This is a genomic window from Psychrobacter sp. AOP30-A2-5 (genome assembly GCF_052378115.1).
In the GTDB taxonomy this organism is placed as follows: Bacteria; Pseudomonadota; Gammaproteobacteria; order Pseudomonadales; family Moraxellaceae; genus Psychrobacter.
The window spans coordinates 1-57,661 of sequence record NZ_JBQSXK010000018.1 but is presented as its reverse complement, the minus strand read 5'-3'; the positions used below and the strand labels follow the sequence as shown (position 1 = coordinate 57,661).

Below are 57,661 nucleotides of genomic sequence, written 5' to 3'. Positions count from 1 at the left end.
GAACAAGCGGGTTGCTTCAATAATATTCCTAGAAAACAGAATACTAAGTTCACCAATAACCATATGGACTGGCACTTGTACAAGGCTCGGCACTTAGTAGAAAATGCTTTTGCTAAGTTAAAAAACTACAGGGCGGTTGCAACTAGATTTGATAAGCTCAAACAAAGTTATGAGAACACAGTGGCTCTCGCTTGTGCCTATATCTGGCTGAAATTATGAATGTTCAACACGCCCTAGTAAATACATTATTAAATACCAAAAAAAGTCCTCAATTGAGGACTTTTTTTATTTAACAATCTACAGGTATTAATTACATCTTGCGGCTTACAAATGCCACAATAAATAGAATGACAGCGACTGCTAAGAAAATATATGCCAAATTAGCAGACAATCCTGCGACACCGCCAAAACCCAATAAACTTGCTAACAGTGCGATCACGGCAAAAATAATAGCCCAGCGAAACATAACCTTCTCCTTAAAAATTATTATTAGAAAACCAGATATTTAGATTGATGCAATGGACAATTATTAATAAGAAATAATTACTATTATTAATGACTGCCTTGCTCTCTCTAAAACTCCTTTTTCTTTACTTTTTGTTTTTTTAATACTTGTTAGTTTTTTAACCATTAATACTGCTTACGACCATAGATTAGCAATATTTATCTTTAGAAAACGTTCATTTTGGTAATGATATCGGTAGGTTATGTAACCTTTGTAGCAAATCTTAACATCGAACCTTTTTTTCATCCCTTTATGGGAGTTATGTGTACAGATGGTTAGTTATCCCTTAGCCATCAACATTTTCATCATATAATCTGCTATAAACAGTAACTTACAAGTCATTTTTACTGGTCAAAAATACTTTAATATATCTTTTTCAGGCAGATATAAGTCTGACCAATAACTCATTTAGTCATGACTTATTTAGTTAATCTGATTTCTATCTAAAAACTAGACCTCAAACTCTGACTGTTAAATGGCAACAAATTTTAAACGTCACACGACTCATCAAAATAGCTATTAAGGATAATAAATATGGATACCAATACTAATACGGATACCTCAAACAATACACAACAGCGCAGCGATGGAAAGCGTCCTTACGCGGTCGTCTTATATGGCGCAACCAGCTTTGTTGGTCAAATCACAGCACACTATTTAACAGAGTTTTTATCTAATACTAAAGACAAAGAGGGCTCCGACGTCACGTGGGCGATTGCTGGGCGTGATGAAGCAAAACTAAACGAATTGCAGTCTAAACTTGGCAGCACTGTCGATATTATTCTTGCTAATAGTGACGATGCGGACAGCCTTGATGAAATGACCAAACAAACCCAAGTCATCATTTCAACCGTCGGTCCTTATCTTAAATATGGTGAGCCGCTGATCAAATCTTGTACCACTCATGGGACAGATTATGTCGACCTCACCGGTGAAGCTATCTTTATCAAAGATATGATGGACAAGTATCAGGACGCGGCAAAGCAAAGCGGCGCTCGTATTGTCAACTCGTGTGGCTTTGATTCGATTCCATCGGATTTGGGCGTCTACTTTACTCAAACCCAAGCAGAAAAGAAATTTGGTCGCGCTTGTGATGTGATTCATATGCGTGTCAAAGCGGCGAAAGGGGGTCTATCGGGTGGTACCATTGCCTCGATGGCGACTATTTTTGAAGAAGTCGGAAAGGATAAGTCACGTCGTAAGCAGGTAGCAAATCCTTACCTACTCAATGATGACAAAGATGCACCAAACGTGCGCCAAGCTAATGTCAGTAAGCCAGAATACGATAGTGAGCACAAACGCTGGCTTGCGCCTTTTGTGATGGCTAGTATCAATACCCGTATCGTTCATCGCACCAACCAATTGCTTGGCTATGAATATGGTCGTGACTTTAAATATGACGAAGCAATGTGGATGCAAGATGGTGTGAAAGGTCAATTATCAAGCTATGCAATGAGCGCAGGCCTGTTTGGATTTGCCACTGCTATGATGGTCAAACCGAGCCGTGAATTATTAGCTAAGCACGTGCTACCCAAGTCAGGTTCTGGTCCGTCTGCAGAAGAGCAAGCAAACGGCTACTTTGACATTCGCCTCTTTGGGGAAACAGCTAATAAAGACACCATCAATACGAAAGTAACGGGTGATAAAGATCCAGGTTACGGCAGTACCTCGCGTATGCTAGCGCAAGCAGCGTTATGCTTAGCACAAGATATCAGCAAAGAAGAAATTGGTGGTGGTTTTTGGACGCCAGCCTCTGCCATGGGTAATCATCTACTGGCACGTTTAGAAGAGCATGCGGGTCTGAGTTTTGAAGTTGTCGATTCGTAAGATTACCCATTTATAAATCTAAGCAATCTACTTCTTAATATCTAATTACTGACCGTATCTTAGCAACGAGATACGGTTTTTTATTGCCTATTTTTTCTCATTATTCAGAGTGCAATCTTTTGAGCCATTGTTAATAAATAATAATAACGTGATTATTTGGTAAATGATATTGGCATTTCTTGCCTTTTTAATACATTAAGCTACACATTTTTAGAGTAATGTCACAGCCATATTGCAGTGAATGACGTAGGATAAAAGAGGTTAGGCAATTTTTTATCTCATATTTTTTTATCCCATATTGTATAGCAGCTTTGAGAGGGATAATTGGCTCATTAATATTTCATTTGGACCTTAGACACCTCAGAGTAATTTTCTAGTGCAATAAAAATCATATTAATAAAAATTAAGTTTTACTGATTTATCATAAATTTGTAATAAATCAATAGACCCTCATCTAATTAAAAGGACATAACAATGAAAATAAATATATTGACCGCTGCTGTGATGACATCCAGTCTTGCTGTGTTTGCAAGCTCTGCTAACGCCGCTATGACTACCGATAGCCACGGCAATGTTGGCTATGACAGTTATGAGGAGTGTGTGAGCGCTGTCAAAGATGGTTCGGCCAAATTTTATACCCCTTATACTTATCAAAACCCAAAGCGCCAAGCAGGTGAAGCGACTGTCAAAAAAATGCGTTTGTCTGAAGTAATGATTCCTCAAACAGTGGTCAATGCAAACAACTTAACAGCCAGTGATTACTCAGCAGGTGCTTGTGATTTAGGGGTTGGGCAGTCAAATGGTCGCTATGGTGTTTCGGGTGAATTAGTTGGGAAATACGTCCCTATCGCCGCTGATATGCCTGTCAACGTCTATATGGATAAGGCTGGCAATCCAGTACGCTTAAGCATGCAGCAGTGCGATAACCATTTCGGTGCCAAGTTTCCAACACCTATTATGAGCGAAACAAAAGAAGCTACAGCACCAGAATCACAACTCGCGATTATCGAAGATCGCCGTGTAGAGCCTGTCATCGTTGAAACCACACGTGTTATCCGCCCTACTAAATATAGTGTCAAAGAAATCATCATCGTACCGAAAGATCAAATCAAGCGAGTAAACACAGCGTCAGGTACAGCCATTGCTATCGAAGACGAGGCTAACAGTACTGTAATCGTTGGTGAAGAAGCAGATGCGGATGTCATCGACAATACTGAAATCAATCAAACCTTCCCAGTCATTCGTGTTCCTAGTAGCAGCACTCAACAACGCGTCGTTGATCCAAACACTGGCAAGTATATCGTTATTGAATAAGACTTTAATGAAATATAAATGAACAAGATTCGTTGAGACATCATTGGTATAAGAATTAGAGATAGGAAAGTAGAAAATAATGCTATTTTCTTATCTGACAATAACCATACAATAGTTGCACAAAGTCACCTGCTAACATCCGTCTGTTAGAATTTTAATCTATGGACTACTGAACTAACGCTTGTTTAATTGGTATTCTCCCCTTTAGATTTTTATCACTGATTTAGGTCAGCTTATAAAGCTCTTTATCCAAATCCATCATGATAGTCTCTTAATGGTTATCATGATTTTATTTTGTCTATCAATTAAATGTTAGATATATTAAATATATAGATTTGAATTACTAAATGAATGTGTGATATGCAACGGCTGTATACAGCAGTTAGCAACATAAGCGTCAAGTTTGAAATTTTTTAAACTGACATTATAAGATTGTAAATTAAGGAATTGATTAATGAAAAAAAGTACTCTGTCTTTATCGCTACTGATTGGCGCTGCGCTCACTATCCCAAGTTTGGCTATGGCAGCACCTGCTGATACTGCGGCAGTAGATGTGCAAGCAGCGGCTACCGCCACCACACTTGAGATGGAAGGTGACAATACAAATAATGTCTCAACAGACAATCAATCTAGCCCATTTCAGATTAGTGAGACACAGATTATCTCAAGAGCAAGCGTTAACAACAGTGCTGAGCAACAGCCGATGACTACTGAGCTTCAAGCTGAGCAAGAAGCAATGGATGCCGAACAAGAGTTGATTCAAGATTCTGAAGAAGCGATGCAAGAAGAAGACTCGTTAGACACACAAGAAGAATTACAAGAAGCTGAAGAAGCCACAGAAGAATTATAGAATACGAACTAAAATACGATATGAACCCCGCTGTTAACTGAAATCATTGAAAAGAGGTTATTGAGCGAGTTAGGTTTTGAGTAGTTATTAGTGTTCATTAACAATTTCTATCTTTACATACATTCCATAAAAAAGGCAGCCTAATGGCTGCCTTTTTTGTCACTATTAACATTGACTATTTTTTGGTTTTAGTCACACCAGCTTCCTGTAACAGCGCCCCAAGCGTACCCATTTTGCTAGGTGCTTCTGCTTTATCAGCCCTTGGCGCTTTGCTACGATCATTATTAGCATGGTCTTTATCCTGACGATTACCGCGAGATTTCGACGGGCGCTTATCAGGCGCTGGACGGCTACTGTTCGGGCGTTTGCTATTTGTATGATCGCTACGTGGACGACTGACTTTCTCATCATTACCAGTACTTTCAGCCGATTTCGCTGCTGGGCGCGCAGGCTTTTCAGATTCTGGCTTCATACTAAAGCCAATACGACCACGTTTTTCATCGATAGAGATGACACGTACCGAGACGATATCGCCCGGCTTGACGCGGTTCATCGGGTCAGCGACAAAGTCATTGGCCATTTGTGAGATATGTACCAAACCATCTTGATGAACGCCAACATCAACGAAGCAACCAAAGGCTGTCACATTGGTCACCACGCCTTCAAGCTGCATGCCCTCGCTCAAGTCTTTAATACTGTTAACGTCTTCACGGAAGTTAGCAGTCTTAAATTCAGGACGTGGGTCGCGTGCTGGTTTGGCTAGCTCCTCGATGATAGCAGTTACACTAATATTGTCATCATTAGCAGCCAATGCAGTGGTATCTATCGTATTTAATATGTCGTCATTACCGATGACTTCTGGCAATGCTTTACCAGTTTGTGCCAATAAGCTATCGACCAGCGCATAGCTTTCTGGATGCACACCAGTGGCATCAAGGGGATTACTACCACCATGGATACGCAAGAAGCCTGCTGCTTGTTCAAAGGTCTTAGCGCCTAAGCGTGGAACGTTTTTTAATGATTCACGACTGTCAAAAGCACCATGCTCTTTACGATAGGTCACGATTTGCTGCGCGACATTTTTATTCAAACCAGCGATATGTGCCAAGATAGCAGGGCTTGCGGTATTTACATCAACGCCAACCGCATTTACGCTATCTTGCGTGACTTTATCAAGACTATCTGCCAATTGTGTTTGGTTAACATCATGCTGATATTGACCAACGCCAATGGCTTTTGGATCAACCTTGACCAATTCTGATAAAGGGTCTTGCAAGCGACGCGCAATAGAAACCGCACCGCGTACCGAAACGTCTAAGTTACCAAGCTCATCAGTGGCAAGCTCACTGGCTGAATAAACAGACGCACCTGACTCATTGACGATAACTGATTTGGCTTGTAATTCAGAGTTGGCAGCCAAAATTTCTTTAATCATCGCATCTGTTTCGCGGCTCGCCGTACCATTACCGATAGCCACCAAATCAACGTTGTAAGTACTTAATAATTCATCGATGACTTTTTTGGCTTCATCCATTTTATTATCAGGGGCAAATGGATAAACGGTGGCGACGACAGGCTTGTCTTCACTGTCTAACATAACGTGACCTTGAGCATCGACGATAGCCATTTTTACGCCATGACGGATACCAGGATCAACGCCTAAAATTACTTTGCGACCGGCAGGCGCTGACATGAGTAAATGCTGTAAGTTATTAGCAAAGACGTCAATCGCATCTGCTTCAGCAGTCAGACGTTTTTCTGTCAATAAACGGTGTTCAATATGCGGACGCCATTTGTCTTTCCACAAACTCGTCGCAGCTTCTGTCAAAAATTCTTGACGGGCATCAGGCGCTTTCGTATCAACCTCAAAGTGCTTAATGATTTTTTCGATAAAGGGTGCGTCTTCGCCTTCGATTTTAAGACCTAAGACGTTTTCTTGACGACCACGTAGCATCGCTAATAAACGATGATTTGGCAGACGCGCAAGGCTTTCGCTATGCTCGAAGTAATCTTTAAACTTCTCGCCGACTTCACGTTTTTCTTCACTGGCAACGGCAGATACGATACTCGCCGTCTTGGCAAAGCCACTGCGCAAGTTGTCTAGCAAAGCCAAAGCCTGCGTCCATTCATCAACGATGATGGCTTGTACGCCAGCCAATTGCTTGGTGATATCGCTAAAATCAACTTCGATCTCATTACCACTATCATCGGTAATGCTAGATTGTACTTGATAGTCTGCTAATGCCTCAGTTGGCGTGACTTCTTGCGTCAAGACGGCTTGCGCTGCCACATCAAGACCAGCAGCACGTGCTTTGGCAGCTGGTGAACGACGACGCGGGCGGTATGGCAAGTAAATATCTTCAAGCTCAAGTTTCGACGTCGCATTATCGATACGCGTCTGCAGCTCGTCGGTCAAATTGCCCTGCGTGCTGAGCAGCTCGGTAATTTTGAGGCGACGGGTGGCCATGTCACGCTCATAATTAAGAGACTTCTCAAGCGCACGCAATTGCGCATCGTCAAGATTCTGCGTCTTTTCTTTACGGTAACGGGCAATAAATGGAACGGTCGCGCCTTCATCGTAAAGTTTGACAAACGCATTGACTTGAGCAGTCTTAATGCCAAGCGCGCGAGCAAGCTTGTCGTGAATATTCGCGTGTGTGGTTGCATCCAAAACCTGTGCATTTGTCGAGGTTTGAGATGGCGTTAAGGTATCAGTGCTACTCATAGACGTATCAATCGTTGAGAAATGTAGTTTTGCATTATAGCAAAAGCTGCATGAATAAAAATCCTTTTTATCTTTTCGTTATTTATCGCTAGTTTTACGGCGAAAATCGTCTCATATCATAGGTTCTGTCGCTTTGTTAAACAAACGCATACAGCATTTATCCTGATGGGTGATGCAATTAGTGGTGCAATCTTATACACTAAAGTATCCAAGGCGCAAATATTGGTACGCGCTGACGCATTGAACAATAGTATTCAAATTTATGATGGATTGAGACGGACCTTTACTTTTGACCACTCATTGAATAAAGACAGTTTTTTTGCTCAGGTTTTTTGTATAGTCGATTCAAGATAATTTAGCGAGGAAAGCACGTTAAAATACTATAAATAGTAGACTCAACGAGCCTGACACCGTATTTTTTTTATATCATTTTAACTATATAACCTTTAGCCTTGACTGTTAACGATAATTTCTACTAATAATAATTTTTATAAGAGGATGCCTGTATGTCTGAAAATAACAGCCCTGATACCTTAACTCAACGAATTTTAGTCGTTGATGACGATGCACGCTTGCGCTCTTTATTACAGCGCTTTCTAGAAGACGACGGTTTTGTCGTCCGTACGGCTCATGATGGTAGTCAAATGGATAAGCTGTTGCAGCGTGAGCTTTTCTCGTTGGTGGTACTCGATTTGATGCTGCCAGGCGAAGACGGCATCAGTATCTGTAAGCGTCTACGTGAAGACAATGGTGACATTCCTATCATTATGCTGACAGCCAAAGGTGGTGATGCCGATCGTATCGCTGGTCTAGAAGCGGGCGCAGATGATTATCTGCCAAAACCATTTAATCCAAAAGAGCTATTGGCTCGTATCAAAGCGGTATTACGTCGTCAAAATCGCGAGCTGCCTGGCGCACCAAGCCATCAGCTTGAAGTGGTTGAGTTTGGACCGTGGACGCTTGATTTATCGACACGTACGCTTAAACGTGACGGCAATGTTGTTACCTTAACGACAGGTGAATTTTCGGTGCTAAAAGCACTGGTGCAGCATCCACGTGAGCCATTAACCCGTGACAAGCTGATGAACCTTGCGCGTGGTCGTGAATGGGGTGCGATGGAGCGTTCTATCGACGTACAGGTATCACGTTTGCGTCGTTTGATTGAAGACAACCCTTCACAAGCGCGTTACATCCAAACCGTTTGGGGTGTAGGCTACGTATTCGTTCCTGACGAAGCCGAAGTAGAAACCGTTAAAAGTGAGTAACTTTTGACTATGTGTGTCCTCATTTTGAAAATTTCGATTATCGATTGAATTGAGGACACACGCTAATATCATTTCCATTTAATATAGGCCGTGTTTGATTACTCACAAATACGACCTATATGATGAGTGTCTCTGTGAAAAAACCTATTATTTTTCAAAACATACCCTGCACCTTGGTGACAGGGTTTTTGGGTGCTGGCAAGACCACAGTGATTAATCAGCTGCTTGCTATCAAACCTGCCGATGAGCGCTGGGCATTACTAATCAATGAATTTGGTCGTATTGGTATTGATGGTGCGCTGCTGGCAAGTGCGAAAGATAGTAAGCCTGAGCAAGATAATATTGCGATACGAGAAGTCAGTGGTGGCTGTATTTGTTGTACCAGTCAGCTGCCATTACAAATTGCTATCAGTCGGCTGCTTAGTGAGCATCATCCACAGCGGTTGCTCATCGAACCCACAGGGCTTGCTCATCCACGTGAGCTTATCATGCAGCTCAGTGCACCGCATTGGCAAACAGCGCTCAATATGCAAGCAGTAATAACGGTACTGAGTGGCGTGCAATGGCAGCAAGATAAATATCGTCATTATGACGGTTTTCAAGCGCATGTCCGTGATGCCGATGTGTTGGTCATTAATCGCTATGCTCAATTAAGCGATAGCGAAAAGCAAGCACTGCAACAATGGATAGCCAAGCTCAATGCACAGGTAAAAATTATTTGGGCAGCATCTGAGCATATATCTCATGATACAAATGACTCATCCAATATTCTTTTATCAGAATCAAGCGTGTCAGAGCTGAAAACCCAGCTTACCAAGTCCAGTCAGGTTATCTCGAAACAACGCACAGTCAATATTGTTCACCCTCAAAAATCGACTACTAGCTTGCAACCACAGAGTAATACCCTATCTACCGCTTTGTCATCCGATGTTTTTACAAACAAAGATGATGCGCAGACCGATACAGATATTGAGCTACCTTACCGTTATCATGAGAAACAACAAGAGTTACAGTTGGCGGGTTGGCGACTGCCAGCGCACTACATATTAAAAGCGGATGAGTTACAGAGTTGGTTATTAACGCTACCGAATTGGCAACGTATCAAAGGTGTGGTTCATACGTCTGATGGCTGGCTACAAATCAATTTTACCCCTGACAGCTTAACCACCAGTACGGTCAGCGCACAAGTTGATAGTCGGCTAGAGATTATATTACAGTTGGATGCACATACTAATAACGACAACGATACAGCGGTAGAAAGCGACCGCTCAGAAGGAAAAGATAAAGCAGCATTTTTATCTTCTATAGAGACGCTACCTTCTATCGATTGGGATACCTGCGACCGTGAACTAATGGCACTGGTTATATAGTAATAGACAAAAAAAGGGCAGACATTGCTATATAAAACAGCAATGTCTACCCTTTTTCTTTTTTAACGTAATTGACTGTCTTTGCTACCGCGCCGGTTAAACAACTCAGCGGCTTTCGCCTCTTGTTCAAGTTCTGTCTGACAGCTGACGCAATGCTGAATACCAGGCACTGCTAACCGCCGTGCTTCTGGAATAGGCTTGCCGCATTCATCACACATCTCGGCACTGATGCCAGTTGGCAACGCACGTCGTGCCCGCTCTAATGCATCATTTACCGTTGCATCCATTTGCTCATGCTCAGCACCATCTCTTGACCAACCACCTGCCATAATCCCATCCTATTTATTATCATTAGATATTACAAATCGCTTTAATAACAAATAGATGGGGTTATCTATGATTGATTGCAACCTATTAGGGCGTGCTATCAACCTGAAAGTAAGCGAATAAATACCCTAAATAATGACATTTCCTAGCAAAAAATCACATGGCTAATCTTTTGGCTGTAGCTCAACCACCTGTCCGCGTACCCCGATACTGGCATCACTCATCAAACAGACATAGCCTGCCATGATATCTTCAGGCGTTTTTAAGCTCATAGGACTCTCTCCTGGATAAGCATGCGCACGCATATTGGTACGAGTACCACCAGGATTGACACAGTTAAAACGTAAATTAGTCGTATTCTGCGTCTCTTGGGTAAAGATATCACTCATGCCTTCTACGGCTTGCTTGGACAGCGCATAAGCACCCCAGAACGCGCGAGGATGTGTACCGACCGTGCTAGAGGTGAAAACAATAGAGCCATTCTCAGCATCTTTAAGTAGTGGTAGCAGTGCTTGGGTGAGCATAAACGTCGAGGTAAAATTCACCTTCATAACTTGTGCAAAAGTATCGACATCATACATCTCAAGTGGGGTTAGCTGCCCAAGCATACCCGCATTGTGCAAGATACCATCGAGCTGACCGACTTCTTTATTAATCAACCCCTCTAACTGCTGCATCTCAGCATAGGTTGCTCCTTCTAGATTCATCGGTAGCATGGCAGGCTGTTTGCCACCAAGACTTTCAATCTCATCATAAACATATTCAAGCTTGCTGCTGGTACGTCCCAATAACAGGACTGTCGCTCCATAGCGAGCATAAGTCAGCGCGGCAACGCGGCCGATACCGTCACCTGCCCCCGTGACCAAAATAGTCTTACCATCTAAACAATTATCAGATGGTACAAAGTTGCGAATATCGTTATGAGTTAACGGTTGAGTTAGACTTTGAACGGTTTTTTGGTGGTCTTGCTGGTTAGCCGACTGATTAATATTGTCACTCATGGCATTGCTCACTGCTTATCGTTTAATAGTTGGGATGCTAAGTATTTATCGTATTTCTTTAAAAACACAGAGTGTGGCGGACTCGATTTATAATTTGATTTATAATTTTATTTATAAATAGTCAAATTTACCAGAAGAGAGCAACAGCTTGTTTAATTGCTCAGGCGTATCAGTAATATAATCTGCACCCCATTTCTTTAGGTTTTTTTGATCTTCAGGCGGAATATAACCGTAAGCCGCCAAAATTGTTGGCATACCAGCCGCGTTGCCAGCTTCAATATCACGTATATGATCGCCAACATAAAGCACACAGCCAGCAGCGCCGCGAGGGATTTCAAGTTTTTCTAAAGCCATATACATGGGCTCTGGATCGGGTTTTGAGCGAGACACATCATCAGGACAAACCAAAGCAGAACAGCGCCCGTCTAACTGCATCTTGTCTAGTAACTTCTCTGCCAGATAACGCGGCTTGTTGGTCACAATACCCCATGGCACCCCTTTTTCTTCAAGAGCAGTCAACACGTCTTCTAATTCAGCGAACACACAACTATCGACGCATATCTCAGCTTCATAATCATCTAAAAACTGTTGGCGAAACTCCTGCAAAGCTTCTTCGCTAACCTCAATTTGATCGTTATGACGTAGCATCAACTGTACCATCGCTGAGGCACCAGCAGAAACTTGCTCGCGAATTTCTGTTTCAGGCGGTGCTTGCCAATCATTTTCGCGGCTCATTTTACCGATAATACGGACAAAATCAGCAGCCGTATCGATTAATGTCCCATCGAGATCAAATAAAACCGCTTTTACAAATTGGCTCATAGTGAATGCTCTTAATATAGATAAGGTGTTGAGTGAAATAGTATGGCATGAAAACAACCAAATACGGCATTCAGCTTAAGCCAGTGGCTTGTGTACTGCCATCATGTAATTGACATCGACATTTTGAGCTAACCAATAGCGCTTGGTCAGCGGATTATAATGCAAGCCAATGATATCTTGACGTGTGAATCCAGCATCAATTGCCATTTTGTCTAGCTCAGCTGGCGTGATAAATTTGGCATAATCATGAGTGCCGCGATCGAGCAAGCGCAATACATACTCTGCCCCAACGATGGCAAACAGATATGATTTAGGGTTTCGGTTAATCGTCGATAGCACGCAAACACCGCCTGGTGCCAATAACTCAAAACACGCCTGCACAATCGAGCTGGGATCAGGCACATGTTCGAGCATCTCCATACAAGTCACTACATCAAACTGACCTGCATGAGTTTTGGCTAGTTCTTCTATTGGGATATGCTGATAGCGCAGCGTCTCATGTAAAGCGCTTTGCTCTGCATGCAGCGCTGCCGCTTTTAGGTTTTCGGTACCCAAATCAATCCCTGTCACATCCGCACCGCGACGTGCCATAGACTCTGACAATATACCGCCGCCACAGCCGACATCGAGCACTTTTTTTCCAGCCAAGCCGGTTTCAGCCGTTTTATGAATGTCCGTATCAGCACTGTCATTTTGATAACTGCGCTTGACGTTTTCTTCTATCCAATTTAAACGCAGTGGATTTATTTCATGCAAAGTCGCAAATGCACCCGTCTTGCTCCACCATTCGCTTGCCAACTTATTAAACTTGTCGACTTCGCTAGGATCTACATTAATGGCGGTAGCCGTTGTATCATCAAGACTGCTGTTTGCTTGCTCATTCGAAGAAGGCGAGGAAGATAGAGCTGAGCTCATTGCATTTTTCCTTTATTGTCATTATCGTTATAATCATATACAGTGCACAATTATGTACCTAATATTAGCATGAGAGCGGCAGCTTTGTCGTGAGTACATCGTCACCGATTGTGAATACTCTTAGCAAACGTTCATATTTTCTGTACCATTTTTTTAGAGGATAGATGCCTCAAACAGCTTAGAATCTAAATAATAAAACACTAAAAAAATTCCAAAAAACACGGTGAAATAAGCCTTAAATAATGGCTCACAGCTTTACAACCATTAGTTAAGAATCGGATTCACAAGCAACCATGTTTTACGTTATTATAGTCGATACGTCGCTATAGTTCGATTATACTCGACACTGTCTCGTTTGGGCACTTTAAAAACTTGTGCGCTATACCCAAAACCATACGATACTAAAACATCTCAACAAACCCTAAGTTTTCACACCTCAAGGATAAAGTATGAAACGTGTCATCACACTGACTGGTCTGGCCATGGCCATTGGATTTGCCACTATGGGCGCACAAGCTGCCGACTATGTCGCCGGAAAAGACTATCGCGTGCTAGACAATCCAGAAAAAATCAGCGGTGATGCTATCATTGTTCGTGAGTTTTTTTGGTATGGTTGCCCGCATTGTAACGTTCTTAACCCACATATGGAAAAATGGGCTAAAAACAAAGACAAAGACGTTGCCTTTTTCAAAACGCCAGCAGCGCTTAACCCTGTCTGGGAAGCGAACGCTCGTGGTTTCTATGCCGCTCAGCTGCTAGGGTTTGAAGACAAGACTCATGACGCATTATTTGATGCCATTCACAAAGATGGTAAGAAAATCTTTGACCAATCATCATTAAGCAAATGGTATGCATCGAAAGGCGTTAATGAGAAGAAATTCAATAGCCTTTATAATTCATTCGCCGTTGGTACGAAAATTGGTCGTTCACAAGCAGGTGCTAAGCGTTATCAGCTCTCTGGTGTGCCAGCAGTCGTCGTGCAAGGCAAATACGTTGTAACTGGTGAAAGCGCCACTGTACCTAAAGTCGTTGACTATTTAGTTGACAAAGTGCGTGCTGAAAAGAAATAAGCTAAGCACTAATATAAATTAGGTACCGTTATAAATTAGGGACTAGCATTTATCCACAAGTGTCGTTTGTACCTAAATGCTCTTACCCATAAAAAAGCCAATCACGTGATGATTGGCTTTTTTATTTGCAGACTACTTTAGTTTATAAGTGGAGATATTGTATAAATAAATAGTGGTCAAAGTTATTTAGCCGCTATCATCTTATTACTTTTCTTTTTTCAATTGCGACAAAATAGTGACTTCACGAATATAACTGGCTAAGTCTGCTTTAGACTCTGCCATCAGCTCATCATCTTGGGTATGTTTGGCGTACTCAATCCATAACAGTAATTGATACATACTATTTTGTTCAGATGCTTGGTATTGTTTAACGAACTGCTTAAGCGTCCCTTCATCATTAATATTTAAACGCTCAAACCAACTTTCTATTTTTGAGACTTGTTCTTTAGGGAAAAACGCATCAAATAATGCTTTTACCAATTCGTGGCGGTTTTCTTCACTAATCAGCTTACCAACGCGCTTGGTTTGGCGAATACGAGCATTAGCGCTGGTGATATCGGCCAATGCCATGAGTTCTGCCATAAAATAGTCACTGGCTGGCAGATTTTTGAGCTGCTTTTTCGATAAGCTGGCAAGTGGTATCGACAACTTCTGCAAGCGCTCATGGGCTTTTTTGAGTTCAGTGCGCGAGACGCGCATATCCTGTTCTTTCCAGTCAATCATAAAAGCTTTCCAAAATAATAAATAATAAAATTAACAGGGGCATGTCCTCATTTTAGGAATAGTCATAAAAATGAAGATATGCCCCAGTGTTTACCAATAACTACCAACGATTTTTTTCACGATGTTTCGCCAGCACTTTTATACTTTGCGGCATAACATCGGCAAGACGACGTTGTAAATTATCGGTGATGAATACTGAACGATGCTTGCCACCAGTACAGCCAATAGCCACTGTCACTGTATGGCGGTTATTGTGTAAAAATTCGGGCAACCAACGGGTTAAAAACTTATCTATATCATCAGTCATCTCAGCCACTTCTGGATAGTCGGCAAAGAATGCGGCAACTTCCGTGTCTAGACCTGTCGAAGTACGCAGTTCAGGGTTCCAATGTGGATTCGGCAAAATCCTCACATCAAAGACAAAATCTGCATCAATAGGACTGCCATATTTAAAGCCAAAAGACAGCAGATTAATCACAATCTGATTGTCCACGCCGACATGTTCACGCAAGCTGTCTTTCAGTTGATGAATATTCAAATTGCTGGTATCAATTCTGATATCGGCATGACCTGCGATAGGCTCTAACAGCTCCACTTCTTTTTTAATCGCGGCAGGTAGATTAAAAGCAATGTGCTTGGCATTGTCACTATCGATATCCTGTGACATCAGCGGATGTACGCGGCGTGTCGCATTAAAACGTGCTATCAAAGTGCTTTCTTGCGCGGTCACATACACCACTTTGACCGCATGCGCCCCATATGTTTTCTTTAAGGATGCATGCATCTCTGCAAACTTGGATAGATCCGCTCGCGGTGTTCGAATATCAACACCAAGCGCAATACGACGAATCCCACTTTCATTGACCAATTTATGCGCAGCATCCGGCAATAAGGATAACGGTAAGTTATCAATAGAATAATATCCTAAATCTTCTAAAATATTTAATACTGAGGTTTTACCTGAGCCTGAACGCCCTGATACCACCAGAATACTGAGCTTATCGGTTGCTATTTTACACGCTACCTGCTCAGATTGACTGTTATTTTCACCCTGACTCACATCCATGATTCACCCATTCTAGTCCATTGCATCCTGAAAATTACTATGTCACAACGATTGATCCACCGTCACCAATTGATTGTCTAACAAACGTGCACGTCCTAGCCAAGCAGCGACTAAAATCATCAAATTCTTATTTTCTACATTAAAAGTTACAGTATCATTGGTGAGTGACTCTAACGTATCGGTTTTAATGTCTAAATAATCAATAATGAAGCCAGCATCCGTAATACGCTGATGCGTTTCTGCTAGCGACGACTGAACAGCTTGTTGGCTCTGTTCGCCTCTCTCTAACTGCTTTGCTAAATATTGTAGCGCTTGATGGATAACAGGTGCTACCTCACGTTCAGTCGCACTTAAATATTGGTTACGCGATGAAAGCGCCAAACCATCTGCAGCGCGGACAATAGGTGCCCCTATAATTTCAATGGGATAACTTAAATCACGTACCAATTGCTTAATAATCGCTAATTGTTGATAGTCTTTTTGTCCAAAAACAGAAATATCCGGTTGTACGATATTGAACAGTTTAGAGACGACAATACCAACACCGTCAAAATGCCCAGGACGTGATTGACCACATAATTGAGTGGTAATAGCTCCCGCGAGAACGGAAGTCGGCGGCGGTAAGACTGGGTACATCTCTTCAATACTGGGTGCAAACACATAATCAGTATCGACTAATGCTAGCTTAGCGACATCCTCATCAAGCGTGCGAGGATAACTATCAAAGTCCTCTCCCGCGCCAAATTGAGTAGGGTTAACAAAAATACTAACCACCACGATATCAGCATGTTGCTTGGCTATTTTTACTAATTCAAGATGACCAGCATGCAGATTGCCCATCGTTGGCACTAAAGCGATGCGCTGTGGGCCATCTTGATTGTCATTTTTTTGTCCACTATAAGACTGTAAAGCCGTACGCAATGCGGAGATATGATGATGAATGATTGGCATGGTTAACTATTCTTCTACTGATAATCGTAAAAACTAAAATGTTAGCTAAACTGGTGCTGCTCGGTTGGAAAACTGCCTTCACGTACTGACTGCTGGTAAAGGGCAAATGCGCCTTCGATACTGTGCGCGCTATTACGCTCATCGGTCAAAAAGTCATGAATAAAGCGCGGGACACGGCCGTGTGCCATACCTAGCATGTCATGCATGACCAACACTTGACCATCCGTATCTGCACCAGCACCAATCCCAATAACTGGTACTGCGACGGCTTCCGTCACTACTTTTGCAAGCTCAGCAGGTACGCACTCTAACACTAGCAGCGCAGCACCTGCCGCAACGACTGCTTTCGCATCAGCAAGCAATTTATCAGCCGCTTCGTCACCACGACCTTGGATTTTATAACCACCAAACACATTGACTGATTGCGGTGTTAATCCTAAATGCACACAAGTAGGCGTCCCTGCTTGCGCTAAAGTCGCGATTAAATCGCAAAGCTCACTACCGCCTTCAATTTTAATCACATGCGCGCCCGCCTGCATCAGCTGGCGACTATTGGCAACCGCTTCTGGTAGGGTGACATAGCTCATAAATGGTAGGTCAGCCAAAATCAGTGCGTGTTTATTGCTACGGGCAATATTGGCTGTATGATAAGCCATATCATCGACCGTGACAGGCAACGTAGAATCATGACCTTGCACCACCATACCCAAACTGTCACCGATTAAAATGGTATCAATCTCTGCTTTTTCCATCATGCGTGCAAACATCGAGTCATAGCACGTTAAGCAAGTGAACTTGGTGCCGTCTTTTTTAAACTTTTTTAAAGTAGATAACGTCGTCATATGATCCTCGATTAACCTTTAGTACCTTTTAGCACCTTTAGCTGTCTCTAGCTATTATTCTGATTGTGATCAAAACTTTTAGCAATCGTTTGGTATAGGTGATTCACCTTAAAAGAGGTGAACGTTTTCACTCTTTTATAATAGATTGGCTACAGTAGTTTTAAGCCTGTCCAATCTTTGCTAGGCGGATAGTCATCTATCGACTTGCTAGCAATGATAAGCGCTGGAGCTAACTCTCGCAGTGGTAATAAGACAAAATTACGCTCAAACAATCCAGCGTGCGGTACGGTTAATTGTGGCTCAGTGATTTGCGCCTCACCGTATAGCAAAATATCGACATCCAAACTACGCTCACCCCAACGCCGTATTCGTGCACGCTTAGCCTCTTCTTCTAACTGTTGACAGTAAGCAAGCAACTCAAAAGGCGGCAATATCGTCTCAAACTCAGCGACGGCATTAACAAAATCAGGCTGATCTTGCGGCCCCATAGGCGCTGAAGCATAAAACGAAGAAACACGAACCGCACGTATTTGCTTATGCTCTTGCATCGCTGCGATTGCCTGCTGCAAATGTTCTACTGGTGAACCCAAGTCGTTAGACAAATTGCTACCCAAACCTACGTAGCAGGTTACCCAATTCGCGTTGCCCGTATCGTCAGTAATATTAGACATTGTCAGTACTAGGTTGGCGACGGCGACGTTTCGATGGGACAGGGCCTTTATTGTCATTCATACTACTCGTACCAACATTGCCGTTAGCAGCTTGGCTGGTTTTAGCAGACTTTGCTTCTGTCGTTCTAACTGGTTTTTTAGCGCTTGCAGGTGTCGTAACCTTCGCCACTTTTTTGCGCTCAACCGTTTTTTTAGCCGGAACATCTGTTTTATCAGTAGGCTGGGCTGCTGGCTTAGGTGCTTTTTTTGCATACTTTGCTGCAGCTTTAACGTCGTTGTTAGTCGTTACTTGCGTCTCTGTATTACTAGCAAGATTTATACTCTCTACACTCGGCTGACGACGGCGACGCTTATGCGGTATCGGCTCATTATTCATACTGACGAGCGCTGGCGATCTTGCTACCGAACGAGCCACAGATGAAGGCATAACCTCTGACTGTGTTGCTTTTGGCTGCTGAGCTTGATTTGAGCGATCAGGTTTACTGTCAGCCTTACTATAAGAGTTAGCATCAGAACTGGCATCCTGATTTTTTAGCGCTTTCTCAGCCGATACATTCTTCTGAGCAGGTTTTTTCTGAGCCGCCCCTTGACGACTATCAGGTTTATCACCATTTGATAGCTGCTTCTGCAATGGTGGCACAACTTTTTCATGCTCGATTACAAAGAGTGGTGCAGGCTTGGAATGATGGCGTTTATTTGCCGCTTGGTTGCTGCTATTGGCAAGGGATAGCTGTCGTAACTGAGCAAGCTCATGGCTGTCTTGACTTACTTGCTGCGATTCATAGTACTTGTTGTTATTGCTACCAGATTGTTTAACAGAGTCTGATTGACTGGCAGCGCGGCGACGGCGTGCTGGAATATTTGACGGGTCATTTACCATATTCTGATCATTCCTACCCTGCTCAGCAGTATCATTGGCTTTGCTGTGCTTGGTATTTTTTTGATGAGATATTGAGTGATCGATGCTATTTGACTCTGAATTTTGACGATTACGCCCACGACCACGCTGCGCTTGTTGCCCTTTTTTATAGGCACCGCGACGAATATTTTCATCAAAATCATCAATGACTTGCTGCTGCTCTCGTTCAGACAATGTCTGATAGGTCTGCCACCAATCGCCCATACCATTGGTCGACTCTGATAACGGATGCTCAGCATCACCGCATTGCTCACGCAATAACAAAAAGTCAAAACCTGCGCGAAAGCGTGGATGCTCAGAGAGCTGAACGATTTGTTTGCTACGCGGGGCTGCAAGTCTTGGCTGCAATATCCAGATATCACGGATAAACTGCTCTGCAAATTTAGGAATCGCGGTCTTGATACGTTGACGATCAATCACTTTACCAGCGGCGTGCATTTGCGCTTCAGCAAACGGCATATTGCGCTTCTTGGCTTTTGCCAACTGATGCAGATAGTTTTCCCATAATAGCGCAGCATAAAAGAACGCCGGATTGATACTTTTGCCCGCAGCAATACGTTTGTCAGTATTAATAGCGACTTGATTGACCAGTGCACTTGGCTCAGATGGTGGGTAGATGATTAAGCTATCAATCGCCCCTGACTCAAACAATAGCGGCAATAATGGCACCAGATAACCACCGGTAAACATTTTCTGGGTTTCATCATAGAGACGATGCGGTGATATTTGCTCAAGCAATGCCCAGTTGCCATCATGAAACTGATCGGCTAACTCGTCATCAAACTCAAAACCGAGCTTGGCTTTGAAACGTAAAGCACGCAACAAACGGACTGGATCTTCTTCGATACGCACGGGCGCATGGCCGAGCAGTCGAATGATTTTATTATCAATGTCGTCAAGCGCACCGCAAAAATCATGAATCACACCTTTAAGCGGTTGATAATAAAGCGCATTAATAGAGAAATCGCGACGAGAGAAGTCTTGTTTGATATCACCCCAAACATTATCACGCAGGATCATACCGTCTTGATTGGTATTAGCATCATTGGTTGGTGGACCACGGAAGGTAGCAACCTCAATCAACTCACGGCCTGAATACACGTGCGCCAACTGAAAGCGGCGACCGATAATGCGGCAGCGCTTGCCAAAGACGTCTTTGATCTCATGCGGCTTGGCATCAGTGACAGCGTCAAAGTCTTTTGGACGTAAACCCAATAAGGTATCACGCACGCCGCCACCGACGATATAGGCATCAAACCCAGCTCGGTTTAAGGTGGCAATCACTTCAGTAATGGAATTGGGTAATTCAGATTTATTCAGTTCTAACTGCTTGGCGGCACGCTCGGCCATGCATCTACTCCTCGCCGGTATTCTTTAACCACCCCTGATGAACACAGCGTTTATCAGGCGGATGTACCTGCTAGTTTAACAAATTTTGCGCCTAGTAGGTGTGTTATGACTGATACTTACGTGCTATTTTGTCAATATTGGGGTTAATTAAAGCAAAATACTGCCCTTAATCTTGTACGCGTAAACGTCCTCGATTTTTCTCAACCGTTTTTGCACCAATACCTTTGACCTTTGCTAACTCATCCACTGTCTTAAAATCACCAAACATCTCACGATATAAAATAATCGCTTGGGCTTTGCTGCTGCCGATACCGTTTAATGAAACGAGCTCACCTTCACTAGCACGATTGATATTAATGGTGGCTTGGTCACGTACCTGTATTTTGGCACTTTCTTGCGCCAATAGATATTCATAAGCCCTCTGAGGATTATCAAAACAAGGCGCAGCTTGAACACTGTTCAACATAAAAACCGCCAATATTAGACTGAAAACAGCCATATTGACCAAGCTAACAAACGAGGCCTTATGATAAGCGTTCATGACGATCGTTCATGTTGTTTCGCCGCTTCCCATAACGCATCCATCTCTGTTATATCGCTGTCTTCTAAACGCTTGCCAGCCGCAGCTAACTGCGCTTCAATATAACCAAAGCGTGATTTGAATTTATGCACACACGTTAAGGTGGCTGCTTCTGCATCAAGATTGAGTTTACGCGCCACATTGACCAGCGCAAACATACAATCACCCAGCTCTTTTTCAATATCGCTAATATTGGCTTTGCTTATGTCATATTCAGCAGCATCTTTTGATTTATCTATCAATTCAGCCTTTAACTCGGCAATCTCTTCATCTAGCTTATCAAAAGCTCCGCTAACGCCCTCCCAGTCAAACCCTAACTTTGACGCCTGTTTTTGTACATCTTGCGCTTGCATGAGCGCACTGCCCGCTTTGGTATTGTCTAAACGACGTTTTGGTTTGCCTCGTGCCGCGCGCGCTTGCTGCTCTTCCACTTTAATCTCATCCCAACGAGCTTTTACCGCCGTGTCATCTTCAAGGGTTTCAGCCTCAAACACATGCGGATGACGACGAATGAGCTTTTCTTGTAAAGTGGTGATAACATCACTCATGCCAAAGCGACCTTGCTCCTCATACATCTGACAATGAAACACCACTTGCAGTAGCACATCACCAAGCTCGCCTTTGATATCCTCATCGTCATTACTTTGTACCGCTTCGCCTAGCTCATAAGCTTCTTCGATGGCATACGGAATAAGACTGTGATTGGTTTGTTTTTTATCCCACGGACAATCAACACGTAGCCGTGCCATCAAAGCCAATAAATCGTCTAATTCACCGCTGGCGACAGGCGTTCCTTGCACAGGCTCAGGTAATGTGGTTTGTTTTTTTAGAATACTCATAAAAAGGCTCTTATATTTTTTTTAATCATTGCGTCGAATATTTATCGCCTAACAGAGCGACAGGCATGAGTACGACTCATTTAGCAGTTAGTGTATCATTGAACCTTGATTGGCTTATAATCGTGCTATCTGCTTTATTATTTTATCATTGCCCACGTGCAAGGAATTTTATCATTATGTCTACGTCTGCGACCATTCGTTATCAGCCAGAAACTGCATTTAATCCCATTATTATTGATTCATTTAAAGCTTATGATATTCGTGGCGAGCTTGGGGTAAATCTAAACGAAGCCATTGCTTACCGTATTGGTCGTGCCTTTGCACAGATTTTATTTCAGCGTTATGGTGCGGCGGTTGAGGCTCATGGCAATGATATGGTAAATCTAAAACCTGCCATCGTTATTGGTAGCGATATTCGCCATTCAAGCGAGCAGCTAAAACAAGCGACTATCAAAGGTATGCTAGATGCCGGTATCGACGTGATTGACTTGGGCATGAGCGGTACAGAAGAGGTCTATTTTGCCACCAGTTATTATCAGGCATTGGGTGGTATTGAGGTCACAGCCAGCCATAATCCTATTAACTATAACGGCTTAAAATTGGTTAAGGAACATTCAAAACCAATCAGTGCTGATGATGGTTTGGCAGAGATTCAAGCATTGGCAGAATCTGGGCAATTTACCGCTACTAATACTCTAGGAAAACTGCAATTACTAACTGATAAAAGCGCTTATATCAATCATGTCATGACTTTTATTGATACCGATAAGCTCAAATCGCTTAAATTAGTGATTAACTCAGGCAATGGCAGTGCGGGACCCGTAGTTGACTTATTGATTGAAAAGCTTGCACAAGCTGGTTCGCCAATTGAAGTGATTAAACTGCATCATACACCAGATGGTAGCTTCCCCAATGGCATCCCCAACCCTATGATTGAAGCCAATCGAGTGGCGACTCAGCAAGCTGTTTTGGAAAACAAAGCAGACCTTGGTATTGCCTTTGATGGCGATTTTGACCGCTGCTTTTTATTCGATGAACATGGTGAATTTATTGATGGCAGTTACATCGTCGGCATGCTTGCCCAAGCATTTTTGAATAAGTACCCAAATGAGTCAATCGTCTACGATCCACGGGTCATTTACAATACTGAAGCCGTGATTAAAGAACATAACGGTAAGGCTGTCATCAGTAAATCTGGACATTCATTTATTAAGCAAGTCATGCGTGACTCTGGCGCTGTTTATGGCGGCGAGATGTCTGCGCACCACTATTTCCGTGACTTTTTCTATTGCGATAGCGGCATGATCCCTTGGCTGCTCACCATCGAGCTGTTGTCTGTCACCGGTAAGACTTTATCAGAATTGGTTACTGGCTATATTCAAGCATACCCAAGTTCAGGCGAGCTTAATTTTCGTCTCACCACTCATGATGCGCCAACGATTATTAGCGCTATTGAGGAAAAATTTAGCAGCGAAAATCCGACCAAATCAACCCTTGATGGCTTAAGTCTTAACTTCGGCGAGTGGCGCTTTAATCTGCGAGCCTCCAATACCGAACCACTGATCAGATTAAATATTGAAAGTCATGGCAATGAAGAGTTGTTAGCTATTAAAATTCGAGAGATTCAACAGTGGCTAGCAGCGCAAGGTGCTATACCAGCGTAAATTAATACGACTTAATATGGGTGATTTCGATTAAAAACCAAAAAAAGCTCGCTGATAATTATCAACGAGCTTTTTTGATGACAAAAAAACTGAAATAAAGCTATTTAGACCGACCAATGCCCATATAGTCACCTACCAGATTATCGATCTGCAATCGTGTCAGTGCATTTTGCGCATCAAATACTGGCATCGCGTGTTGATTAAGCTTGGCAATATCTAGTTGATCTTGTGGCGACCAACTAATGATAAAAATCGCCTGTGCGGCACTTAGCTGCTGATAAGGATTATTAATCAATTGCAGTAATGATTGCTGCTGATAAAGCATGGCAAGTTCATCTTGTGCTTTATCGCTATATACCAAAGTACGAATATTATAAGACCATAATAACGCTAGTAATGGATGTATGGCTGAGCCTGAGGTACGTCCTGAGCCTGATTTATAACTACCGCCCCAAATCATCACCGTTTTATTGTCAATAAAACCATCAAAATATTGCCAGAATTTGCGGAATATCAGCTCTTTCTGGTCTTCGTTGATGTGTATGACTGACTGCAGCAGCGGCATATCTAAACTGTGCGTTTGGCTGGACTGCTGTAACTTCGCCAGTTCAGTGGGTAGTGTGTTGCCACCAAAGCCCCAGCCTGCTTGCAGATAACTGCTGCCGACCCGCGCGTCTAACCCCATGATACGACTGACTTGCTTGATATCTACCTGTTGACTGTCCGCCAAGCGTGACATCTCATTCATAAAACTCACTCGCGTCGCCAGCATCGCCATGATACTGCTACGGGCAAACTCTATCGTTGCGATATCAGCGTGATGAGCGGCACGCGCATGCTGCATTAACGGCTTCAATACTTCTAGATGCTGGCTACTGTTGGCTGTTTTTTCACCAAGCAACCACAGTGAGGGATTTAACATTGAGCTATAAGCATCACCATCTTGCAAGAATACAAACGGCACATAGTAGACCCACGCGCGCTGCAAATTTTGCGCCAGTGCTGAGAAAACCCCTAGTTTCTCAATGCCACTTATAATCACGGGTAATGACTGCTGATGGCTGTGGTTGAAGGCAGTAATCCAGCTGGCTTCTACCCATACTGGCTTGATACTGTCTAAAAACAACCAATACAGCGCAACGGTGCTTTGGTCGTCAATCTTACTAATCTCATTGCTCTCATTGATGTGACGACTGTCACTAAAATTTGTCGTTTCATAATATTGTATTAACGTGTCAGCGCTAGCTGGTAATGCTGTACTGATAATAACCTGCTGCTGCTCGTACATCTGCCACAGTGCTTGCAAATGATGCTCAAAGCCGTATTGTTGTATTTGCTGCGTCAATAGCTCAATATCTGCATAAAAATGCACGCGCTGACCGAGACTTGCCAGCACCACGGCGCAAGTAATGGCCTCAATGCTATGACCAATAAGCACACAAACTTGCTTGCTTGCAGTGCTTTGTGATTTAGATTCATGCGTATATTTAGGTGTATTGTCATTTATAGAAACAGCGCTCATGCGTTCACCTTTAATGATTATCGACTTAGTAGCAAAACGATCAAGACAGCTGCTGAATGTGTTTTAACAGCTGGTTAGTGGAGCTGTCAAACTGACTCTCACCTGCTTGCTGCATGGCTTGATGTACGGACTCCGCCATTTGCTTGCCCATCTCGACGCCCCATTGATCAAATGGATTAATATCCCAAATGCTGGCCATGACATAGACTTTATGCTCATAAAGCGCAATCAGCGCTCCCAAACTATGCGGCGTCAGCTCATCGATTAGCAATGTCGTTGACGGCTGATTGCCACGGTAATATTTATATTTATCCGCGGCAGAAGCTACTTGAACCTCAGACTCTTGGAGCGCGGCATTACCAAAAGCTAGCACTCGGCTCTGTGCTAGACAATTAGCCAAAGACAGCTCATGCTGCTGCTGTAATGGCGCATTTTGCGATTGACCACTATAGCGGCGCACACAAGCAATAAAGTCACAAGAGACTTGCTGTGTGCCTTGATGTAGCAACTGATAAAAGGCATGCTGAGCATTAGAGCCAATCTCGCCCCACAGAATCGGACAGGTATCGTAGTCAATATGATCACCGTGCTGGGTGACCGATTTACCATTACTCTCCATCTCAAGCTGGGTTAAGTAGCTTGGTAAATAGTTAAGACGACCATCATAGGGCAATACGGTATGAGCATTCACTTGCAAAAAGGTACTGTTCCAAACAGCAAGCAAACCCAACAATACTGGTAAATTTTCTGCAAAATCTGCTTTGGCAAAATGCTCATCCATACTATGAGCCCCAGCCAATAACGCTTTAAACCCATCTATACCGATACGAATAGCAATAGCAAGACCAATCGCCGACCATAAAGAAAAACGCCCACCAACCCATTCCCAAAGCTGTAGCTGATGCTCAGGATGGATACCCCAAGCACTCATTTTTTCACTATTAGCAGATATACCAATAAAGTGGCGGCGTAGCACACTGTCTTCAGTACCTGCACGCAGCTTGGCAGTGGCAAGCAGCCATGACAATGCTGTCTTAGCATTAGATAACGTATCAACCGTACCAAATGACTTGGACGAGATGATAAACAAGGTCGTTTCAGGATTGAGGTGCTTGAGCAAATTATCAAGCTGAGTACCGTCCATATTAGAGACGAAATGTACTTCAATGTCGGTATCTGCCCACTCATCCAGCGCGGTCGTCGCCATAAGCGGGCCAAGATCAGAGCCACCAACGCCAATATTCACCACATCCGTGATGGCTTTACCAGAAAATCCGCGCCATGTACCACTACGGACACGTTCAGATAAACGTGCTACTTGCGACAAACTATCATGCACATCAGCGACGACATTTTGCCCATCAACGTCTAGTTTGGCAGACTCTGGCAATCGTAGTGCTGTATGCAAGGCAGCACGCTCCTCGCTGGTATTGACCATCGCGCCTTGCATAAGTGCATTAATCCTTGTGGACAATTCACAGCTTTCTGCTAACTGCAACAGACTTGCCAGTACCTGCTCGTCAATACATTGCTTGCTATAGTCCATATATAGCGCGCCAGCTTGCATGCTAAAGCGCGTTGCACGACTGTCATCTTGTGCAAACAAAGCTGCCAGTGACCATGGCTGCTTTGCTAGCGTTTGTAGCTGCTGCCAGTATGTAGAGTTTCGAGCACTGTTATAAGCGCTATTGCCCTTTATCTCAGCCATCAGTTATTCATCTGCTGCTAATTGCTGCTGCGCAAAGTAGATAAACGCCTGCATATATGAGCGCATATCACCTGCATCATAGCTGTCGCCGCGCATGGTCGTGACATTCACGCCGTATTCGCTAATCAAGGCATCAATCGCATCGGTCAGCTGAATTTCACCACCGACCGAGGCTTTGGTATTGGCCAGATAGTCAAAAATGTGATTACTAAAGACATAACGACCAACAACTGCTAATTTTGAGGGTGCATTGGCTAAATCGGGCTTTTCTACAAATCCTGCGACTTTGAAGCTGGCATTACTGTCTGCTTCACCATCTTCCCTGCTCTCCTCACTAAACGCTTCATGCAGTTTGGCAATACCATATTTATGCACATCTTCATCGGCAACATTATCGACCAATATTTGTGAATGATTGTCTTCAGCAAAAGCATCAATCATAAAGGCTAAGTTATCAGCAGCCATATCGCCAGTAAATGGATCAAGCACAACGTCGGGCAATAATACGGCAAAATCATGCTCACCAATAATGGGGCGAGCCGCGAGTACCGCATGACCTAAACCTAACGCCTTGCCTTGACGTATCATCGCAACCGTCACATCGTCTGGTAGCCAGTTTAAGCTATCGGCTAGCTCATCTTTACCTTTATGACGCAGCTGGTTGTCCAGCTCAGCATTGATATCGAAGTAGTTTTCAATCGCGCTCTTTTGTGCATGACCAACCAAGACAATATGCTTAATACCAGCAGCAATTGCCTCTTCAACCACATAGTGAATAGCGGGACGATTACCAAGTGGCAATAGCTCTTTTGGTACAGCTTTAGACAATGGCAACATACGAGTACCAAAGCCTGCAACAGGGATAACGGCGTGGGTGATTTTTTTCATAATTTTTAAACTGTATTAAAAGAGAATAAGATAAAGGTTATATTTTATAAAAACTAAGCTAGATTATAGCCATTCGGATTCATACTTTGCCAACGCCAGCTATCTTGGCACATCTCAGTAATTGATAATTTTGCTTGCCACTCTAACAGGTTTTTCGCTTTATCAGCACTGGCATAGCAACTAGCAATATCTCCAACTCGGCGATCTGTAAATTGATACGGAATTGGTTGTCCATAAACTTTAGAAAATGCTGTTACTAACTCTAATACAGAAGTGCCTTTACCTGTTCCTAAATTAATAGGTAAAAATCCTACTGAATCTCTTTTTCCTGTATTTATTTGACCTTCTAAATAATTCAGCGCAGCAACGTGACCTGTTGCCAAGTCAGTGACATGGATAAAATCACGCACGCCAGTACCATCAGTAGTTGGATAGTCATTACCAAAAATATTAAGTTTGGCAAGCTTACCAACAGCGACTTGCGAGATATAAGGCATCAAATTATTTGGGATATCATTCGGGTCTTCGCCAATCTGCCCTGACAGATGTGCCCCTACTGGATTAAAGTATCTAAGAGATATCAGGTTCCAACTATAATCCGATACAGCAAGATCTTCTAAGATATGCTCGACGGCAAGTTTGCTTTGTCCATAAGGGTTTGTACAAGAACGCGGTGAATTCTCATCGATAGGTAGCGATTCGGGATCACCATAAACAGTCGCAGAGGAAGAAAAAATGAGGTTTTTGACATCATACTCTACCATTACTTCTAGTAAGGTAATCGTACCACTGACGTTGTTATTGTAGTATAGCAATGGCTTGGCGACAGATTCGCCAACCGCTTTTAGTCCAGCGAAGTGAATCACGCCGAAGAAATGATGAGATGAAAATACTTGTTTAAGTGACTCAGCATCGCGAATATCGCCTTCGATAAACTCAATAGGCTGACCAATGAGATTTGAGACACGATTGATTGCTTCACGACTACTATTAGATAAGTTGTCGTAAACTACAATCTCATAACCAGCTTCATGCAGTGCGATACAGGTGTGTGTGCCAATATAGCCCGCACCACCCGTGACTAGTATTTTTTTATTCATAATATCAACCCATTATATCCAAAAGCTATTATTTTTCGAAGTAGGTATTCGTTTTTACTCGTAAATGCAACTATACTGGGAACGATGAAGGATTACCAACGTAAACACCCTAATCATGGATCTCTGATTTTCTACTATCAATCTAAGCCACAATCATATTATGAAATTTAATGCTTATATTCGACCACTATTATCAGGTTATTATAAACATAATCGTCAGCCAAAACAGCGTTTAGCGTTAGTTGTTGGCATGCTGCCATGGCAAGATTTGGTTGGTGATTGGGTGTTTGAGTCATCCCATATTCAAATACAACGGCACTTTGATAAGCGCTACTTTGCTATCTGGCTAAAGCCATTTATAAAACGTGTAAACCCTGTTATTTATATTTGGGGTTATAAAGCGCCTGATTATTTTATTGAGTATATACGCGAGCAAGAGCTTGATATCTTCTTTTTAGAAGATGGTTTTGTCCGTTCAGGACCCGAAGATGAAAGTAATGCGCCACCATTATCTATTGTGATGGATAGTCAAGCACCCTACTTTGATACGACTCGCCCAAATGATCTGACTGATCTCATCGCCAATTTTGATTTTGAGCAGGATGGCTATGATGAGACACTAGCACAAGAGATGCTTGATTATTATGTGTCGCATAGAGTGAGCAAATACAATCATCAATCTTATGTCGATGTTGCACCACTATATGGTACTAAAAATAAAGAACGTATCTTAGTCTTAGGGCAAGTGCCATATGATGACTCGTTGAAATATGGCGGCGGTGACGGTATTACTTTATTAGATGTCGTGAATAAAGCAATTAAAGAAAATCCTGACGCCCAAATCATCGTCAAACCACATCCAATGACGCTAGACAACCCTGACATTGTTAGCACACTTACTAAGCTAGATTGTCTGATCCTTACACAGTCTATTCACTTGGTCGACGCACTAGAGACAATTGATCATGTTTATACGATTACGTCATTAGGTGGCTTTGAAGCTTTATTAAGAGGCAAAAAGGTCACCGTATTAGGCCGACCTTTTTATGAAAGCCTTTGTCAAACAGAGAGCATCAAACATCAGTACTTTCTATTATGCTACTTATATAGTCAAAAAAATCACTGTGTTACGTTGGCATGAATTTTGAGAAATGCAGCAGGATCTTCTATCAATTTAGATTTACCTTGCTCAATCAAAATTTTATCAGCTATTTCACGCAAAGCACCAAAACCACCCTTGGTATCTGTCACTAAATCACATTTAGCTTTTACGTATTCAGGAGCGTCAGCGACAGCCACGGCAACACCACAACTGATGAAAGCCGGTAAATCAATGGTGTCGTCACCAATATATACCGTATTGGCTTTGATAGTATTTGCACGTTGAATGATCTCTTGACAAGCCATTTCTTTATTTTTAATACCTAGCATAAAAATATCGATACCCAAGTCAGAGATTCTCTTCCTCAAAGGTTTAGAGTCTTTACCTGATAGTACAGCTACTTGAATACCTGCCTGTTGCAATAGCTTGATACCCAAACCATCACGTACATGAAAGCGCTTCATACATTCACCATGTTCATCATAGTAAATACCACCATCTGTTAATACGCCATCAATATCAGTAATAACAAGTTCGATATTGGAGAGTAAAGACTTTTCACTCGCTGGCTGCTTACCTTGAAGAATAGCGATTACCTTTTGAAGGTCCTCAGGAGTATCTACACCAGGCCCTGTCTTCATTACTTCAAATGCATAAATATCTATGTCACTGTCTAATAATCTTAACTGTTCTAATTGCTCTGCTGATTCGATATTAGATTCAGGCAATTGCGCATATCGTTCTAGAACAGACTTTCGATAAGCATATACACCAACGTGCTGCTTATAATTAATTTGTACATCGTTGTTTCGAATAAAAGGTATCGGAGAACGACTAAAATAACACGCACGACCGCTATGTGATGTGACCACTTTAACAGTATTGGAATCTTTAGCCTGCTGTGCGCTGATAGAGTGATAAATCGTTCCAACTTCAATTGACTCATCGCTACGCATGGCGTTAATCAACATTTCAATATCATCAGAACGTACTAAGGGTTCATCACCTTGTAAATTGATATATAAATCAGCGTCTACCTTACTCATAACTTCCACGAGCCTATCAGTACCTGAAATATGAGTTGAAGCAGTCAGTATTCCTTCACCGCCAAAATTTACAACTGTCTCAAGTATCCTCTCATCATCTGTTGCTACTATTACTTCAGCATTTTTGACTGATTGAGCTTTCTCATATACATGCTGAATCATCGGTTTACCCAAAATATCAGCAAGTGGCTTACCAGGAAACCGTGAAGACGCATAACGTGCAGGGATAATAATAGCAACAGAGTCCATCTAATACACCTTTATATATTTACTGAATATCAATGCTTGGTAATGACTTAATTAAATCATCTACCTGCTTCATCTGTTGTAAAAATGGCTCTAATTTATCTAGCGGCAATGCACTTGGTCCATCGCATTTAGCTTCACTAGGATTGGGGTGCGCCTCTAAGAACAGTCCTGCAAGTCCGGCAGCCATACCTGAACGAGCCAACTCTATAATTTGATCTCTACGACCTCCTGATGCATCACTACCTGAGCTTCTGGTTTGTAGTGCGTGCGTCACATCAAAGATAATAGGCGCATTATTACTAATGCGCTTCATTACGCCTAATCCCAACATATCGACGACCAGATTATCGTAACCAAAACAGCTACCACGTTCACAAAGCATGAGTTTATCATTACCCATTTCATGAAACTTATTGATAATATTTTTCATCTGCTCTGGGCTTAGAAACTGTGGTTTTTTAATATTAATCGGACGACCAGTCTCTGCTAAGGCTTTAACCAAATCAGTTTGACGCGCCAAAAATGCGGGCAGTTGTAAAATATCAATAACTTCAGCAGCTGGCTGACACTGAGCTATTTCATGTACATCTGAAATAATCGGCACACCAAAGGTTTCTTTTACTTCTTGTAAAATCTTCAACCCTTCATCTAATCCTGGCCCACGGAAAGAATGGATCGAAGATCTATTGGCTTTATCGAAGCTGGCTTTAAATACATAAGGTATGCCAAGCTTTTGAGTAATCTCTACGTAAGCCTCACATGTTTTTAGAGCAAGATCTCTTGATTCAATAACGTTGATACCGCCAAACAGTACAAAAGGCAGGTCATTGCCAACGCTAATTTCTTCAGTAATTTTCATTGATATTCCTCAATACTATAATCATTAGTCGTATGTGTTTATTTAATTAATACCAGCTTGCACTAAATCACGTAAAGCAAGCACGCCTACCAGCTTATCACTATTAAAAACTATAAGCTGGTTCACCTTCTTTTGTCTCATAATATTGAGTGCTTCAGATGCCTTCATTTCAGGTGAAGCGGTAATAGGTGTGGTTTTCATAACACTAGCAATTGGTTGGCTCATATCTTGGTTTATCGTGAGCAGTCGACGTATATCGCCATCTGTCAAAACTCCATAGTTATTTTCACCATCTACTACAACCGTCATGCCCAATCTTTTTTCTGTGATTTCAAACAAAGCATCTATAATACTAGTGTCACCAGTAACAACAGGAACTTCATCACCAGACTTCATGATATCAGACACATCAGTTAATAGTTTCTTACCAAGAGAACCAGCAGGATGAGATAAGGCAAAATCATCAGACTTAAAGCCGCGTGCTTCTAACAATACAATAGCAAGTGCATCACCTAACACCATAGTGGCTGTGGTACTAGAGGTAGGAGCTAGACCCATTGGACAAGCCTCTTCAAAGTCACCAAGCGTCAAAGCTACGTCTGCTTCTTGAGCTAATCGACCTGATAAATTTTTAGTGATGCTTATTAAAGGTAAGTCTAGTTTCTTAATGACTGGTAATAAAACATTGATTTCATCACTATTGCCAGAATTAGATATGGCTAAGACGACGTCACCTTTTACGATCATCCCAAGGTCGCCATGACCAGCTTCACCAGGATGCACAAAAAACGCTGGTGTGCCAGTAGATGCCATCGTTGCAGCTATTTTACGTCCAACAAGACCTGACTTGCCCATACCAGTTATAATTAGACGTCCTTGGCAATCAATTATAAGTTTGCATACTTTATCAAACTCAATGTAATTAATGCTATTAAGCATAGTTAGTATCGCTTTCATTTCAATATCAATTACTTTTTTAAGTATAAGTCTATTTGACAAATAAAACTCCTAAATTTAGTTAAATTTAAATAAAGTACCATTAGATGAAATAATACTTTATAAAATATCTGTAAACCTCAAAACTTATATCCCAGATAAACAATACATCATTTCCATGTAATGTTGGCTTTGGCAGTCTCTACTCCATATTAGTAATCATTCCAAGACATGTGACTACTAATTGACTATATAGGTATGAAAATTATAAATGAAGGTAAATGAATCATTAAAAAATATGGTAAAAGTAGAAGACGACAATGCCTTCAGGTCAATATTGATGGTGCTACTAATACGAGATAAACAAGATTCGTTGCTATTTGATCGTTATTATGGTGAATTCAGAATACAATTCATATCATGAAAATTCTAGGTAAATTATTCTCCATACATCCTTGGCATAGAAATTTTCCTTTGCGCACTTTTTCTCAATGCAATTTAGATCAGGACTGTAAGGGGTTAGCCAGAGAATACGATGACTATATCTATTAAATATTTTTTAAATACGTTTATTTTTATGAAAGTATACGTTATCCATAAAAATCACGCATTTGACTTTAAGACTTGAAATTAAAGTGTGCTTACACCATTAATAGAATACATGACAATTAATATTGGTCTCAAAGTAATTAAGCGCAACCAGCATCTTTTTATAGAGATGAGCGATGACGTTAGCTCTTATCTTCGCTTGTCAGTTATAGTGATTGATACAAGACTTTCCTATCGGGGCATAAGAGTAAGGACAAATAATTTCAGCCTCAAAGCCGCTTTTGTCTATATGCAAAATTGAATAGCCTGGCTGTATAAATCTATAAAGCTTACTTTGATACATTGATATAGTTAGATAAGCTAATAGATTTTAATCAAGTTTTTCAACAAAACCATTTTAAACTAGTCATAACACCTCATTTTAAAAAATAGATATTTTTTATTCTAAATACTATAATTTATATATACTATTTACCTCCTTAATTATTTTATTTTTTATTTTCTTTCTATTGATAGCAATATATGTCCAAAAGTAAAAGAAAAACCTCTCATAGTACTCAATAAATAAGTTTAGATCCAAAAAATCAATACAATCTAAATCAGAAATATACTCTATTTGATAGGTAATCTGACTATATTCAGACTTACCAAAACTAATTATTGGTTTCTTTGCTAAAATAGCATCCCATCCAACAGAAGAGTTGCATAAAATCACAAAAGTACAAACTTGAATTAATACATTTGTTGGCTCACTTGCAATGAATACATTTTTTTTCTTAATATTTTCTAAATAATTTGATATCTCAATATCTGAACAATTTGGATGCCTTGTTATTACAATATTAAAATTAGTGTCTTTGAATTTTTCTATAGATAGTTCAAGCATCTCTATAATTTTGAAATTACTCAATTTTTGAACTGAATCAGCAGGTATTTGAAGAGCTATCAAAATAAACTTATTATATTTCTTTAAAACCTCATTTCGGTTTATTTCAGGAAGCCAATTTAACTTAAACTCATTAAATAATTTACTTGCTACCCATGCATCAACAGTTTCTAGATTTTTTAAAACATCAGAGTTGCAAAACTCTAACCAACCAGAATAACCACCTCTATCCACTAAAAAATATCTCGACTTATGTGTTGTTTTTAAATGTAAAAATCTTTCATTAGGCCTACTGTACTTATGCTGATCAATAATAAATATTCTTTCATTTTTCTGGTATGGATAATAAAGGCTAGGGCCTGGCATAGAATATTGAGGCGCTAAGCTTATGTCGATATTTAACCCTTCTTTAACAGATTTTACAATATTTAAAGGGTATGGTAAGTTATTTATGTTATAGCTATTTACTGTATCGAAATTATTCCAGATATGAGAAGGTATTCTAAATATTAATGTATTCTTATTTTTTTTTATAGGTACTCCAGAAACAATCCCAGTAACACTTTCTGAAAAAGAATCTAGGTCAAGATCTAAAATATTCAATACAGATGAAAACTTTTGAATTACCAGCATTCCATCTATATTTCCGTTATGAGTAGTTTTTAATTTTAATAGATCGATAGCTTCCTTGAAAAGAAAAGATCGCAATAAACAATTAAAGTAGTTCTTAAAAACAGCTTCTTCTTTAATTAATAACGATTTAAAAACAAGATCATTCTTTAAATTTACTAAGTACTTAACTCCGTTTCTAATATAAAGTATATTCCCTGACATTTCTGCAAGTGTAACTATATTCATAACAACTATTGGCAAGTTGCGTTTAGGAAGAATAGATAGCTTTTCAAATAAAAAAGCAGGAAGTTGCTCTCTATATTGGTTGTTAAACATTTTACGAGTAAACAAACTATAGATGGACAGGTCGTCTGGAGAGACAGTATTACACAATGCTATAGCTGCTTGTATTTCACCAGCTGATATTAGTTTCTTTATATAAAAATCACTCATTAGATTCTGCCTTATATACATTACTCTTAATAAGTATAATTATTTAAAAAATATAATATAGATTTACGAATAATATTTTGCTAAAAGTAAATCAGCTAATCCGACTGTTTTCTAGCAATATTCATATCTATGTTTGTTACCATTTTTCTATATTTTAATTAAGTTTTATTGCGCTAATATATTATCTTATACAAAAAAATCACTAAGTTCATAATTAAGGTCCAAAATTAATTACTCCCATATAATTTTAGCTGGCAAATACTTTTTAATATTTTTCTCACTAATCAAATACTCCAACTGTTCTATAGCTCTATAGATATCGTTGAAAACCATATCGTCAAATTGCTTGATATCATATTCCCACCACTTAATCTTCAGAAGCTTATCAATAACTTGTTCATCAAATCTATATATATTTAATGTGCTTGGCCGGAATTCCTCCAACTATCTCGTACGGTTTAACATCTTTGTTAACTACAGATCGGCTTGCTATTATAGCCCCATCTGCAATTGTAACACCTCTACGTATGAAAACACCTTCACCAATCCACACATCGTTACCAATCATAATTTTTGAAGCATCCGGAGTTAAACTTTTAACCAGCTTTGAGTTTTCAATAATATCAGCTTTAAACTTTCTATAAAAACCACCAATGTCTTCTCGATCTTTAAAGTATTTAGTTGAATAAAATATCGGTGAAGTTGAAAGGAAGTTGATTGGATGCTCTGACTCACCAATAACTGAATTTCTAGCAATAGAACAGAATCTTCCTATAGTTGATACGTTCATAAGTAGTGCATTTTCACCGATATATGAAAAAGCTTTCATTTCATCAATATCATAATAACCTCTACCCAACCATACATTAGGTTCAAAAATCATTTTTTTTCTGGGAGCGAATTTTGTATTCGCTGTATCAATAACATCTACGCCTTGAGAAATTAACCTCATGAAAGGATTTCCGCTCATAAAATACCTCTAAAGTTGTACTATTAACATCCTATAAAACCCTTTAACTATGAAAAATTGTCATTACTATCAGCAATTAAAGGATTATCAGGACGCTAAATATTAAAATATTACTACACAGGATGAAGAAAGCTTACTTATTTACTCCCAAAAACCTTCCAATAAAAATCAGCAAGTGGTTTTTGCGAGTCTCTAAAAAAACTTTCTCTATCTTTTAGGTATTTGTTGTACTTTTTATCCCCAGCTGTTTTTTTGAGAACTTTATTTTCTATGCTTTTTAGTCGCGCTATACCTCTATTAGTTTTATTCAGAGGAAACTCTGTAAGGCTAAGATTGTTCTTAATGACTTTATTCTTATTTACTGCATTTATATAGTCTTTAATGACGTTTTGACCTTGTAGCCATACTCCATTCACTTTATCGATCTGGTTTTCCATTGGTAGAATTACTTTACCTCCTCCTGAACCATAAGCGTCCTCGAAAACGATACCGCATAATATTGCAGCATCTCTATAGCTTGGTTGGTGAAAATACTTCTGTAAAGTTCTTAATGATTTATTAGACTCTATATCAATATCTTTCAATTTATATTTAAATATCCTAGTGAATTCGTCAATAAAATCTAAAGCAGAATTTTGAATCGAGTTTATTAAAACAACTCTTTTGCTTTCACCTTCTAGCTTCTGCATATAAATCGCTTCTAAATCGCCAGTTATTGAACTTGTAAATTTAATGAAGCTCGTATCTGAAGCGCTAAATAAGGTTTCATACAAAGGTACATGTCGACAAAATGGATGAAATGTATCATGCCTATCTACAAACTCTGCCAAATACGCAGATGAACCTAATCCATTTTCTTTTAGTCTAGTCCGAGCTTGTCTGAACGTCATCAAATAATATCCTCCGATATTATTTTGACCAGTTAACTTGGCTAGTGATTCCTGCATAGTGCCTGCATAACCTATATCGACTATAGCTTTCACTCTATTACTATTAAATCCTGAAAGTTCAAGATATCTATTATATAATTCTCTCTCTTCAAAAGAGTTATTAAATATCAATTTAGACAAATCTCTCATGAGTTCTTTCAGTAATAATTGATCATTATGACTAACTGTACTATCCAAAGTTAAACCATAACTTGATAAGATTTCCTCGTTGATCATTGAACTCTTTAGTCCAAACCTATGATCTAGAAGTATACCTAATTTGGTTTTTTGAAAATCCACTTCAAGTAAATCGTAAATCCCCTCTAAACTATCAATCTTTGCGACATTTACAGCTCTTCTAGAGCATAATAAATAATGAGATCTAGGTGCATCTTTGTAAAATGAAGACATAATATCATATGCTGATTTCATTACTTTACCATCTCTAGATAAGAAATATAAATCTTCTACCTTGTCTACAATAGCAGTTTCTATAAGCCATTTAGTATATCCTAATAGGAGAGGTCCAAATCCACTATAACCTAAAAGCGCTGCATTCCCATTGAAAAAAGTTTTTCGATGATGGGTATTATAGGGGTTTCCATAGTACTTTTCAGCAATCAAAGATAGAACACTATTCCAGTCATTGCTATGCCGCTGACTATCTCGTTCCCAAACGCTTTTATAAAAATCACTTTGTTCAAATTTTTCAAACGCCTTAGGGAGGTGAAACGGTTTAATACCTTTCTCTTTTGCTTTTATTACATCAGCTTTTAAGTTATCCCCAACGTGCAGAATGCTTTTATCTTGATAATCATTTAAAACAAAATCAAACAACTTTCCACTATGTTTTTTCTCTTTATACTCAGATGACAAATAAAGCTTATCGTAAACATTAATTCCATTTTTACTTAAAAGTATTTCGATAAAATCTTTAGTCAAATACATATCAGAAATTAGTATAATCTTCTTATTTAAAGCTAACGCTTCACAATATGCTAAATATCCAGAGCTTCTAAATCTTATAAGCTCTAGTTCATAATCCATCTCTAAGGCCATTATCTTTTCAGCCAACTCAATACGTATACCACTTAGCTCGGTAAACCATCCATATATTTCTGCTAGAGTTGTCTCACCTTCACTTCTTTCAATTGATTTTTCAAAAGCTATTTTTTCAGCCTGTTGCCTTAGAAGCTTATAACTGAACTTATGCTCACCTACTATTTCCATTACCTCTTTTTGCATAAAATCAAAGAGATCAGAGGGCTTTTTGAAAGGCCGACATAATAATGTATCAAATATATCGAAAGATATAATTTCATGTTTTTTAATCTGAACTGAAAGTTCTTTAGTATGCTCTTCTACTTGAAACAAGCTACTTATGTTAGATTTATTAAAACCTTTCATAAGTGCATCAATACGGGAGTTTTTGACTAAATAACTGTTTACATCTATCTCTCCCTCGTCTTTATTAATAATACCCGTCTGACTAAAACTCTTTATAAAATTTTCAAATAATTCGGGATCCTTTATTTCGGAATCGAGAAGATTCGTCTCTTTAATTAACTTTACTATCTTAGCATCCCTATTAAATTCTTTGCCAAGGTTCTGGATAAAGCTCTCTAAATTTAGATTCGTACATAGATTTGAAACATGGCTTTCTCCAATTGTTAGAAGAGGCTTTTCCCAAAGTGCTGCTTGATAGGCTAATGCACTTGAAATAACTATAGCGCCGTCTATCTCTGGTACTATGAACTGTGAAACATTCGGTATCAGTTCAAAGTCGCTTATATATATAAAATTAGAAAACTTTGACTCTAAAAAAGCTATATTCGATTGATTTAAAACTCCTGAAGATGTATCTAATGATTTGTAACTAGTTACCAATATCCCTATATCATCAGGAGTAGCTTCAAGAATTTTAACTAATAAATCAAATTGATTATTTGCATAACCAGAAATAACATTATCTACTGTAAAATAACCATCTACTTGCAATGGAAAAAGTATAACTTTATTGAACTGGCTTTTTATAATTTTTATAGACCTAGATATAGGAGATGTTACAGTTAGAATTGGTCTTAAATACTCTCTATATCGATCCAACGAAATACTTGATGTTGACAAAGGCTCTTCAGATAGTTCGGAACTACTTAATAACTTTGTATTAAATGTTATAAAGTTTGGATATGGTGGACGTGAAAACACTCCTGGATGACAATATAGAACTTTTACTTCAGGATATACACTCTTAAAGTACTCTACTTCTGATTCCCATGAAATAATTATATCAGGTACAAATCCATTTAAACTTTTCAAGATAAGCTCATAGAATTTATCTTTTTCCGAAAAATCTTTATTATTGTCTTGTAATGTAGATAACCTTTTATATTCCTCCTTACAATTAGTCCATTCAATCATCTCAACTGGAATAATACTATCGCTATCAATAAGCTCATTACTATCTTTTGCAGCTTTAATTACCACGTCACTAGCCAACAGGGAAGTATTATGCCCCATTAGTTTCAAAGATAATAACTGAGGATTAAGAGAGTTTCTAAGAGTCTTGTACCTAAATAACGGGTTATGACGATGTTCTAATGCTGGTTCAAGAAAAAAAAGTATATTTAACATAGTGCTTCCCTAATCGAAACAAAGTTATTGGATTGAAAGTATATATTCTCTCATGACAAATTCATTTTACATAGTTTAACAGTCATAGCATGCCCTATTAAACCATTTTCAATAAGCTATCTAGGAAGAGTAGAAATACGGTTGATCGCTTCACGGCTACTATTGGATAGGTTATCGTATACAACAATATCATAGCCTGCTTCATGCAATGCTATACAAGTATGAGAACCAATATATCCAGCACCGCCAGTAACTAATATTTTATTTTTCATAAAATTTTCAGGCATAAAAAAGACACCCCATTGTAGGGGTGTCTTATCAGTAATTCAATAGAGTTTCGGTAGTTAGCGGGCTTTTGCCTATCCTACCAACCAGTAACTTCTTTTAGCTTATCGCCAAGTTTAGATGGGTCACGTGTGTACGCGATACCAGCATCTTCAAACGCTTTGAATTTCTCTTCAGCAGTACCTTGACCACCAGAGATGATAGCGCCAGCATGGCCCATACGCTTGCCTTCTGGAGCAGTAACACCAGCGATATAACCAACGACTGGCTTAGTTACATGGTCTTTGATATAAGCAGCCGCTTCTTCTTCAGCAGTACCACCGATCTCACCGATTAGGATGATAGCTTCAGTTTGTGGATCAGCTTCGAACAGTTTCAATGCGTCAATTTGGTTCATACCAGGGATAGGATCACCACCGATACCGATACAAGTTGACTGACCAAAACCAAGCTTAGTGGTCTGAGCAACCGCTTCATAAGTCAATGTACCAGAGCGTGAGATGATACCCACTTTACCTGGCAAATGGATATGACCTGGCATGATACCAATTTTGCACTGACCTGGCGTGATAACACCTGGGCAGTTAGGACCAACCATGCGTACGCCTTCAGCTTCTTCGATATAACGTTTTGCTTTTAGCATGTCTAAAGTAGGCACGCCTTCAGTAATAACGATAATCAATTTAACACCAGCATCTACCGCTTCAACGATAGAATCTAGTACAAATGGTGCTGGTACATAGATAACAGACGCGTCAGCTTGAGTAGCTTCCATGGCCTCGCTCATCGTGTTGAATACTGGTAGGCCTAAATGCGTTTGACCGCCTTTACCTGGTGTTACGCCGCCGACGACTTTAGTACCGTATTCGATCGCTTGCTCAGAGTGGAACGTACCATTTTTACCAGTAAAACCTTGTACCAATACTTTGGTATCTTTATCGATTAATACACTCATTATTTATTCCTTGTATTCGGTTGTCTTGTGATAGCGACGCTTAACACCATTTTTATTCAATGTTAATGGTAAATTTTTATATAAGAGCAGCTATCACGCGTTGACTACTATGCTTTGGTATTTATTGCTAAATACCAATCATTAAAGACTTAAGCTTTAACCGCATCGACAATTTTTTGAGCGGCATCTGCTAGGCCTTGAGCTGTAGTCAGCTTAAGACCAGACTCTTCTAGAATTTGTAAGCCTTTTTCAGCATTATTACCTTCTAGACGTACAACCACAGGTACTTGTACATCGACTTCTTTAACAGCAGCGATAATCGCTTCTGCAATCATGTCACAACGTACGATACCACCGAAGATGTTGATTAGAACACCTTCAACGCTGCTGTCTTCAAGAATAATCTTGAACGCTTCAACAACGCGATCTTTAGTTGCACCGCCGCCAACGTCCAAGAAGTTAGCAGGCTTGCCGCCATACAATTTGATGATGTCCATCGTTGCCATTGCAAGACCAGCACCGTTAACCATACAACCGATGTTACCTTCTAGGGCAACATAGTTTAGGTCAAACTCAGCAGCTTTAAGCTCACGCTCGTTTTCTTGCGTTTTGTCTTGTAGTGCTGCAATTTTAGGCAGACGATATAGGGCGTTTGAATCGATACCAATTTTGCCATCAACACAAACGATTTCGCCATTTTCACGAACGGCTAATGGGTTAATTTCCATTAGCGCAAAGTCGTTTTCAACAAATGCTTTATAAGCACCAGTCATCAATTTAACGAACTGGTTGATTTGCTTGCCTTCTAGACCAAGTTTGAACGCAACATCGCGCGCTTGGAAAGGCATTAGACCAACTAAAGGATCAACATGTACTTTAAAGATTTTTTCTGGTGTCTCGTTTGCGACTTCTTCGATATCAACGCCGCCTTCAGTTGATGCCATGAAAGTCACACGACGAGTCGCACGATCAACGACTGCACCAAGATATAGCTCAGTTTGTACTGGATACATATCTTCTGCAACCAATACGAAGTTAACTGGTTGGCCATCAGCGTCAGTTTGGAAAGTAACCAAATTGGTACCGATAAGCTCTTCAGTTACTTGCTTAGCTTCTTCACGAGTTTTAACCAGCTTTACGCCACCCGCTTTACCGCGACCACCAGCATGTACTTGCGCTTTAATAACCGCAATGTCTGTTGGCGTTTTATCAAAAGCAGCAGCAGCTTCGTCGCCGTTATAGGCAATAATGCCTTCTTGAATCGGCAAACCATAGCTTTTTAATAGCTCTTTTGCTTGATACTCATGTAAATTCATTGATTGTATCCTTTATTTTTTACAATTAATAAAAAGTGAAAAAAGTGCGCGTATATACATATTAGACAGGCATATGGCGCACTCATGACCGTGGTGGAAGCCATAGCAACCCCACCGCGATCAGGTTATAAGTTGGTACTGATCAAAATAACGACTTATTTCTTACGCTTTTTACGCTGAATGGCGTGAATAGCACGGCCATCAGCAGACAGAGCAGCTTCATGCACGGCTTCTGAAATGGTTGGATGAGCAAAAGTCATCAATTGCAAATCTTCGATACTAGAGACAAATTCCATCGCAATCATACCTTGATGGACGATATCACCAGCACCAGCAGAGATAGCATGCATACCTAATAGGCGATCTGTTTTAGCATCAGCCACGACTTTAATAGAGCCTTCTGCTTCGCTTTGAGCCAATGCACGACCGTTCGCTGCTAGGTTGAATGAACCTGTTTTGACCTCAAAACCAGCGGCTTCAGCTTCTTGCTCAGTCAAACCAACCCATGCGATTTCTGGATGGGTATAGATGACGTTGATGATCGTGTCATAATTAACTTGGGCTTTTTCGCCATGAATACGCTCAACAGCCATCATGCCTTCTTCCATCGCTTTATGCGCAAGCATTGGACCGCGAACCAAATCACCGATGGCATAAACACCATCAAGATTGGTTTTACATTGATCATTCACATCAATAAGACCGCGTTCAGTCAACTGAATACCGCTGTCATCACCAAGTAATTTTTCAGAGTAAGCACGGCGACCGACACAAACGATGAGTTTATCAAAGCTTTCTTCAGATGACTCGCCTTTGCTTTCGCTAGTAACGACAACTTGATCACCTTGTACTTCAGCATTGGTAACTTTGGTATCAACACGGATATCAAGACCTTGCTTCTTCAGTATTTTGCCCGCTTCTTTAGCGATGTCTTTATCAGCGGCAGCTAAGAAACTTGGCAATGCTTCATAAACAACTACTTCACTACCTAGACGACGCCATACTGAACCAAGCTCAAGACCGATAACACCCGCACCAATAACGCCTAAACGTTTAGGCACTTCGGTGAAATCAAGGGCGCCAGTAGAGTCAACGATACGATCGCCATCAGTTTTAGCAACGGGGATATCGATCGGCACAGAACCTGCCGCAAGAATCACGTTCTTAGCTGTGATGGTCGTTTCTGCTTCATCTGCAAGGGCGGTAAACTTAACTTTTTTATCAGCGCCTTTGCCGTCAACCAACGTACCCCAGCCTTGTAGCCAGTCAACGCCATTGCCTTTTAATAGTGCAGCAACGCCACCCGTCAATTGCTTAACGATGCCTTCTTTACGCGCAATCATTTGCTCGACATCGATAGCAACATCACCGGTGCTGATACCATGTTCAGCAAGGTCATGCTTAGTCGCTTCATAACGATGTGAGCTATCAAGTAACGCTTTTGATGGGATGCAACCTACGTTCAAGCAAGTGCCGCCAAGTGCTGGCTCGCCTTTATAAACACGCTTTTCGATACAAGCAACGCTCATACCTAACTGACCTGCACGGATAGCGGCTTCATAACCACCAGGACCGCCGCCGATGACGACTAAATCATAATTGTCTTTCATAGTACGTTCCTATTTCTAATTATCGTTCTAATTGTAAGTATCATTCAAACTGAGGATTATCTCATTAATATATAAGCATATTTTTGACTCAACATGATTCTACTTTATGGTAAATACACCACATCAGCGAAGCATTCTTATATATTAATAAACAACTAGTACCACTATTTAGACTAAAGTTAAAAAGCTTGTATCAGCGGTTGCCAATACAAGCTTAAAAGCTTACAGGTCTAATAGCAACATGGCTGGATCTTCAACCAATTCTTTAATGGTAACTAAGAACTGTACCGCTTCTTTACCATCAATCATACGATGGTCATAAGAGAGGGCAAGATACATCATTGGCAAGATTTCAACTTTACCATCAACTGCCATTGGGCGGTCGTTGATAGCGTGCATGCCTAGGATAGCCGTTTGTGGTGGGTTCAAAATAGGCGTTGACATCAATGAACCAAATACGCCACCATTTGAAATCGTGAAAGTACCGCCAGTCATGTCGTCTAGGCCAAGTTTACCTTTTTGAGCCAAACCACCAAGCTCACGAATACGGCTTTCAACATCCGCCATGCTCATGCGATCGGTATCACGCAATACTGGAACAACCAGACCACGATCAGATGATACAGCAACGCCGATATCGTAGAAACCATGATAAACAATGTCATCACCGTCTAGTGACGCGTTTACGGCTGGGAAGCGTTTAAGTGCTTCGGTTGCCGCTTTCACGAACAATGACATGAAGCCTAAACGTACGCCATGACGCTTCTCAAACTGGTCTTTATACTTAGCACGCATGTCCATCAACGGCTTCATATTAACTTCGTTGAACGTCGTCAACATCGCTGTTTCTTGAGAAGCTGCTAACAAACGATTTGCAACTGTCTTACGAAGACGTGTCATTGGCACGCGTTTTTCAGTACGCTCACCCATTGATTCAGCCACTGGACGGCCGCTGTCAGACTTGATGCTGCTATCTGCTTTCAATGTTGGGTTAGCCATATCCGTTTTGGTCACACGACCGCCGCGACCACTACCTTCCACTTCTTTAGGATCTACGCCAGACTCTTTTGCTGCTTTACGAACTGCTGGGCTTTGATCTTTATGATCCGCTTCGTCTTTTTTATCTGTTGCTTGTACTGGCGCGCCACCATCTGCGGCTTGCTTCGCTTGTACTGGCGCTGCTGGTTGATCTGGATCTACCGCAGGAGCACTATCTGCACTGGCGCTAGCACCGGCTTCGAATTGACCGATGACTTCGTCAGACAACACGGTATCATCAACCTGTTTAACAATTTTGGTCACAACACCGTCGTCAGGCGCCACAACTTCTAATACGACTTTATCAGTTTCGATTTCAGCTAATAAGTCATCACGACTCACTTGTTGACCTTCAGTGACATGCCACTCAACGATAGTACCGTCGGCAACTGATTCTGGAAAAACGGGGGCTTTGATATCAGCCATCGATATACTCCTTAGATTTGGATATTTATATATTGTTAAGTCGTGATAAACAGTCAGTACTGCATTAGATAATATTACCTAAATTGTATTAAATTATACTGACTGTTATCGCCTGATTCATTTATCTTCTATAGTCTTCTGATTAAACAATCTGTTACTTAGCCAACTCATCGACACTGACACCAAGACCACCAGCTATTAACGCTTGCTGCTGCTGAGCATGCAGTTTTGGTGAACCTGTTGCAGGTGCTGCACTCGCAGGACGTGCCACTGGTTCCATGACTTTCGCCTTGGTTGGGTGTGGTACGACGATACGGAACATATGCGGTGCTAAATAATACCAAGCGCCTTGGTTAAGCGGCTCTTCTTGCGTCCAGACGATCTCAGCCAAGTTGCTGTATTTTTCAATTTCAGCCATTAAACGCTGCTCTGGTAATGGATAGAGCTGTTCAATACGAACAATAGCAACATGCTCTAGACCTAAGGCACGGCGCTGCTCAAGCAAATCGTAATAAACCTTACCACCACAAAGCACCATACGAGTGACTTTGTCAGCGTTTTGATTGTCAATCTCTGGCAATACCGTCTCAAACTTACCATTCGCCAGCTCTTCAAGATTAGAAGTTGCCAACTTATGACGTAACAAGCTCTTCGGTGACATAACAATCAATGGCTTGCGAATTGGGCGAACCGCTTGACGACGTAGCGCATGATAGATCTGGGCAGGTGTCGTTGGCGTAATCACTTGCATATTGTCTTCAGCACATAGCTGTAAGAAACGTTCAAGACGTGCAGATGAATGCTCAGGACCTTGACCTTCAAAACCATGCGGTAACAACATAGTTAGACCACAAATGCGCTGCCACTTGGTTTCACCACTTGAGATAAACTGGTCAATCACCACCTGTGCGCCGTTGACGAAGTCACCAAACTGCGCTTCCCAAACGATCAAGGCATTTGGTACTGTCGTTGCATAACCATATTCGAATGCAAGTACCGCTTCTTCTGATAACAATGAGTTATAAGTAGCAAAGCGGGCTTGGGTTTCACTAATATGAGCCAATGGCACATACATGCTGCCATCATCCATATTGTAAATTTCGCTATGACGATGTGAGAAAGTACCACGACCAACATCTTCACCAGTAATACGTACCAATACTTCATCGTTATCGACTAGTGATGCGTATGCCAATGTTTCAGCTGCACCCCAGTTCAACGGCTCTTCGCCTGTTTGCATGGCTAAGCGCTGCTCAACCACTTTTTGTACTTGGCGTTGTAACTTATAGCCTTCGGGCATTTCCGCCATACGACGTCCATAACCTTTTAGAGTCTCGATGTCGACACTGGTATCCCAATCATCTACCAATTCGTGACCTAAATAAGGTTTCCAATCAACAAATAGCTGCTCGTTAGGTTCTTGAACCAGCGAGTTGGCAACGTAATCACCACGGTCTAAAGATTCACGATAGTCATCTTCATACTGTTTTTCTTCTTCAGCACTTAAGACGCCCTCAGCAATAAGCTTCTGTGCATAGATAGTACGAGTCGTTGGTAACTTCTTAATAACGGCATACATGAGTGGTTGAGTCGCTGATGGCTCATCGGCTTCATTGTGACCGTTACGGCGATAGCAGAACAGATCGATAATGATGTCTTTATCAAACTCATGACGATAATCTAATGCTAACTGTGCGGCAAATACCACCGACTCAGGATCATCACCGTTCACATGTAGAATAGGTGCATGTACCATTTTTGCAACGTCAGTACAGTATTCAGTCGAACGCACATCTTCTTGACGGCTCGTCGTGAAACCGACTTGGTTATTGATCACAATATGTACTGTACCACCAGTGCTATAAGCACGGGTTTGTGACATTTGGAACGTTTCTTGAACCACACCTTGACCAGCAAACGCCGCATCACCATGAATAACGATTGGCAATACTGAGTTACCATCAGTATGTTCCATTAAAGGCTCGTCATTACGGCGAACTTGACGTGCGCGTACAGAGCCTTGCAATACTGGCGCGACAATCTCAAGATGTGATGGGTTAAATGCTAAAGCCAAATGCGCTTCACCGCCTGGCGTCATCACGTTTGATGAAAAACCATTATGGTATTTAACGTCACCTGAGCCTTTTTCTGGCTGTACTTTACCATCAAACTCGTCGAACAAGTCCGCAGGGTTTTTACCTAAGATATTGACCAGTAGGTTTAGGCGACCACGGTGAGCCATACCAATGACCATCTCTTTAGTGCCATAGCCGCCTGCACGTTGGATGATTTCATTGATAGCAGGGATAAAGCTTTCGCCGCCCTCTAGTCCGAAACGCTTAACGCCCGTATATTTACGTGCTAAGTATTTTTCTAGACCTTCAGCTGCTGTTAGGCGCTCAAGAATAGATAAGCGCTTTTCTTTATCAAACTTGATGTAACCTAAGTTGGTTTCTAGATACTTTTCCATCCAGCGTTTTTCAGTACTGGTGGTAACGTGCATGTATTCAGTACCAATGTAACGGCAGTAAACACGTTCCATAATTTCGATGATTTCACGTAAAGGCGCTTCGTCTTTACCGATATTTAAATCATTGGTAGGAAATACGGTATCAAGATCAGCTTCTGAAAGATTATGATAAGCAAGGGTCAAATCTTCCACTTCTGCACGTGGATGTAGATTTAATGGATCAAGCTTGGCACGGCGATGACCACGGCGACGGTAAGCTGAAATTAGCTGTTGTACACCCATTTGTTTAGGGTTGGCACAGTCGGCTAAGCCTGCACTTTGATCAGGCGCTTGAGTGCTGGCTTTGTTGGCAGTTTGGTTGCGAGCAAGCAACAAAAACTGTTCCTTAATAGCGTTATGCTGTGCATCGTTTGGCGATTTGTATTGTTCAAAATACGTTTGCCAATCGGTATCAACGCTATCAGGATCGTTTAGGTACTGCTCATAAAGAGCTTCTATATAGCTGGCGTTGTCAGCAGCCAGTTCTGTATGTCCTAGGCTTGCGGCTTCTTTAGTTATACTATTCATAATAATCGTCTATTTGATAGATAAATGAATGGAATCGTGCTTATTATTGTGTAATCTGTTGTATGTGAGACATCTAAATACTTAATGCTATAAAAACTCAATCGTATTCTGTTCAGTACTGATTTATGAACCACACTTATTACTATAAAAGAAGTACGCTTATCTGTACTTTTGCTTATGACAGACAGTGATGCTAAATAGTGATAATAAGTGCCATTACAATACCTATATTAAAAATATAATTATTTGTGAACGTCCAGTTTTGTTATCTGACTCGTCTCACAACATTAATTTATATATACTGAAGTTAGTCATAACCAATTCATCAAAGATAAACGATCGATGAATTATTGACGCCTTCAGCTGGCCTATTATTTGGCTATCCTCGCTGGAACGTCTGGTTATTTCCAAGCTATCATTACTTTTTTTATGGCAAACATACGTTGCTGTATAGAGTAGCATGACAGCGTTTCGCGCCATAGTTTGTTTATTCAATACTAACTATTTAGGTAATGAATATCTACTATCATTTTGAGTGCATTATTCATTCTACTACTTGTTTTGAATACTTATTTATCATTAAGTTAAACATTAACGACTGATAATGGTTCGTCAAAACGACTAATTATTAAAATAATGCGCTATTCTAACATTTAACGTGGTGAATATCTCTGGCTGAATACTTTTTTCTAACACCAATTATTTGACATACTCCCGCCACTTTCGACAAGCTCAAGTGTGGGATTCTAAAAGAAAAAGCTCTTAGGTGACTTTCTCACGAAGGTCACAAGCTTTCTGTTTCATCGGGCGACCTTTACCGCGTCCTCCCTCCACAGACAAAACGGCATGTCCTACCGTAAGAATATTACGAGCTGCATTAACATCAGCATTCGCAATATAACCACATTCAACGCACTCAAATTTTGCTTGGGTGCGTCTATTTTCTTTGGCAACATGCTTGCACTCAAAACAGGTTTGGCTAGTAAATCTTGGGTTTACTAGCCAAACCCTGATCAAGAATTGATTTATTCAATCCTGATTTGGCTCTGACATTGCGACCTTTGTTTTCAAGCGTACCACTTGCTGATTTCGACATATTAGCTACTTTCAAATCCTCACAGACAATCATGGCGTGGTTTTTGCTGATGTCAGTGGTGATCTTATGCAAGTAGTCATGGCGAATATTGGCGATATGATGGTGAAGCTTTTGGATTTTACGGTTTTGCTTTTTCCAATTATTACTAAATAAGACCTTGCGGCTTAATTGGCGCTGTAGCCTTGCTATCTTGACTTGATTGGCTTTGAAGCTATTTTTGGGCTGAATAATATCAGCGTTTGAGGTAGTGATAAAATTAGTAATCCCTAAATCAATACCAATGGCGGTTTTGGACGGATGGGTCGGTGTTTCAACCTCACGCTCCGTACCGAAAGACACGTACCAATGGCCGGATTTCTTACTGATGGTGATATTCTTTATGACACCTATGATCTCTTGAGATTTTTTAAACTTCACCAAGCCAATACCATTCGGTAATTTGACGCGATTGCCCTTAACGCGGCAATATTTATCAAACTGAACCAAGCGGATTGAATCTCGACCATCTGATTTACGTTTAAAACGCGGCATGAGTGGGCGTAGTTGGATTTCAGTGCCGTCGGCAAGCTTGAGGCATTTAGTTTTTCTAGGTTTTCTGTTATTTTCTTTCAGCCTTGCATGAACTTTAGGGTCAAAAAAGCGCGACCAAGCAGAAGCGAGATCACGAACTTTCTGTTGTAAAGATACCGCATTGGAGCTTGTTTTTAAGAATGCAAAATCAGGATTGGCTTTAATATCCATGATTTTATTAACCAAATTCGTTGCATTAATAAACTCATTCTTAACAAACATCTCAAACGATATGGCCAGCATTTGATTCCAAACAAAGCGCGCAGAACCAACAAGGTTATTTAAGATAACCTCTTGCTCTACGTTAGGCTCAAGCCTAAACTTATACGCTTTACTGATTTTCATAACACCAATTCGTTTTCGTCTGACATGTTATCAATACTAAAGATTAACACGATTTATTTCAGTAACTAATCTGTATAAAAATATAAGGCGGTGTTCTAAAAAGTATGGTGACGAAAAAATTTAATACGAAGTCTATGCTAATTTCTCTGATTCCATAGAGCTTTCAAGGCTTCAAAATTGTTCAAATTTTAGTCAACATATTTTTTGACACACCACCGAATATAATAAATACTAAGCGACATTCCCCTCCGCCCTAATGTCGGGTGGAGTCCTATTTCGCTTTTTTGATAGATTGCTGACGTATATATCATGCCTTCTTACATACAACCAACGTATTGATAGCCCAGCCTTACCTTTAACCATGTCGAATAATCGTCTCTATAAGCCCTATCTGACACTGAAAGACAATCAAAGAATCTCAGATATATTGCTCATAAAAAACACCACCTAATGATTAGGTGGTGTCTTTCGTACGCTATCTGCAAAAAAACCAGACAATTATAAACGATTAACCTGCTTGGTCAATGAGCATATTACGTAAATGACCAATTGCTTTGGTTGGATTTAAACCTTTTGGACAAACTGATACACAGTTCATGATACCGCGGCAACGGAATAGGCTAAATGGATCATCTAAGCGCGCCAAACGTGCTTGCGTATCACCATCACGGCTATCAGCCACGAAGCGATAAGCATGCAGTAGTGCTGATGGACCTAAGAATTTATCAGGGTTCCACCAGAACGATGGGCAGCTGGTTGAACAGCATGCGCATAGAATACATTCGTACAAACCGTTTAGCTTTTCGCGTTGCTCAGGTGACTGCAAACGCTCAGTTGGCGGCGCTGGCTGGTCATTGATCAAGTACGGATGTACTTTCTCATATTGCTCATAGAATTGGTTCATATCAACAACCAAATCGCGAACAACAGGTAGACCTGGTAATGGACGAACCGTGACTTTTTCTGGCAGAGTGTTCATGTTAATGAGACACGCTAGGCCATTTTTGCCATTGATGTTCATGCCATCAGAGCCACAAATACCTTCACGGCAAGAGCGACGGAAGGTCAGTGTTTCGTCTTCCTTTTTCAGGCGTAATAACACGTCAAGCAACATACGATCTGAGTCTAGCAACTCAATCGTATACGTTTGCATGCGCGGCGCTGCGTCCAGATCAGGATCGTAGCGATAGATTTCGATGGTGCGAGTACCTCGGCTCATAATGCTAAACTCCACACGTAGGTGATGGCGGGCATACAAAGGTTGCAGCATATCAGCGCTATTGATTAGCCCATATTGACAGTAATTATCAAATATCAACTAATCATATTGTCACGCTGGCATGAGCATGTAGCTGGCGGTCACCTTTTAATAAATGAATAAAAAATAAAACGTTTACGCTGTTCGTATCGCTAAATTGCGCAGTCTAAAATTAGTAGACGCGAACTTTCGGTTCGATATAATCAACCGTTAGTGGTACCTTACGAACTGGCTTATAAATGATGCGATTGCCTTCAGAATACCATAAGGTATGCTTCATCCACTCGTGGTCATTACGGCCATTTGGTGCGTAATCATCATCTTCTGGACGGTCATAGTCAGACACACTATGAGCACCGCGGCTTTCGTGACGCATTGCCGCTGATACCATCGTCGCTTTGGCCACTTCATACAAGTTAGCCACTTCGAATGCTTCAATGCGCGCTGTGTTAAATACTTGTGATTTATCGGCTAAATGGATTTTTTCAATCTTGTCACCAAGCGCTAAAATCTTCTCAACGCCTTCGTCCATCATCGCTTGCGTACGGAACACACTCGCATGCGCTTGCATGGTCGCACGAATCTCGTCAGCCACGTCTTGGGCATTATAGCCTTCAGTCGACTGTTGCAGCTTGTCTAAACGACCGACCGTATAATCTAGCACGCGTGGATCTAAAGGCTTATAGTTATGATCGGCATGATGGAATTCATCAACGATATGCTTACCAGCAGCACGACCAAATACCAATAGATCAAGCAAAGAGTTGGTACCTAAGCGGTTGGCACCGTGAACACTGACACAAGCACATTCGCCGATAGCATAAAGACCTTTAACCACGTTGCCTTTTGCATATAGACCGTCTTCATCCGTACCTGCTTCTAGATCAGGCTTAATGACTTGACCATGAATAGTGGTTGGAATACCGCCCATCATATAGTGAATAGTTGGAATAACGGGAATTGGCTCTTTGGTGATATCAACGTTAGCGAAGTTTTTACCAATCTCAAATACCGATGGCAAACGCTTCATGATGGTTTCTACACCCAAATGGGTCATATCCATTACGATATGGTCAGAGTTTGGACCACAGCCGCGACCTTCTTTGATCTCTTGATCCATAGAACGAGAAACCAAATCACGTGGTGCCAAATCTTTCACGGTTGGCGCGTAACGCTCCATGAACGCTTCGCCATCTTTGTTACGTAAGATTGCGCCTTCACCGCGGCACCCTTCAGTTAACAATACGCCTGCACCATGAACGCCCGTTGGGTGGAACTGCCAAAACTCCATGTCTTGTAATGGAATACCAGCACGAACTGCCATGCCAATACCGTCACCAGTATTGATATAAGCGTTAGTAGAAGCAGCAAAGATACGACCTGCACCACCTGTCGCTAGGACAGTAATCGGTGATTGGAATACGGCAACCGTACCTGTCTCTTGCTCAAGCGCGATAACACCGTTGATATTACCCGCTTCGTCTTTAATCAAATCAAGCGCAATCCACTCGATAAAGAACTCAGTGCCTTGCTGCAAATTCTTCTGATATAACGTATGTAATAGCGCGTGACCCGTACGGTCAGCTGCAGCACACGCACGTTGTACGGCTTTTTCGCCATAGTTTGAGGTATGACCACCGAACGGACGCTGATAAATCGTGCCGTCTTCGTTACGGTCAAACGGCATGCCCATGTGCTCAAGCTCATAGACGACTTTAGGCGCTTCACGGCACATGTATTCAATCGCGTCTTGGTCACCCAACCAATCTGACCCTTTAACGGTGTCATAAAAGTGAAAATGCCAGTTATCGTTGCTCATGTTGCCCAAACTTGCGCCGATACCGCCCTGAGCCGCAACCGTGTGCGAACGGGTTGGGAATACTTTGGTCAAAACGGCAACTTTCATGCCTGCTTCTGCCAAATGTAGTGAAGCACGCATACCTGAGCCACCGCCACCAACGATGACTGCATCGTAGTTTAGCGTCTTAATATTACTAATGGTATTATCTTGTCTAGTTGCCATTACGGTTTTCCTAATGCCTATTAATGCTTAGAAGTAAATAAAAAGGCTGTCTCAAAATCATCCTATTGCTGGACAAAACACTTTATTGTCTTGCCACTATTTGCAATTATAAAAGTAGATGACGCTCACAACCTTTAACCACCTAATTTGCATATCTATCGTTATATTGGGTTCGTTCACTGACTAAACCATAGCGCACCTATTATATAAGTGACTGGCTAAGTCAATGATGTCCAACGCTATGATGGGCTATGACTATTTTTGGCTACTAACGGATGACTTTGACGTTTGCTAGTCACGTCCGTTATTTTTACAGATAAATCAAGTTACAGATAAATCAAGTTACAGATAAATAAATATTATCAATACATAGTCTGTTCAATATAATATGGATACAAGGAAGGCATGTCACCAGAACTACAAATAGTAGACTAAGCGAGCCTGACACCGTATCCAGATTATAGGGGATTGGCTATCGTTAAACAGCAACCACACCGAAACCAGTACCCCAAAAAATCATAATGCCCCAAAATAGAAACACTAAAATAGCGATAATCATCAATGACTGTAGCACTAAGCGTAGACCTGCTGCGCTTGAGCCCAATTTGCCCGTGGTAATATAGTCGGTGAACACGGTCCACATACCAACCCAAGCATGACCAGCTAGGGCAAGTACCGCCACCAAGCTAAATAGGCGCATAGGCAAACTGGTCATGAATGATGACCATTCAAGATAAGTAACATCGCCGTGCGTCAAAAAGAAGCCCAGCAGTACCACACTATAAACGGCTAAAACGACAGCGCTAATACGCTGGATAATCCAATCGCGTGAGCCTGAACCTGTCAGACCAGTCGCACTTTTGATTCCTGAATCATTTTTTATCATTAGAACATCACCCATACAAATGACGCGACAATTAGAATCGCTGCAATCACAAAACTAACCATAGACGCAGTGCGACCAGATTTTAGCTCTTCGTTCATGCCCATATTAGCGAATAAGTGCTTAATACCCATCACAAAGTGATAAGCAATCGCAGCAACAAATATCCATGCTAAGAAGCGCACAAGTACATTGTCAAATACGGTTGCAAAGCTCTCAGGCGAAGCCAATGAGTTCTGTAGTAACCACAGCATGACAGGAATCAATAAAAATAAAATAATGCCAGAGATACGATGCAAGATAGAGGCGATCGCAATCGGTGAGCGATTAACGCTAATCACTTGGCTTAAAGGCAGATCAATAGGTCGGTTGCTTTTCACAGCGGGCATCCTTTTTGCGGTTATACTCCTGTATCTGCTATCAACGCTTGATATCACTGATGTCGATTAAGCATTGAGCAACACACGAGACGAATAAAGTAAGGAAGAGCTAGCTGACTTCGTTTAGTTTGCGCTAAATATGAAGAAAGGATCGTGCGGTACAAGGTATTGATAAACTGTTTAATATCGCTCGTCAAATCGACAGGTCTATAAAACAACCCGTCTATTATACAACAAAGAAAATAAACATGAGTAAGATCGATTAACTAGTCTATTTTTACTGGTCATATCAATAAAAACAACGCTACTCCGTCATCGATATCAATACAGCCCTTTTACTAATGACTTAAAAATAGAACAGTTAACAAAAGCATTCAAACCATGGATTACAGATATTGTTTATCAAAACGCTGGTGCGTCGTTGCTCTGGTGCTACTCAGCCATAACCGAGTATGAATAGAAAAACGACACTACATCATGACCACTTATCAATTCGCACAAAGCGAGTGCCAGTTAAGTTCCTACAATTATAAAATGACTGGGCGATAATTACAAATTTATCCCCTAAGTAGTAAAAGGCAAACGCTGGGTTAACAAATAAATAGACAGTGGTCATACGTATTTGCCAAAATTACTCAATTTTGAGGAGATTTATGCCAAACTCAATTCGTCTACTACGCATACTCTGTCTGTTTTTAACCCGAATATTAATAAAACCTGCTACATTATTATCGTAAAATTCTTTAAGAATTATGCGGATAATGTAGCTGTACTTACTGTCATAAAAACAAGCTTTCTAAGCAAAATAACCAATCAGACATATTTTGATACAAAAATTACAGTGAATAAACACGACTAAACCGTGCCAATTGGTGCTATTGATGGTAAAAGTCTTTTCAAATCATAAGTAATTACTGCTAATATACCCTGCGTATTAAATGAGTTAAATGCATTTTTATGATTTGACTAACGATAGACCGAGGGTATGCGTCTGTCGTAATTTTATTCTAACAAGCTAAAACCAATGGAGAGCAATTTATGGCTGACACTAATGCCAAACTAACCGTCAATGGTAAAGAATACGAGTTTCCTATTATCGAAGGTACTTTAGGGCGTCCAGTTCTAGATATTGCTGCTCTACAAGAATCAGGATTTTGGTCTTATGACCCTGGTTTTAAAGTAACCGCTCCTGTTGAATCAAAGATTACTTATATTGATGGCGGTAAAGGTGAGCTACTACACCGCGGCTACCCTATCGATCAATTGGCAAACAATGCTGAATATTTAGAAGTGGCTTATGCCTTGATTCATGGCGACTTGCCGAACGCTGAGCAAAAAGCAGATTTCTTTGAAAAAATCCGTAAGCATACGGGTGTTCATGATCAGTTGCGCAAGTTCTTTGAAGGCTTCCGCCGTGACGCACATCCAATGGCCATTATGGTTGGTGTCGTTGGTGCTTTATCCGCGTTTTATCATGAAGCATTAGACGTCAGTAACGAAGAGCATCGTGAAATCACGGCTATCCGTCTAATCGCTAAAATGCCAACGCTTGCTGCGATGAGTTATAAATACTCGCAAGGCGAACCGTTCATGTACCCACGCAATGACTTTAGCTATGCTGAAAACTTCTTATACATGATGTTTGCCACGCCTGCTGATGTTGATTACCAAACCAATGACGTCATCACTCGCGCCATGGACAAAATCTTTACTTTGCATGCTGACCACGAGCAAAACGCGTCAACGTCTACGGTACGTCTAGCTGGTTCTACTGGCGCAAACCCTTATGCGTGTATCGCTGCTGGTATCGCCGCCCTTTGGGGACCATCACATGGCGGCGCGAACGAAGCTGTGCTTGAGATGTTAGATGAGATCGGTTCAGTTGAAAATGTGCCTGAATTCATGGAAAAAGTGAAGAGCCGTGAAGTGAAACTGATGGGCTTTGGTCATCGCGTTTATAAAAACTTTGATCCACGCGCACAAGTAATGAAAGAAACTTGTGACGAAGTATTAGGCGCATTGGGCATCAATGATCCTAAGCTTGAGCTTGCCATGGCACTTGAGAAAATCGCTTTAGAAGACCCGTTCTTCGTTGAGCGTAACTTGTATCCAAACGTTGATTTTTACTCGGGCATTATCCTTAAAGCCATCGGTATCCCAACGTCAATGTTTACCGTTATCTTCTCATTGGCTCGTACTTCTGGTTGGATCAGCCATTGGTTAGAGATGCACAGCACACCGTTCAAAATCGGTCGTCCACGTCAGTTATACACGGGTGAAACGCATCGCGACTTCGTTAAAGTTGAAGACCGTAAATAGTCACTTATATTTTAGTTTTTAGAACCATAAAAAATCCCGCCATCGTGCGGGATTTTTTATGGTTCTTGTTTTATCATCAAA

Annotated in this window: 43 protein-coding genes and 2 pseudogenes; 10 read left to right on the top strand and 35 right to left on the bottom strand. The window is 41.0% G+C overall.

The genetic code is table 11. The features are described from left to right. A partial coding sequence (locus ACT3S4_RS11790) for a transposase (protein ID WP_444761129.1) occupies positions 1-219 on the top strand: 219 nt, incomplete at its 5' end. 91 nt (positions 220-310) lie between these two features. Here ACT3S4_RS11790 and ACT3S4_RS11785 read toward each other — a convergent pair. Next, entirely contained in the window at positions 311-466 is a 156-nt protein-coding gene (locus ACT3S4_RS11785; RefSeq protein ID WP_021814049.1) for a DUF1328 domain-containing protein, read from the bottom strand. A 573-nt stretch (positions 467-1,039) separates the two neighbouring features. On the opposite strand from ACT3S4_RS11785, the gene ACT3S4_RS11780 reads away from it, so the two are divergent. The 3 genes from ACT3S4_RS11780 (at position 1,040) to ACT3S4_RS11770 (ending at position 4,496) form a co-directional block, all read left to right on the top strand. Beyond that, positions 1,040-2,332: a saccharopine dehydrogenase family protein gene (locus ACT3S4_RS11780; RefSeq protein ID WP_443563797.1), complete on the top strand. Its 1,293-nt coding sequence runs from the start codon at positions 1,040-1,042 to the stop codon at positions 2,330-2,332. A gap of 474 nt (positions 2,333-2,806) precedes the next feature. After that, positions 2,807-3,646: a hypothetical protein gene (locus tag ACT3S4_RS11775; protein WP_444761128.1), complete on the top strand. Its 840-nt coding sequence runs from the start codon at positions 2,807-2,809 to the stop codon at positions 3,644-3,646. Between the two features lie 454 nt (positions 3,647-4,100). Next, on the top strand, positions 4,101-4,496 hold the full coding sequence (locus ACT3S4_RS11770; protein WP_444761127.1) for a hypothetical protein: 396 nt from the start codon (positions 4,101-4,103) through the stop codon (positions 4,494-4,496). Positions 4,497-4,671: 175 nt separating this feature from the next. On the opposite strand, the gene ACT3S4_RS11765 is transcribed toward ACT3S4_RS11770, so the two are convergent. After that, positions 4,672-7,221, bottom strand: a complete 2,550-nt coding sequence (locus ACT3S4_RS11765; RefSeq protein ID WP_444761126.1) for a helix-hairpin-helix domain-containing protein — start codon at positions 7,219-7,221, stop codon at positions 4,672-4,674. 506 nt (positions 7,222-7,727) lie between these two features. Between ACT3S4_RS11765 and ompR the strand changes: the two genes are divergently transcribed. Beyond that, positions 7,728-8,486 (top strand): osmolarity response regulator transcription factor OmpR, encoded by a 759-nt coding sequence (gene ompR / locus ACT3S4_RS11760; RefSeq protein ID WP_055123637.1) that lies wholly within the window; start codon positions 7,728-7,730, stop codon positions 8,484-8,486. A 122-nt stretch (positions 8,487-8,608) separates the two neighbouring features. Beyond that, positions 8,609-9,856 carry a CobW family GTP-binding protein gene (locus ACT3S4_RS11755; protein ID WP_444761125.1) on the top strand — a complete coding sequence of 416 codons (1,248 nt, stop codon included), beginning with the start codon at positions 8,609-8,611 and terminating at the stop codon, positions 9,854-9,856. A gap of 62 nt (positions 9,857-9,918) precedes the next feature. Here the strand turns inward: ACT3S4_RS11755 and ACT3S4_RS11750 are convergent, their stop codons facing one another. The 4 genes from ACT3S4_RS11750 to ubiG all read right to left on the bottom strand — a co-directional run bounded on the left by ACT3S4_RS11750 (position 9,919) and on the right by ubiG (position 12,921). Continuing rightward, positions 9,919-10,185, bottom strand: a complete 267-nt coding sequence (locus ACT3S4_RS11750; RefSeq protein WP_444761124.1) for a DksA/TraR family C4-type zinc finger protein — start codon at positions 10,183-10,185, stop codon at positions 9,919-9,921. A gap of 162 nt (positions 10,186-10,347) precedes the next feature. Then, entirely contained in the window at positions 10,348-11,184 is an 837-nt protein-coding gene (locus ACT3S4_RS11745) for a YciK family oxidoreductase (protein WP_444761123.1), read from the bottom strand. 111 nt (positions 11,185-11,295) lie between these two features. Beyond that, positions 11,296-12,006 carry an HAD family hydrolase gene (locus ACT3S4_RS11740; protein WP_444761122.1) on the bottom strand — a complete coding sequence of 237 codons (711 nt, stop codon included), beginning with the start codon at positions 12,004-12,006 and terminating at the stop codon, positions 11,296-11,298. A gap of 75 nt (positions 12,007-12,081) precedes the next feature. After that, positions 12,082-12,921 (bottom strand): bifunctional 2-polyprenyl-6-hydroxyphenol methylase/3-demethylubiquinol 3-O-methyltransferase UbiG, encoded by an 840-nt coding sequence (gene ubiG / locus ACT3S4_RS11735; protein ID WP_444761121.1) that lies wholly within the window; start codon positions 12,919-12,921, stop codon positions 12,082-12,084. 449 nt (positions 12,922-13,370) lie between these two features. On the opposite strand from ubiG, the gene ACT3S4_RS11730 reads away from it, so the two are divergent. Next, a complete protein-coding gene (locus tag ACT3S4_RS11730) occupies positions 13,371-13,991 on the top strand; it encodes a thiol:disulfide interchange protein DsbA/DsbL (protein ID WP_193836920.1) in 621 nt (206 codons plus the stop codon). A 204-nt stretch (positions 13,992-14,195) separates the two neighbouring features. Here the strand turns inward: ACT3S4_RS11730 and yjgA are convergent, their stop codons facing one another. The 8 genes from yjgA to mazG all read right to left on the bottom strand — a co-directional run bounded on the left by yjgA (position 14,196) and on the right by mazG (position 21,932). Next, positions 14,196-14,714 carry a ribosome biogenesis factor YjgA gene (gene yjgA / locus ACT3S4_RS11725; protein ID WP_045443152.1) on the bottom strand — a complete coding sequence of 173 codons (519 nt, stop codon included), beginning with the start codon at positions 14,712-14,714 and terminating at the stop codon, positions 14,196-14,198. Positions 14,715-14,814: 100 nt separating this feature from the next. Further along, on the bottom strand, positions 14,815-15,780 hold the full coding sequence (gene rapZ, locus ACT3S4_RS11720; RefSeq protein ID WP_444761120.1) for an RNase adapter RapZ: 966 nt from the start codon (positions 15,778-15,780) through the stop codon (positions 14,815-14,817). Between the two features lie 42 nt (positions 15,781-15,822). Further along, positions 15,823-16,731 carry a pantoate--beta-alanine ligase gene (gene panC / locus ACT3S4_RS11715; RefSeq protein ID WP_444761119.1) on the bottom strand — a complete coding sequence of 303 codons (909 nt, stop codon included), beginning with the start codon at positions 16,729-16,731 and terminating at the stop codon, positions 15,823-15,825. Positions 16,732-16,772: 41 nt separating this feature from the next. Further along, on the bottom strand, positions 16,773-17,573 hold the full coding sequence (gene panB / locus ACT3S4_RS11710; protein ID WP_444761118.1) for a 3-methyl-2-oxobutanoate hydroxymethyltransferase: 801 nt from the start codon (positions 17,571-17,573) through the stop codon (positions 16,773-16,775). A 149-nt stretch (positions 17,574-17,722) separates the two neighbouring features. Beyond that, a complete protein-coding gene (gene folK, locus ACT3S4_RS11705) occupies positions 17,723-18,244 on the bottom strand; it encodes a 2-amino-4-hydroxy-6-hydroxymethyldihydropteridine diphosphokinase (protein WP_444761117.1) in 522 nt (173 codons plus the stop codon). Then, the gene (gene pcnB, locus ACT3S4_RS11700; protein WP_444761116.1) at positions 18,237-20,513 is read right to left on the bottom strand and encodes a polynucleotide adenylyltransferase PcnB; all 2,277 of its coding nucleotides are present in this window, start codon (positions 20,511-20,513) and stop codon (positions 18,237-18,239) included. The genes folK and pcnB overlap by 8 nt, the downstream gene beginning before the upstream one ends. A gap of 166 nt (positions 20,514-20,679) precedes the next feature. Then, positions 20,680-20,979 (bottom strand): ComEA family DNA-binding protein, encoded by a 300-nt coding sequence (locus ACT3S4_RS11695; protein ID WP_227694019.1) that lies wholly within the window; start codon positions 20,977-20,979, stop codon positions 20,680-20,682. A gap of 71 nt (positions 20,980-21,050) precedes the next feature. Further along, on the bottom strand, positions 21,051-21,932 hold the full coding sequence (mazG, locus tag ACT3S4_RS11690) for a nucleoside triphosphate pyrophosphohydrolase (RefSeq protein WP_444761115.1): 882 nt from the start codon (positions 21,930-21,932) through the stop codon (positions 21,051-21,053). A 176-nt stretch (positions 21,933-22,108) separates the two neighbouring features. Here mazG and ACT3S4_RS11685 point away from each other — a divergent pair, with 176 nt between their 5' ends. Continuing rightward, positions 22,109-23,596 (top strand): phosphomannomutase CpsG, encoded by a 1,488-nt coding sequence (locus ACT3S4_RS11685; protein WP_444761114.1) that lies wholly within the window; start codon positions 22,109-22,111, stop codon positions 23,594-23,596. Between the two features lie 100 nt (positions 23,597-23,696). On the opposite strand, the gene ACT3S4_RS11680 is transcribed toward ACT3S4_RS11685, so the two are convergent. Genes ACT3S4_RS11680 through galE form a run of 4 tightly spaced genes read right to left on the bottom strand, consistent with a single transcriptional unit; the run spans position 23,697 to position 28,814 of the window. Then, complete coding sequence (locus tag ACT3S4_RS11680; protein ID WP_444761113.1) at positions 23,697-25,118, bottom strand: UDP-glucose/GDP-mannose dehydrogenase family protein; 1,422 nt, start codon at positions 25,116-25,118, stop codon at positions 23,697-23,699. Between the two features lie 40 nt (positions 25,119-25,158). After that, complete coding sequence (gene pgi / locus ACT3S4_RS11675) at positions 25,159-26,826, bottom strand: glucose-6-phosphate isomerase (RefSeq protein ID WP_444761112.1); 1,668 nt, start codon at positions 26,824-26,826, stop codon at positions 25,159-25,161. Positions 26,827-26,829: 3 nt separating this feature from the next. After that, entirely contained in the window at positions 26,830-27,714 is an 885-nt protein-coding gene (locus ACT3S4_RS11670; RefSeq protein WP_444761111.1) for a UTP--glucose-1-phosphate uridylyltransferase, read from the bottom strand. 53 nt (positions 27,715-27,767) lie between these two features. Then, positions 27,768-28,814: a UDP-glucose 4-epimerase GalE gene (gene galE / locus ACT3S4_RS11665; protein WP_444761110.1), complete on the bottom strand. Its 1,047-nt coding sequence runs from the start codon at positions 28,812-28,814 to the stop codon at positions 27,768-27,770. A gap of 160 nt (positions 28,815-28,974) precedes the next feature. Here galE and ACT3S4_RS11660 point away from each other — a divergent pair, with 160 nt between their 5' ends. Continuing rightward, positions 28,975-29,955, top strand: a complete 981-nt coding sequence (locus tag ACT3S4_RS11660; RefSeq protein ID WP_444761109.1) for a capsular polysaccharide export protein, LipB/KpsS family — start codon at positions 28,975-28,977, stop codon at positions 29,953-29,955. Here the strand turns inward: ACT3S4_RS11660 and kdsB are convergent. The 17 genes and pseudogenes from kdsB to sdhC all read right to left on the bottom strand — a co-directional run bounded on the left by kdsB (position 29,934) and on the right by sdhC (position 55,270). After that, positions 29,934-31,211 (bottom strand): 3-deoxy-manno-octulosonate cytidylyltransferase, encoded by a 1,278-nt coding sequence (kdsB, locus tag ACT3S4_RS11655; protein WP_444761108.1) that lies wholly within the window; start codon positions 31,209-31,211, stop codon positions 29,934-29,936. The two genes, ACT3S4_RS11660 and kdsB, sit on opposite strands and share 22 nt — an antisense overlap. Positions 31,212-31,230: 19 nt before the next feature. Continuing rightward, complete coding sequence (gene kdsA, locus ACT3S4_RS11650; RefSeq protein WP_444761107.1) at positions 31,231-32,070, bottom strand: 3-deoxy-8-phosphooctulonate synthase; 840 nt, start codon at positions 32,068-32,070, stop codon at positions 31,231-31,233. 42 nt (positions 32,071-32,112) lie between these two features. Further along, the gene (locus tag ACT3S4_RS11645; RefSeq protein ID WP_444761106.1) at positions 32,113-33,069 is read right to left on the bottom strand and encodes a KpsF/GutQ family sugar-phosphate isomerase; all 957 of its coding nucleotides are present in this window, start codon (positions 33,067-33,069) and stop codon (positions 32,113-32,115) included. A 937-nt stretch (positions 33,070-34,006) separates the two neighbouring features. After that, positions 34,007-35,506 (bottom strand): capsular polysaccharide export protein, LipB/KpsS family, encoded by a 1,500-nt coding sequence (locus ACT3S4_RS11640; protein ID WP_444761105.1) that lies wholly within the window; start codon positions 35,504-35,506, stop codon positions 34,007-34,009. A 406-nt stretch (positions 35,507-35,912) separates the two neighbouring features. Then, the gene (locus ACT3S4_RS11635) at positions 35,913-36,476 is read right to left on the bottom strand and encodes a CatB-related O-acetyltransferase (RefSeq protein ID WP_444761104.1); all 564 of its coding nucleotides are present in this window, start codon (positions 36,474-36,476) and stop codon (positions 35,913-35,915) included. 137 nt (positions 36,477-36,613) lie between these two features. Continuing rightward, a complete protein-coding gene (locus ACT3S4_RS11630; RefSeq protein WP_444761103.1) occupies positions 36,614-40,039 on the bottom strand; it encodes an HAD family hydrolase in 3,426 nt (1,141 codons plus the stop codon). Between the two features lie 125 nt (positions 40,040-40,164). Continuing rightward, a pseudogene (locus ACT3S4_RS11625) lies at positions 40,165-40,311 on the bottom strand (NAD-dependent epimerase/dehydratase family protein); the annotation flags it as partial. A gap of 92 nt (positions 40,312-40,403) precedes the next feature. After that, positions 40,404-41,279, bottom strand: a complete 876-nt coding sequence (gene sucD, locus ACT3S4_RS11620) for a succinate--CoA ligase subunit alpha (RefSeq protein ID WP_444761102.1) — start codon at positions 41,277-41,279, stop codon at positions 40,404-40,406. Between the two features lie 149 nt (positions 41,280-41,428). Then, entirely contained in the window at positions 41,429-42,595 is a 1,167-nt protein-coding gene (gene sucC, locus ACT3S4_RS11615) for an ADP-forming succinate--CoA ligase subunit beta (RefSeq protein ID WP_444761101.1), read from the bottom strand. A 155-nt stretch (positions 42,596-42,750) separates the two neighbouring features. Further along, positions 42,751-44,205 (bottom strand): dihydrolipoyl dehydrogenase, encoded by a 1,455-nt coding sequence (lpdA, locus tag ACT3S4_RS11610; RefSeq protein ID WP_444761100.1) that lies wholly within the window; start codon positions 44,203-44,205, stop codon positions 42,751-42,753. Between the two features lie 222 nt (positions 44,206-44,427). Further along, on the bottom strand, positions 44,428-45,669 hold the full coding sequence (odhB, locus tag ACT3S4_RS11605) for a 2-oxoglutarate dehydrogenase complex dihydrolipoyllysine-residue succinyltransferase (RefSeq protein ID WP_444761099.1): 1,242 nt from the start codon (positions 45,667-45,669) through the stop codon (positions 44,428-44,430). A gap of 154 nt (positions 45,670-45,823) precedes the next feature. Beyond that, entirely contained in the window at positions 45,824-48,706 is a 2,883-nt protein-coding gene (locus tag ACT3S4_RS11600; protein ID WP_444761098.1) for a 2-oxoglutarate dehydrogenase E1 component, read from the bottom strand. Positions 48,707-49,468: 762 nt separating this feature from the next. Next, a pseudogene (locus tag ACT3S4_RS11595) lies at positions 49,469-50,717 on the bottom strand (RNA-guided endonuclease InsQ/TnpB family protein). A gap of 508 nt (positions 50,718-51,225) precedes the next feature. Next, positions 51,226-51,936 carry a succinate dehydrogenase iron-sulfur subunit gene (locus ACT3S4_RS11590; RefSeq protein ID WP_055123743.1) on the bottom strand — a complete coding sequence of 237 codons (711 nt, stop codon included), beginning with the start codon at positions 51,934-51,936 and terminating at the stop codon, positions 51,226-51,228. A gap of 211 nt (positions 51,937-52,147) precedes the next feature. After that, on the bottom strand, positions 52,148-53,998 hold the full coding sequence (gene sdhA / locus ACT3S4_RS11585) for a succinate dehydrogenase flavoprotein subunit (protein WP_198330630.1): 1,851 nt from the start codon (positions 53,996-53,998) through the stop codon (positions 52,148-52,150). Between the two features lie 478 nt (positions 53,999-54,476). After that, a complete protein-coding gene (gene sdhD, locus ACT3S4_RS11580) occupies positions 54,477-54,863 on the bottom strand; it encodes a succinate dehydrogenase, hydrophobic membrane anchor protein (protein WP_227500963.1) in 387 nt (128 codons plus the stop codon). Between the two features lie 20 nt (positions 54,864-54,883). Continuing rightward, the gene (sdhC, locus tag ACT3S4_RS11575) at positions 54,884-55,270 is read right to left on the bottom strand and encodes a succinate dehydrogenase, cytochrome b556 subunit (protein ID WP_444761097.1); all 387 of its coding nucleotides are present in this window, start codon (positions 55,268-55,270) and stop codon (positions 54,884-54,886) included. Between the two features lie 1,029 nt (positions 55,271-56,299). Here sdhC and gltA point away from each other — a divergent pair. Continuing rightward, positions 56,300-57,580 (top strand): citrate synthase, encoded by a 1,281-nt coding sequence (gene gltA / locus ACT3S4_RS11570; protein WP_055123667.1) that lies wholly within the window; start codon positions 56,300-56,302, stop codon positions 57,578-57,580. Positions 57,581-57,661 lie beyond the last annotated feature (81 nt).

Bases quoted from the DNA above. Each gene is read 5' to 3' on its own strand.
- ACT3S4_RS11785 (WP_021814049.1), bottom strand. From the start codon at position 466: ATGTTTCGCTGGGCTATTATTTTTGCCGTGATCGCACTGTTAGCAAGT.
- ACT3S4_RS11780 (WP_443563797.1), top strand. From the start codon at position 1,040: ATGGATACCAATACTAATACGGATACCTCAAACAATACACAACAGCGC.
- ACT3S4_RS11775 (WP_444761128.1), top strand. From the start codon at position 2,807: ATGAAAATAAATATATTGACCGCTGCTGTGATGACATCCAGTCTTGCT.
- ACT3S4_RS11770 (WP_444761127.1), top strand. From the start codon at position 4,101: ATGAAAAAAAGTACTCTGTCTTTATCGCTACTGATTGGCGCTGCGCTC.
- ACT3S4_RS11765 (WP_444761126.1), bottom strand. From the start codon at position 7,221: ATGAGTAGCACTGATACCTTAACGCCATCTCAAACCTCGACAAATGCA.
- ompR (WP_055123637.1), top strand. From the start codon at position 7,728: ATGTCTGAAAATAACAGCCCTGATACCTTAACTCAACGAATTTTAGTC.
- ACT3S4_RS11755 (WP_444761125.1), top strand. From the start codon at position 8,609: ATGAGTGTCTCTGTGAAAAAACCTATTATTTTTCAAAACATACCCTGC.
- ACT3S4_RS11750 (WP_444761124.1), bottom strand. From the start codon at position 10,185: ATGGCAGGTGGTTGGTCAAGAGATGGTGCTGAGCATGAGCAAATGGAT.
- ACT3S4_RS11745 (WP_444761123.1), bottom strand. From the start codon at position 11,184: ATGAGTGACAATATTAATCAGTCGGCTAACCAGCAAGACCACCAAAAA.
- ACT3S4_RS11740 (WP_444761122.1), bottom strand. From the start codon at position 12,006: ATGAGCCAATTTGTAAAAGCGGTTTTATTTGATCTCGATGGGACATTA.
- ubiG (WP_444761121.1), bottom strand. From the start codon at position 12,921: ATGAGCTCAGCTCTATCTTCCTCGCCTTCTTCGAATGAGCAAGCAAAC.
- ACT3S4_RS11730 (WP_193836920.1), top strand. From the start codon at position 13,371: ATGAAACGTGTCATCACACTGACTGGTCTGGCCATGGCCATTGGATTT.
- yjgA (WP_045443152.1), bottom strand. From the start codon at position 14,714: ATGATTGACTGGAAAGAACAGGATATGCGCGTCTCGCGCACTGAACTC.
- rapZ (WP_444761120.1), bottom strand. From the start codon at position 15,780: ATGGATGTGAGTCAGGGTGAAAATAACAGTCAATCTGAGCAGGTAGCG.
- panC (WP_444761119.1), bottom strand. From the start codon at position 16,731: ATGCCAATCATTCATCATCATATCTCCGCATTGCGTACGGCTTTACAG.
- panB (WP_444761118.1), bottom strand. From the start codon at position 17,573: ATGACGACGTTATCTACTTTAAAAAAGTTTAAAAAAGACGGCACCAAG.
- folK (WP_444761117.1), bottom strand. From the start codon at position 18,244: ATGTCTAATATTACTGACGATACGGGCAACGCGAATTGGGTAACCTGC.
- pcnB (WP_444761116.1), bottom strand. From the start codon at position 20,513: ATGGCCGAGCGTGCCGCCAAGCAGTTAGAACTGAATAAATCTGAATTA.
- ACT3S4_RS11695 (WP_227694019.1), bottom strand. From the start codon at position 20,979: ATGTTGAACAGTGTTCAAGCTGCGCCTTGTTTTGATAATCCTCAGAGG.
- mazG (WP_444761115.1), bottom strand. From the start codon at position 21,932: ATGAGTATTCTAAAAAAACAAACCACATTACCTGAGCCTGTGCAAGGA.
- ACT3S4_RS11685 (WP_444761114.1), top strand. From the start codon at position 22,109: ATGTCTACGTCTGCGACCATTCGTTATCAGCCAGAAACTGCATTTAAT.
- ACT3S4_RS11680 (WP_444761113.1), bottom strand. From the start codon at position 25,118: ATGAGCGCTGTTTCTATAAATGACAATACACCTAAATATACGCATGAA.
- pgi (WP_444761112.1), bottom strand. From the start codon at position 26,826: ATGGCTGAGATAAAGGGCAATAGCGCTTATAACAGTGCTCGAAACTCT.
- ACT3S4_RS11670 (WP_444761111.1), bottom strand. From the start codon at position 27,714: ATGAAAAAAATCACCCACGCCGTTATCCCTGTTGCAGGCTTTGGTACT.
- galE (WP_444761110.1), bottom strand. From the start codon at position 28,814: ATGAATAAAAAAATACTAGTCACGGGTGGTGCGGGCTATATTGGCACA.
- ACT3S4_RS11660 (WP_444761109.1), top strand. From the start codon at position 28,975: ATGAAATTTAATGCTTATATTCGACCACTATTATCAGGTTATTATAAA.
- kdsB (WP_444761108.1), bottom strand. From the start codon at position 31,211: ATGGACTCTGTTGCTATTATTATCCCTGCACGTTATGCGTCTTCACGG.
- kdsA (WP_444761107.1), bottom strand. From the start codon at position 32,070: ATGAAAATTACTGAAGAAATTAGCGTTGGCAATGACCTGCCTTTTGTA.
- ACT3S4_RS11640 (WP_444761105.1), bottom strand. From the start codon at position 35,506: ATGAGTGATTTTTATATAAAGAAACTAATATCAGCTGGTGAAATACAA.
- ACT3S4_RS11635 (WP_444761104.1), bottom strand. From the start codon at position 36,476: ATGAGCGGAAATCCTTTCATGAGGTTAATTTCTCAAGGCGTAGATGTT.
- ACT3S4_RS11630 (WP_444761103.1), bottom strand. From the start codon at position 40,039: ATGTTAAATATACTTTTTTTTCTTGAACCAGCATTAGAACATCGTCAT.
- sucD (WP_444761102.1), bottom strand. From the start codon at position 41,279: ATGAGTGTATTAATCGATAAAGATACCAAAGTATTGGTACAAGGTTTT.
- sucC (WP_444761101.1), bottom strand. From the start codon at position 42,595: ATGAATTTACATGAGTATCAAGCAAAAGAGCTATTAAAAAGCTATGGT.
- lpdA (WP_444761100.1), bottom strand. From the start codon at position 44,205: ATGAAAGACAATTATGATTTAGTCGTCATCGGCGGCGGTCCTGGTGGT.
- odhB (WP_444761099.1), bottom strand. From the start codon at position 45,669: ATGGCTGATATCAAAGCCCCCGTTTTTCCAGAATCAGTTGCCGACGGT.
- ACT3S4_RS11600 (WP_444761098.1), bottom strand. From the start codon at position 48,706: ATGAATAGTATAACTAAAGAAGCCGCAAGCCTAGGACATACAGAACTG.
- ACT3S4_RS11590 (WP_055123743.1), bottom strand. From the start codon at position 51,936: ATGAGCCGAGGTACTCGCACCATCGAAATCTATCGCTACGATCCTGAT.
- sdhA (WP_198330630.1), bottom strand. From the start codon at position 53,998: ATGGCAACTAGACAAGATAATACCATTAGTAATATTAAGACGCTAAAC.
- sdhC (WP_444761097.1), bottom strand. From the start codon at position 55,270: ATGCCCGCTGTGAAAAGCAACCGACCTATTGATCTGCCTTTAAGCCAA.
- gltA (WP_055123667.1), top strand. From the start codon at position 56,300: ATGGCTGACACTAATGCCAAACTAACCGTCAATGGTAAAGAATACGAG.